The 50,946-nt window shown below is 60.2% G+C and carries 32 protein-coding genes, 1 tRNA gene, 1 other RNA gene and 2 pseudogenes; 17 read left to right on the top strand and 19 right to left on the bottom strand.

What is annotated here, in order from left to right; genetic code table 11:
• Positions 1–190 precede the first annotated feature (190 nt).
• The 3 genes from H8S62_RS17340 (at position 191) to H8S62_RS17330 (ending at position 3,840) form a co-directional block, all read left to right on the top strand.
• Positions 191–1,543 (top strand): 8-oxoguanine deaminase, encoded by a 1,353-nt coding sequence (locus H8S62_RS17340; RefSeq protein ID WP_186920397.1) that lies wholly within the window; start codon positions 191–193, stop codon positions 1,541–1,543.
• A 178-nt stretch (positions 1,544–1,721) separates the two neighbouring features.
• Positions 1,722–3,089 (top strand): MATE family efflux transporter, encoded by a 1,368-nt coding sequence (locus tag H8S62_RS17335; RefSeq protein ID WP_155145683.1) that lies wholly within the window; start codon positions 1,722–1,724, stop codon positions 3,087–3,089.
• A 67-nt stretch (positions 3,090–3,156) separates the two neighbouring features.
• On the top strand, positions 3,157–3,840 hold the full coding sequence (locus tag H8S62_RS17330) for a helix-turn-helix domain-containing protein (protein ID WP_186920396.1): 684 nt from the start codon (positions 3,157–3,159) through the stop codon (positions 3,838–3,840).
• 164 nt (positions 3,841–4,004) lie between these two features.
• On the opposite strand, the gene H8S62_RS17325 is transcribed toward H8S62_RS17330, so the two are convergent.
• The 10 genes from H8S62_RS17325 to ffs all read right to left on the bottom strand — a co-directional run bounded on the left by H8S62_RS17325 (position 4,005) and on the right by ffs (position 14,625).
• Positions 4,005–4,946: an ABC transporter permease gene (locus H8S62_RS17325; RefSeq protein ID WP_155145704.1), complete on the bottom strand. Its 942-nt coding sequence runs from the start codon at positions 4,944–4,946 to the stop codon at positions 4,005–4,007.
• Positions 4,946–6,142 (bottom strand): ABC transporter permease, encoded by a 1,197-nt coding sequence (locus H8S62_RS17320; RefSeq protein ID WP_186920395.1) that lies wholly within the window; start codon positions 6,140–6,142, stop codon positions 4,946–4,948. The genes H8S62_RS17325 and H8S62_RS17320 overlap by 1 nt, the downstream gene beginning before the upstream one ends.
• A gap of 3 nt (positions 6,143–6,145) precedes the next feature.
• Positions 6,146–7,651, bottom strand: coding sequence for an ABC transporter ATP-binding protein (locus H8S62_RS17315; protein ID WP_186920399.1), 1,506 nt, complete (start codon positions 7,649–7,651; stop codon positions 6,146–6,148).
• 231 nt (positions 7,652–7,882) lie between these two features.
• On the bottom strand, positions 7,883–9,100 hold the full coding sequence (locus tag H8S62_RS17310) for a BMP family lipoprotein (RefSeq protein ID WP_155145708.1): 1,218 nt from the start codon (positions 9,098–9,100) through the stop codon (positions 7,883–7,885).
• A 295-nt stretch (positions 9,101–9,395) separates the two neighbouring features.
• A complete protein-coding gene (locus H8S62_RS17305; RefSeq protein ID WP_186920394.1) occupies positions 9,396–10,529 on the bottom strand; it encodes a DUF362 domain-containing protein in 1,134 nt (377 codons plus the stop codon).
• A gap of 21 nt (positions 10,530–10,550) precedes the next feature.
• Entirely contained in the window at positions 10,551–11,213 is a 663-nt protein-coding gene (locus H8S62_RS17300; RefSeq protein ID WP_186920393.1) for an FUSC family protein, read from the bottom strand.
• The gene (locus tag H8S62_RS17295; RefSeq protein WP_186920392.1) at positions 11,210–11,740 is read right to left on the bottom strand and encodes a GNAT family N-acetyltransferase; all 531 of its coding nucleotides are present in this window, start codon (positions 11,738–11,740) and stop codon (positions 11,210–11,212) included. Before H8S62_RS17295 ends, H8S62_RS17300 begins: the two co-directional genes overlap by 4 nt.
• A 93-nt stretch (positions 11,741–11,833) precedes the next feature.
• Entirely contained in the window at positions 11,834–12,181 is a 348-nt protein-coding gene (locus H8S62_RS17290; RefSeq protein ID WP_155145716.1) for a YbaB/EbfC family nucleoid-associated protein, read from the bottom strand.
• A 94-nt stretch (positions 12,182–12,275) separates the two neighbouring features.
• Positions 12,276–14,024, bottom strand: coding sequence for a DNA polymerase III subunit gamma/tau (dnaX, locus tag H8S62_RS17285; RefSeq protein WP_186920391.1), 1,749 nt, complete (start codon positions 14,022–14,024; stop codon positions 12,276–12,278).
• 336 nt (positions 14,025–14,360) lie between these two features.
• An RNA gene (ffs, locus tag H8S62_RS17280) (signal recognition particle sRNA large type) lies at positions 14,361–14,625 on the bottom strand.
• 175 nt (positions 14,626–14,800) lie between these two features.
• On the opposite strand from ffs, the gene H8S62_RS17275 reads away from it, so the two are divergent.
• The 14 genes from H8S62_RS17275 to H8S62_RS17210 all read left to right on the top strand — a co-directional run bounded on the left by H8S62_RS17275 (position 14,801) and on the right by H8S62_RS17210 (position 44,021).
• A tRNA-Ala gene (locus tag H8S62_RS17275) sits at positions 14,801–14,876 on the top strand.
• A 185-nt stretch (positions 14,877–15,061) separates the two neighbouring features.
• Positions 15,062–15,412: a recombinase family protein gene (locus tag H8S62_RS17270; protein ID WP_186920390.1), complete on the top strand. Its 351-nt coding sequence runs from the start codon at positions 15,062–15,064 to the stop codon at positions 15,410–15,412.
• 52 nt (positions 15,413–15,464) lie between these two features.
• Positions 15,465–16,034 carry a KilA-N domain-containing protein gene (locus H8S62_RS17265; protein WP_186920389.1) on the top strand — a complete coding sequence of 190 codons (570 nt, stop codon included), beginning with the start codon at positions 15,465–15,467 and terminating at the stop codon, positions 16,032–16,034.
• A 256-nt stretch (positions 16,035–16,290) separates the two neighbouring features.
• Positions 16,291–17,337 carry an AAA family ATPase gene (locus H8S62_RS17260; protein WP_186920388.1) on the top strand — a complete coding sequence of 349 codons (1,047 nt, stop codon included), beginning with the start codon at positions 16,291–16,293 and terminating at the stop codon, positions 17,335–17,337.
• Positions 17,334–18,101, top strand: a complete 768-nt coding sequence (locus H8S62_RS17255) for a DUF3226 domain-containing protein (protein WP_186920387.1) — start codon at positions 17,334–17,336, stop codon at positions 18,099–18,101. Before H8S62_RS17260 ends, H8S62_RS17255 begins: the two co-directional genes overlap by 4 nt.
• 623 nt (positions 18,102–18,724) lie before the next feature.
• On the top strand, positions 18,725–19,285 hold the full coding sequence (locus tag H8S62_RS17250; RefSeq protein WP_341481078.1) for a LysE family translocator: 561 nt from the start codon (positions 18,725–18,727) through the stop codon (positions 19,283–19,285).
• Positions 19,286–20,100: 815 nt separating this feature from the next.
• On the top strand, positions 20,101–20,796 hold the full coding sequence (locus tag H8S62_RS17245; RefSeq protein ID WP_155145755.1) for a LytR/AlgR family response regulator transcription factor: 696 nt from the start codon (positions 20,101–20,103) through the stop codon (positions 20,794–20,796).
• Positions 20,797–20,812: 16 nt separating this feature from the next.
• Positions 20,813–22,099 (top strand): ATP-binding protein, encoded by a 1,287-nt coding sequence (locus H8S62_RS17240; RefSeq protein ID WP_186920386.1) that lies wholly within the window; start codon positions 20,813–20,815, stop codon positions 22,097–22,099.
• 140 nt (positions 22,100–22,239) lie between these two features.
• Positions 22,240–25,788, top strand: a complete 3,549-nt coding sequence (locus tag H8S62_RS17235) for a glycoside hydrolase family 3 C-terminal domain-containing protein (protein ID WP_186920385.1) — start codon at positions 22,240–22,242, stop codon at positions 25,786–25,788.
• Between the two features lie 89 nt (positions 25,789–25,877).
• Positions 25,878–27,308 carry an Ig domain-containing protein gene (locus H8S62_RS17230; RefSeq protein ID WP_186920384.1) on the top strand — a complete coding sequence of 477 codons (1,431 nt, stop codon included), beginning with the start codon at positions 25,878–25,880 and terminating at the stop codon, positions 27,306–27,308.
• Positions 27,309–27,319: 11 nt separating this feature from the next.
• On the top strand, positions 27,320–30,283 hold the full coding sequence (locus H8S62_RS17225; RefSeq protein WP_186920383.1) for a glycoside hydrolase family 3 N-terminal domain-containing protein: 2,964 nt from the start codon (positions 27,320–27,322) through the stop codon (positions 30,281–30,283).
• A 600-nt stretch (positions 30,284–30,883) separates the two neighbouring features.
• Positions 30,884–39,256, top strand: a complete 8,373-nt coding sequence (locus H8S62_RS17220; RefSeq protein WP_341481077.1) for a 5'-nucleotidase C-terminal domain-containing protein — start codon at positions 30,884–30,886, stop codon at positions 39,254–39,256.
• A gap of 105 nt (positions 39,257–39,361) precedes the next feature.
• Positions 39,362–40,591 carry a YibE/F family protein gene (locus H8S62_RS17215; protein WP_155145767.1) on the top strand — a complete coding sequence of 410 codons (1,230 nt, stop codon included), beginning with the start codon at positions 39,362–39,364 and terminating at the stop codon, positions 40,589–40,591.
• 28 nt (positions 40,592–40,619) lie between these two features.
• Complete coding sequence (locus H8S62_RS17210) at positions 40,620–44,021, top strand: S-layer homology domain-containing protein (protein ID WP_186920381.1); 3,402 nt, start codon at positions 40,620–40,622, stop codon at positions 44,019–44,021.
• A 357-nt stretch (positions 44,022–44,378) separates the two neighbouring features.
• Here H8S62_RS17210 and asrC read toward each other — a convergent pair whose 3' ends face one another.
• From asrC to H8S62_RS18590, 9 genes and pseudogenes are all read right to left on the bottom strand, one after another.
• Positions 44,379–45,446 carry a sulfite reductase subunit C gene (asrC, locus tag H8S62_RS17205; RefSeq protein WP_155145771.1) on the bottom strand — a complete coding sequence of 356 codons (1,068 nt, stop codon included), beginning with the start codon at positions 45,444–45,446 and terminating at the stop codon, positions 44,379–44,381.
• A 13-nt stretch (positions 45,447–45,459) separates the two neighbouring features.
• Positions 45,460–46,263, bottom strand: a complete 804-nt coding sequence (gene asrB / locus H8S62_RS17200) for an anaerobic sulfite reductase subunit AsrB (RefSeq protein ID WP_155145773.1) — start codon at positions 46,261–46,263, stop codon at positions 45,460–45,462.
• 5 nt (positions 46,264–46,268) lie between these two features.
• Positions 46,269–47,312, bottom strand: a complete 1,044-nt coding sequence (gene asrA, locus H8S62_RS17195) for an anaerobic sulfite reductase subunit AsrA (RefSeq protein WP_155145775.1) — start codon at positions 47,310–47,312, stop codon at positions 46,269–46,271.
• A 98-nt stretch (positions 47,313–47,410) separates the two neighbouring features.
• Positions 47,411–48,298, bottom strand: a complete 888-nt coding sequence (locus tag H8S62_RS17190; protein ID WP_155145777.1) for a LysR family transcriptional regulator — start codon at positions 48,296–48,298, stop codon at positions 47,411–47,413.
• Between the two features lie 574 nt (positions 48,299–48,872).
• On the bottom strand, positions 48,873–49,133 hold the full coding sequence (locus H8S62_RS18600) for a hypothetical protein (RefSeq protein WP_341481076.1): 261 nt from the start codon (positions 49,131–49,133) through the stop codon (positions 48,873–48,875).
• Positions 49,134–49,194: 61 nt separating this feature from the next.
• Positions 49,195–49,302, bottom strand: a pseudogene (locus H8S62_RS18750) (ECF transporter S component); the annotation flags it as partial.
• Between the two features lie 79 nt (positions 49,303–49,381).
• Positions 49,382–49,666: a hypothetical protein gene (locus tag H8S62_RS18235; protein ID WP_243255825.1), complete on the bottom strand. Its 285-nt coding sequence runs from the start codon at positions 49,664–49,666 to the stop codon at positions 49,382–49,384.
• Positions 49,667–49,701: 35 nt separating this feature from the next.
• Positions 49,702–50,088: a hypothetical protein gene (locus H8S62_RS18595; protein WP_341481079.1), complete on the bottom strand. Its 387-nt coding sequence runs from the start codon at positions 50,086–50,088 to the stop codon at positions 49,702–49,704.
• Positions 50,089–50,254: 166 nt separating this feature from the next.
• Positions 50,255–50,545: pseudogene (locus H8S62_RS18590) on the bottom strand (ATP-binding cassette domain-containing protein); the annotation flags it as partial.
• Between the last annotated feature and the right edge of the window lie 401 nt (positions 50,546–50,946).

The following is a 50,946-nucleotide window of genomic DNA, read 5'->3' as shown; positions in this document are numbered from 1 at the left end:
CCTCCATCGCTCCTATTTTTGTATAGCTTCGTTTGCTCATAACAATACCCCCTGATGTAGTTCTATTATCCTACATCAGGGGGCATTTTGTCATTGTCCGTTTTTACTGGGGCTGTTCACAACGCCCCGGCGCTTCCCTTTTTCCCTCTGCTGTGCTATCATAAGAGCACCAAGGAAAGGAGGCGCTCCCATGTCCACGATGCTCATTAAAAACGCGCGCTATATCGTCTCCTGCGACGACGCCGACACCCTGCATGAGCGGGTCAACCTCTTTATCCGGGGCGGCGAAATCGAGTACATCGGCCCTGAGCTCCGGCAGGCCGAAAGCGTCATCGACGCCTCCCGGATGGCGGTCTATCCCGGCCTCATCAACACCCACCACCACCTCTACCAGCTCTTCTCCCGGAATCTGCCAGAGGTCCAGCGGATGGAGCTCTTCCCCTGGCTCGTGACTCTCTACGAGGTGTGGAAGGGGCTGAATGAGGAGATTGTGACCTGGTCCACCCTCACCGGCCTGGGCGAGCTGGCCAAGACCGGGTGCACCACCTGCTTCGACCACCACTACGTCTTCCCCGCCCGGGCCGGCGACCTGATTGCCGCCCAGTTCCGCGCCGCGGACCAGATCGGGATGCGGTTTCACGCCTCCAGAGGCTCCATGGACCTCTCCAAGAAGGACGGCGGCCTGCCCCCGGACAGCGTGGTCCAGACCATCGACGAGATTATGAAGGACTCGGAGCGGCTGGTCCGGGTCTGGCACGACGACGCCCGCTTCTCCATGCATCAGGTGGCCCTGGCCCCCTGCTCCCCCTTCTCCGTGACGGGGGATCTGCTCCGGGAGAGCGCCCGCCTGGCCCGTGCCCTGGGCGTGCGGCTGCACACCCATGTGGCCGAGACCAGGGACGAGGAGCAGTTCACCCTGGAGAAGTACGGCCTGCGGCCCGTGGCCTATATGCAGAGCCTGGGCTGGACGGGGAGCGACGTTTGGTACGCCCACGGCATCCATTTCAACGACGACGAGCTGCGCGTCCTGGCCGAGACCGGCACCGGCGTGGCCCACTGCCCCATCTCCAACATGAAGCTGGCCTCCGGGGTGTGCCGGGTGGCCGACATGCTACGGCTGGGGGTGAACGTGGGGCTGGCGGTGGACGGCTCCGCCTCCAACGACGGCTCCAACCTGCTGGAGGAGCTGCGGGTGGCCTATCTGCTCCAGCGCCTCACCTACAGCCAGGAGGCCCCCTCGGGGTACGACATTCTCAAGCTGGCGACCCGGGGCTCCGCCCGGCTCCTGGGCCGGATGGATATCGGCTATCTGGCCCCGGGCATGGCCGCCGACCTCTTTATGATCGACCTGGACCGGGTGGAGCTGGTGGGCGCGCAGTTCGACCCCATGAGCCTGCTGGGCACCGTGGGCTTCAAGGGCGCGGTGGACTACACCGTCATCAACGGCAGGGCGGTGGTGCAGAACGGCCAGCTCGTCACCGTGGATGAACACGAGGTGACGGCCAGGGCCAATGAGGCGGCGCGGCGGTACCTGGGGCGGTAGGAGGGCTTCCGGCCGATATCCTACCGATTGATGCATAAAAAGGGGCGGCTCCAGTTGGAGCCGCCCCTTTTGCGTAAATTTTGTGTAAATCTCCCCCTTGTAAATCCGCTTTATCGTGCTAGAATAGTACTTCGTGACAGGAAGCAACTTTCAGACACAGACAGAAGGAGGCGCGGACATGGAAGCGCAAGTCCAGGCTCTGGACCAGAAGCCGCTCTTTTCCCGGCAGGCCCTGGTGAGACTGATCATCCCGCTTGTCATCGAGCAGTTTCTGCTGATGACGGTGGGCATGGCGGACACGGTCATGGTCACCTCGGCGGGCGAGGCCGCCATCGCCGGCGTCTCACTGGTGGATAATATCAACATACTGCTCATTCAGGTCTTCGCCGCCCTGGCCACCGGCGGCGCGGTGGTGGTGTCCCAGTACCTGGGCCGCCGCGAGGCGGACCATGCCAGGACCGCCGCCAAGCAGCTGCTCTACGCCGTGGCGGTGGTGTCCACGGTGCTGATGGTGCTGGCGCTGGTCTTCCGGCAGCATATGCTCTCGCTGATCTTCGGCCAAATTGAGCCCGACGTGATGGACAGCGCCCTGGCCTACTTCATCGCCACCGCCCTGGCCTACCCCTTCATGTCCATCTACAACGCCGGCGCGGCCCTTTTCCGCTCCATGGGCAACAGCCGGGTGTCCATGTTCAACTCCCTGATCGTAAACATCATCAACATCACGGTCAACGCCATTTTGATCTACGGGTACGGCATGGGCGCGCTGGGCGCGGGCATCGGCACGCTGGTCTCCCGCATTGCGGCGGCGGTGATCATTCTTTTCCTGCTCCAGCGGCCCGACTGCGTACTGCGGATTGACAGGCTCTTCCGCCCCGAGTTCCACTGGATTATGGTCCGGCGCATCCTCACCATCGGCATCCCCAACGGCCTGGAGAACGGCCTATTTCAGGCGGGCAAGCTGATTGTGCTCAGCCTCATCACCACCTTCGGCACCGCCGCCGTGGCCGCCAACGGCATTGCCAACAGCATCGCCAGCGTGGTCAACGTCCCCGGACAGGCAATCGGCCTGGCAATGGTGACGGTCATCGGCCAGTGCGTGGGCGCCCAGTACCTGGACCAGGCGGTCTCCTACGCCAGGAAGCTCATGATCATCTGCTACCTCTCCATGGGCACCATGTGCCTCATTCTGTTCTGCGCGGCGGGGCCGCTGGTGGGGCTTTTTGACCTCTCCCCCGCCGCTGCCGCCATGGCCGCCGAGGTCCTGCGCTGGTGCGCCGTGTTCACGGCGGTCTTCTGGCCCATGTCCTTCACGCTGCCCAACGCCCTGCGGGCGTCGGGCGACGCCATCTTCACCATGAGCATCTCCCTGGCGTCCATGTTCATCTGCCGGGTGGCACTGAGTTATCTCTTCGCCTGCTCCTGGGGCCTGGGCATGGGCCTGCTGGGCGTGTGGCTGGCCATGTTCTGCGACTGGATTGTCCGGGCCGTGGTCTTCCTGGTCCGCTTCTGGCGCGGAAAGTGGAAGCGCATCAAGCTGATTTAATTCTCCCTGAGAGCCTTGGCAATGCCAAGGCTCTTATGATATACTTTTCTGAAAGGGGGGCTATTGAATGGAAATTCTGCGCGACGAGGCGCTGCTCAGGCGCTACCTGGCCTCTTTCGACGGCGAATATCCCTGGCTCTCGCGGTACTCCTGGCAGCTGCTGCGCTACCAGAAGGGGGAGTATCTCTGCCGCTACCGGGAGCCGGTGCCCCAGCTTCTCTTCCTGCTGGAGGGCCGGGTCACGGTCTCCCTCACACCACCCCACGGGCGGACCCACATCATCACCTACTGTCAGTGCGGCTCCCTCATCTGCGGCGACGTGGAGGTGGCCCTGGGGAACACCCACGCCACCGCTGACCTGCGGGCCGACGGCGGGGACGTCCTCTGCGCCGGCGGCTCCATCCCCCGGCAGCGGGAGGCCCTTCTCAGCGATCTGGACTTTCTGCGCTGCTGCGTCCGCCGCCTCTCCCGGGAGATGATCAAGGACTCCATCTACTCCGCCAACAACCTCCTCTTCCCCCTGGATCAGCGGCTGGCCGCCTACATTGTGGGCGCCGCGCGGGAGGGGGTCTTCCAGGCCAACCTGACCCGGACGGCGGAGCTGCTGGGGGTGAGCTACCGGCAGCTCTCCCGGGTCATGGGCCGCTTTGCGGAGCAGGGCCTGCTGGAGAAGACCCCCGCCGGATGGCGCCTGCTGGACAGAAAGCGCCTGGCCGCGCTGGGGGCCGATATTGAGCCGCTGGAGCTGTGAGAATCCCCCTCTTCCCCCGCCCCGCCGCGGCGGAGACGAGGGACCCTCCCGTTCAGGACAAAAGCAGCAGCACCCTTTCGGGTGCTGCTGCTTTTCTACATATGGAATATGACAGATGTCCTATTTGGAGGCTTCGTCCCTCTGGTAAGATAAGCCCAGAAGGACTATCGCTGTCCCTTGTCGTAGGGCACGCCCTCCGCTTTCGGCGCCCGGGACTTCTTGGACGTAAAGGCCAGGATGACCAGGGAGATGATGTAGGGCAGCATATTGTACACGCCGCTGGGAAGGTTCAGCGCCTTGAGGAAATCAAAGCCGGTGTACACATTGCCCAGGGCCCGGAACAGGCCGAAGACCAGGGCCGCGAGCGCGATGCGGGTGGGCTTCCACTGGCCGAAGATCATAACGGCCAGTGCCAGGAAGCCGAAGCCGGCCACGCCGTTTTCAAACTTCCACTCGCTGACGCCGGCGGTGATGTAGACCACGCCGCCCAGTCCGCCCAGGACGCCCGAGATCAGGACGCCCGCGTAGCGCATCTTATAGACGTTGATGCCCACGCTGTCAGCCGCCTGGGGATGCTCGCCGCAGGCGCACAGCCGCAGGCCGAAGCGGGTCTTGTAGAGCGTCACATAGGCCAGGACCAGGGCGGCCAGGGCCAGCACCATGAACCAGTTGAACTCGAAGCCGCCGATATTGACCAGGAAGGCCTTCTTCGCGTCGATATACTGGATGGTGGAGGAGACGTTGCTGGCGTTCTCAGCGGTGTTCATCGCCTTGACGAAGACGGTGGCGGCGGCGGTGCCAAGCAGGTTCATGGCGGTGCCGACCAGGGTCTGGTCCGCCTTGAAGTTAACGGCCGCCACGGCCAGCAGCAGCGAGTAGATGAGGCCCAGGGCCATGGCCGCCAGGACGACCAGCAGCAGCATGACGGGCGCAGAGGTGCCCGCGGGGAGGAATTTCATCATCAGCGCGCCGCCCAGGGCGCCCATGACCATGATGCCCTCCAGACCGATGTTGATAACGCCGGAGTGCTCGGAGAAGCAGCCGCCCAGGGCAACCAGCATCAGAACCGAGGCGAAAATCAGCGTATACTGAATCAGCAGCAACATTACTGATCGCCTCCTTTCCCGTCGTCGGATACTTCTTCCGTCTTAACTTCCTCCGCGGCTTTTGCCGCCTCGGCCGCCTTGGCGGCCACGGACTCCCGCTCCTGCTTCTTGGCGGTGCGCATATCCATAAAATGCTTGAAGAAGAGCACGAAGCCGCACAGGTAGATGATGAGGGAGGAGATGAGATCGGAGATCTGGGCGGAGTACATGGTCTTATCCAGATACGCGCCGCCGTTGGTGATGTGCTGGATGAAATAGGACGAGAAGATGGCGCCGATGGGGTTCAGGCCGCCCAGGAAGGCCGCGGCGATGCCGTTGAAGCCCATGCCGGGGACCGAGGACTGGGTGCACTGCCACTGCTCGAACCCGGTGAGGAAGAACAGCGCCGCGCCCATGCCGGCCAGACCGCCGGCGATGACCATGGTCAGGATGATATTGCGCTTTTCCTTCATACCGCAGTACCTGGCGGCATACTTATTGAAGCCGGTGGCCTTCAGCTCGTAGCCGAACTTGGTCTTCTCCAGCACCACCCAGACCAGGATGGCCATCACGACCACCAGGGGGATGGCGATGGTGACGTACTGGTTATTGCTGAAGAGCTTGCCCAGGCCCAGGCTGGGCAGGATGGCGCCGGGATTGGTGCTGGAGAGGGTCAGCGTATAGGGGCTGGCGACCTCCTTTACGGTGCTGAGCACCATATTGACAGCGTACAGGCTAATCCAGTTGAGCATGATGCAGGAGATAACCTCGTTCACGTTGCAGTAGGCCTTCAGCGCGCCGGAGATGCCGCCCAGAAGGGCGCCGGCGGCCATGGCCGCCAGGAGGCAGACATACCAGGGCATCCCCAGGCCCAGGGCGAAATAGAGGCTGGCGCCCGCGCCGATGACGTACTGCCCGGCGGCGCCGATATTGAAGAGGCCCACCTTGTACGCGAAGAGGATGGACAGGGAGCACATGAGCAGGGGCGCGGTCTTCACCAGGGTGCTGCCCAGGTACTTCATCCGGGCGGCGCCGCTGGGATAGTAGAGGAAGTTCTCCACGATGGTCTTGATGCCTACCCACGCGCCGGTGGGATTGATGACCAGGAGCACGACGAAGCCGATCAGCAGGCCGATGACGATGCACAGCAGCGACGCGACCAGGGACTGTACGCCTTTGCGCTGGAGAAGGGTCGGGGCATTCCTATCCTGTTTCATCTCTTACTTTCCCTCCCTCTTGGCGCCCGCCATGTAGAGGCCCAGCTCCTGCACGGTGGTGGTCTTGGGGTCCAGCTCGCCCACAATCTCCCCCTCGTACATGACGAGGATGCGGTCGGACAGGGCCATGACCTCGTCCAGCTCCAGGCTCACCAGCAGCACCGCCTTGCCGGCGTCCCGCTGGGCCACGATCTGGCTGTGTATGTACTCAATGGCGCCCACGTCCAGGCCGCGGGTGGGCTGGACGGCGATGAGCAGTTCGGGGTTCTTGTCGATCTCGCGGGCCACGATGGCCTTCTGCTGGTTTCCGCCGGACATGCTGCGCGCGGCGGTGATGGGGCCCTGGCCGGAGCGGACGTCGTACTGCTCGATGAGCTTCTCGGCGTAGGCCCGGATGGCCTTGCGCTTGAGGAAGCCCGCCTGGACGAACTCCGGCTCGAAGTACCGCTGGAGCACCATATTGTCCTCCAGGGAGTAGTCCAGCACCAGGCCGTACTTATGCCGGTCCTCGGGGATGTGGCTGACGCCCGAGGTGGAGCGCTTGCGGATACTGGCGTGGGTAACGTCATGCCCCTTGAGGACAATCTTTCCCGCAGCCAGGGGCTCAATGCCGGTAAGGCCGTAGACCAGCTCGCTCTGGCCGTTGCCGTCGATGCCGGCGATGCAGACGATCTCGCCCGCACGGCACTGGAAGGAGACGTCCTTGACGGCGTTGTTCTTGTGGGCCTTGGAGGCCACGGTCACACCCTCCACATCCAAAACCACGTCGCCGGGCTTGGCGGGCTCCTTGTGCACCACGAAATCCACGTCCCGGCCCACCATCATCTTGGACAATTCCTCCTTGCTGGTGCTCGCCACGTCCACGGTGCCGATGTACTTGCCCTTGCGCAGGACGGAGCAGCGGTCGGCCACCGCCTTGATCTCGTTGAGCTTGTGGGTGATGAAGAGGATGCTCTTGCCCTCGGCCCGGAGGCCCCGCATAATATCCATCAGCTCGTCGATCTCCTGGGGGGTGAGGACGGCGGTGGGCTCGTCGAAGATCAGAATCTCATTTTCGCGGTAGAGCATTTTGAGGATCTCGGTACGCTGCTGCATACCGACGGTGATGTTCTCCACCAGGGCGTCCGGGTCCACCATGAGTCCGTACTTCTCGGAGAGGGCCACCACCTTCTTCCGGGCGTCGTCCTTCTGCAGGAAGGGCCCCTTGGTGGGCTCCACGCCCATGATGATGTTGTCCAGGACCGTGAAGACGTCCACCAGCTTGAAGTGCTGGTGCACCATGCCGATTCCCAGCTCGTTGGCGTCGTTGGGATTCTTGATGGAGACCTCCCGGCCATCCTTTTTGATGATGCCCTCCTCGGGCTGGTAGAGTCCGAAGAGCACGCTCATCAGTGTGGACTTGCCGGCGCCGTTTTCGCCCAACAGCGCGTGGATCTCACCCTTTTTCAGCTGCAGCGTGATATTGTCGTTTGCGATAATGCCGGGAAACCTCTTGGTGATGTTCAGCATTTCAATGGCGTATGGTTGTTCCAAGCCAACGACCTCCCCCTTGTTTTCTTTTCGCAGCGCTGAGACTGTAGCTGTTAACTGTACTTATTATACGACATTGAGGCGGCACTTCCAAGGAAAAATGACTATTTTGAATGGAAAAAAGAAAATATTTTTGTGCACCCCGGAACCTGTCTGCGCAAAAAAGAGGACGGGGGCAAGCCCCGTCCTCTTTTGGACCGATGCGGTTTCTTACTTAATGTTGCCGTAGGAGTTCACGGTAGCGGTAGTGGCGTTGGCAGCGGGCTCCACGGTGGTGTCGTTGGACACGGTGACGGTGCCGTCGAGCATCTTGCCCACCAGGGCAACGTAGTCGGCCTCGGTGAAGTTGTCGTTGAACTGAGTGGTGGCTACGGGGAGCTGCACGTAGTTGGACTCAACATCGGTGGCGGAGACAAGGCCCAGGGTCTCGATCTTGCCGCCGTGGTTGGCGAAGTTACCCGCCTCGACCTCAGCCAGCATGGTCTTGACAGTGGCGGCCAGGCCCTTCATGGCGGAGGTAACGGTCATGCCCTCGCCGTAAGCGTCGATGATGCCGGATTGGTCGGTGTCAACGCCGATGACCTTGCCACCGGTCTTGGCAGCGGCCTCGGCAGCGGAGGTGTAAATGCCGCCGCCGCAGGCGAACACGGCCTCAACGCCCAGGTTCTGATACCAGGTGTCCATCACGCCGGTGATGTCGGCGTCGCCGAAGAACTGGTTGCCGTAAACGTACTCGACGGTCACGTCCGTGCCGGTCTCGGCTGCGGCGGCGTCAGCGCCCTGCACGAAGCCGTAGCCATAGCGGACGACGGCGGGAACGGCCATGCCGCCCAGGAAGCCCAGGTGGCTGTAGCCCAGCTTCACAGCGGCGTAGCCGGCCATGTAGCCGCAGAGCTCTTCCTGGTACACGGCGCAGTAGACGTTGCCGGGCAGGCTGGCGGCATAGTCGCCCAGGTCGCCCTCGCCCACGTCCAGAGCGATGAAGATGACGTCGGGATACATCTCGGCGGTCTCCTTGATGGTCTCGGCAAACGCGTAGCCGGGCATCACGATGACGTTATAGCCGTCGACCACGGCGGCGTCCACCATGGCGACGCGCTCAGCGGTGGAGTCGCCGTTGGGCTTGTAGTAGTTGAACTTCACGCCGTTGGCGGTGCAGTACTCGTTGCAGGCCTCATAGGTGGTCTGGTTGAAGGACTGGTCGGTGATATCGCCGTAGTCGGTGATCATGGCGACGGCGTAGTCGCTGGCGGCGGGGGTGTTCTCCGGGGTCTTGCTGGCATCGGGAGTTTCAACGGGGGTGCTGGCGCTGGGGGAGGGGCTGGTGGTGTCGCCGCCACTGGGCGTGTCGTTGTTGGTACAGGCAGCCAGAGCGAAAACCAGGGCAAGAGACAGGACCAGCGCAAGAATCTTACGGGACTTCTTCAATGTAATCTACCTTCCTTTCAAACAAATAACCCCAGTTCGGTACAGACAAAATCTCCGTTCCTCCCTGGGCTTTACGGTGTCATTATAGCGCAGTCTTTACCAAAGAGCAACCGCCATTTGACCATTTGTCACAAATTATTTACAAGTATTTCATAATCGGAGTTACGAATTGCCCACTGAACAGGTGTGTTTTCAAGCTCAGCCGCTTGAGATACGGCGGCCTGAAGGACCCGTTCCGGCTGCGGCCGCGTAAGGAGCGAAGAGGGGGGGGCGGCGGCGCCGGCCCCCCTCTTTCTTATGATTTTACGGTAATCAGCTCATACTGCCGCGTCCCCATGCCGATCTTCTCGGCGTGGGCCAGGCAGGCCTCCCACTCGGAGTTGGGCTCGGTATTCTTGAAATGGTCGTGGTGGTCGCAGAAGCCCTGGGCGTGCATATGCTCGTCCAGCACGGACCCGGGGATGACAGCCTGCCTCTGGCAGGCGTCGGCGCAGGCCTGGTCCAGCGCCACCGCGTCGAAGGAGGCGAACATGCCCACGTCGGGCAGAATGGGCAGATCGTTGCCGCTGTAGCAGTCGCACAGGGGCGAGACGTCGATGACCAGGCTGATATGGAACTGGGGGCGGCCGTCCACCACCGCCTTGGCGTACTCGGCCATCTTGCAGCAAAGCTCCACGTTGGTGGAGTCGTTCGGGTTGAAGATGGCGTCGAAATTGCACGCGCCGATGCAGCGGCCGCAGCCCACGCATCTGTCGTGGTTAATCCGGGCCGTGCCCTCGTTTCCGTCGAAGGCGATGGCGTCCTGGCCGCAGCTTCTGGCGCAGGCGCGGCATTTGCGGCACCGCTCCGTGCGCACCTCCGGCTTGCCGCCGGCGTGCTGCTCCATCTTGCCCGCCCGGCTGCCGCAGCCCATGCCGATATTCTTCAGCGCGCCGCCGAAGCCGGTAGACTCGTGACCCTTGAAGTGGGAGAGGCTCACGAAAATATCCGCGTCCATCACCGCCCGGCCGATCTTGGCCTCCTTCACGTACTCGCCGCCGATGACGCTGACCGCCACGTCGTCCGTGCCCTTGAGTCCGTCCCCGATGATCACCTGGCAGCCGGTGGTGGTGGGGTTGAAGCCGTTCTCCGCCGCGGCGTCCAGATGGTCCAGGGCATTTTTTCTGAGGCCGGGGTAGAGGGTGTTGCAGTCGGTGAGGAAGGGCCGTCCCCCCAGCTCCTTTATCACGTCGGCAACCGCCCTGGCATAGTTAGGCCGCAGAAAGGCCAGATTGCCCGGCTCGCCGAAGTGCATTTTGACGGCCACATACTTCTGCTCGAAATCAATGCTCTCGACCCCCGCCGCCCGCATCAGCTTCTGCAGCTTCAGCAGCAGATTGTTGCCCGGCAGGGCCCGCAGGTCGGTAAAATATACCTTCGCCTTTTCCATCCTTTTGCGCTCCTTTTTGTATCATTTGGTCTCGTCTTTGGCGCGCTCCTCCCGCTGGAGCCGCTCCGCCAGGTCCCCGGCCAGCTCCTCCTCGGCGGACGTACCGCCCTCGGAGAGCTTCTCCGCCAGGCTCTCGGCCAGCTCCGCCGGGGACGCCTCTTCATCCGCCGCGGAATGCTGGTCGGGCAGGAGGTGGTTTACCGCCACCGCCGTCACGATGCCCACCGTGGTCTCAAGAACCCGGAAGAGGGTATATAAGTACCGGTCCGGCCCGTTGTGGTTGAGCATGACCACGCACACCACAATGCAGCTGATGGAGCAGGCCGCCGGCCGCTTGATGAGGTTGCAGATCCACAGCGTCAGAATCACGCCGCCGCCCATCATCAGCCCCGTGACCACGCTCTGGCCGATGAGGTCGTCCAGAAAGAGAATCCCCAGGCCGACCAGCCCGCCGATGCAGGTGCCTATGACCCGGGACACACCCTGCCGCACCGACTGCTTCACGGAGCTCTGCATGCAGATAATGGCGGCGATGCAGGCGTAAAAAGGCCCCACATCCTTAAAGGGGTCATATTCCCCCGCGGGAATGCGCACCCAGAAGGGCAGAAACAGGAAGAAACAGACGACCACCGCTACGGCCGTCTTCACCATCCGCATTCCGATTTTGGGAAACTCCAGTTTCATTTGCCGCCCGCGTCCTCTTCCCTGGAGACGCCCCACACGTCATGGGGCATCTCCATCCCGTAGTTGTGCTTGACAAGCCGGCCCACCACGCGCATCCCGTTGCGCTCGGCCACCCTCTGAGACGGCAGATTGCCGTCCCGTATGATGGAATAAACCGCCTCCAGGCCCAGCACGTCGAAGGCGTACCGCTTACAGCCCGCGGCGGCCTCGGCGGCGTAGCCGTTGTGCCAGAAGCGGCGCTGCAGAAGATAGCCTATCTCGGGCACCCTCCTGCCGTCCCACTCCTGCAGGGTGAGTCCGCACTGGCCGACGAAAGCCCCATCCTCCCTGCGGATGACCGCCCAGAGGCCGAAGCCCTCCCGGCGGTAGCGGTCCATCTGCCGTGCGAGCCACTGATCCACCTCCCGGTCGGAAAATGCGTGTTCATAGGCGTACATGGCCGCCCCGTCCTGCAGAATCCCGCACAGCCCGGGCCGGTCCTCCTCCGTCAGCTCCCGCAGGCGCAGGCGCTTCGTCTCCAATATCATCGTGTGTTCCCTCCCCCCTGCCCCGCCTTGGGCAAACAGGCGGGACCGGGCGTGCGCCCGGTCCCGCCCTGAATTCCATAAGCGCTTTTCCGTTTAGAAGGGCAGTCCCAGCCCGCCGGTGAGCTGCTGCATCCCCTCGGCCATGTCGGCCTCCGCGGCCCGCATGGCCTCGTTTACAGCCGCTACGATCATATCCTGCAAAAGCTCCACATCCTCCGGGTCCACCGCCTCGGGGTCAATTGTCAGGGCGACTACCTCATGACGGCCGGTGACGGTGGCCGAGACCACGCCGCCGCCAGCCTGGGCGGTGTACTCCTTGGCCTCCATCTCCGCCTGCATCTTCTGCATGTTCTCCTGCATCTTCTGGGCCTGCTTAATCATGTTCATATTGATGCCGCCGCCCATACCGCCCATACCCGGACGGCCGAAACCCTTCGCCATTATAATATCTCCTTTCATCTTTGGCTCCCCCGAGGGGGGAGCCGTACCCCCAGCGGCACGCCTCAGCCCGCCGGGGCGCTCGATTCATCGCCGTTTACTGAATAATAATATTATCAAACTGCCCGCCAAAAGCCAGCAGATCGTCCAGCTTGTCGTGCTCCTCCCCGGCGGGAGACGCTGCCGGCGCGGCTTGGGAGACCGGCGGCGCGCTGCCCACCGTCACGGCGACCCGGTGCTGCCCGCCCAGCAGGAGTGCGGCCGCCTGAGAGACCGCGTTGAGAATGCCCGGCTTGTTGATCATGCTGCGGGTGAAGTCGCAGTCGGCATACAGCGTCAGCACACCGCCCTCCGCCCTGCCCTGGACCATGGCGGGGTTTGCGAGGAACGTATACTCCCCCATGGGAATGCGGCCCTTGAGCGAAGCCGCCAGACCGGGCCAGAAATCGCCCGGCGGCGGAGCCGCCGCGGCGTCCGAACGAGGTGCGGGCGCCTCCACCGCCGGCGCGGAGGGCTGTTCCCGGTCCGTCCCGGGCACGACCTGCTCGCCCGGTTCGTCGGGGAGCGGGGGGCGCTCCTCCCAGGGCGGCTTACCCGCCGCCTGCTGTACGGACCTGGCGGGCGCGGGCGTATCCTCCGGCGGGGCCGCGACCGTCTCTGGCGCGTCCGTCGCCGGCGCTTCGGCACGGACGGCAACCACGCCGGACGCCACCGCGTCCTCCAGCCGGGCCAGACGCGCGTTCAGCCCTGCCGGACTTCCGTCCAGCGTCTCGTCGCACAGGCGGATGAGGCAGAGCTCCGCATCGGTACGGCGGTTTCCGCTGCGGGCCAAATCCGCCTGGGTGGCCTGAAGACGGGTCAGAATCTGCGCCAGTCTGGGGGTCTGGAGGAGATTGGACAGGCGGCGCATGGTATTTTCGTCGTAACCCCCGGTCAGGAGGGCGGCGCCCCCCTGGGGCGCGGTCTTGCGGATCAGGAGATCCCGGGCCAGGGAGGAGAGCTCGTTCAGGAGACTCCCCACGTCCTTGCCAGCGCCGTAGAGCCGGGCAAGGGTCTCCAGCGCGGCGGCGGTCCGGCCCCCGGCAATCTGCTCCATCAATGCGGCGGTCTCCAGATTACCCGCCAGCCCCAGGGCGGAGAGGACCTCCTCCTCCCCAATCACGCCGGAGGGATTGGCGCACTGGTCCAGCAGGCTAAGGGCGTCCCGCATACCGCCGTCGGCCAGCCGGGAGAGGAGCACCGCGCCGTCTCCGGTGAGGCCCAGCCCCTCCCGGTCGGAGACGTACTGGAGCCGTCCGGCGATGTCCCCGGGCAGAATCCGCTTAAACGCAAACTGCTGGCACCGGGACTTGATGGTGGCCGGGACCTTGTGCAGCTCCGTGGTGGCGAGAATAAACATCAGATGCTCCGGCGGCTCCTCCAGTATTTTCAGGAGGGCGTTGAAGGCCGCCGTGGAGAGCATGTGGACCTCGTCCACGATATAGACCCGTTTACGGACCGCCGCGGGGGTGTATACCGCCTCGTCCCGCAGGGCGCGGACCTGATCCACGCCGTTGTTGGACGCGGCGTCCAGCTCCAGCACGTCCAGGATGGACCCGTTTTCAATCCCCTGGCAGGAGGGACACTCGTTGCAGGGGTTGCCGTCCACCGGGCGCTCACAGTTCACTGCCCGGGCCAGGATTTTGGCGCAGGAGGTCTTGCCGGTGCCCCGGGTGCCGGTAAACAGGTAGGCATGGGAGAGGCGGTGCGTATCCACCTGCCGCTTGAGGGTGTCGGTGATATGGCTCTGGCCCACAACGTCGTCGAAGGTGCGCGGGCGGTATTTTCGATATAGGGCCTGGTACATCCGATTCACCTCTATTTTCTTTCTCCATCGTCGGACACATACAATCCCCGGGCCTGTAGCTCAGCCGGGAGGGCGTTCGGTTCGCATCCGGGAACAAGCCAAAACAAAAAAGGAGCGTCGATGCGGAAAGCCGCGTCGCATCGCTCCTCTATCTACAGTCTGACGTCACGCCCGCGCATCGGCTCTTGTCGCGCTTTACGCCCTTTGCGGCAGGTTCCCGCCGCGGCCGCAAACGACTGCACTGCGGTTTTGCAAGGGACGACCGCTGTGCAATTTTGCTTCGAGCGTCCTCAGTCCTCTGCTCCCGGTTGTTCAGCGCTTCGGCGCAAGGCAAGACCGCACACCGGCCTTTGAAGCTTCCGCTATGTCCGTAACCCTTACAGCCAGCTCGGAAACGGGAACCCCACGGCACACGGGGCATTCCGTTTAGTGCTGCTCGGTTCCCCGCCTGACACGGTTCGCGGGGCCCCGTTGCGCGGGACCGATTCCTCATCGCCGCTTATAGGGGGCAGACAACACAGCCGAAGTCCGGGGGCCGGGATTCATCCCTGCTGCAGCGGGTTGCAGGTACAGGGCACCGCTAACTCCCCGACTAGTGCGGCCTTGCCTCGGGCCGAACGCGCCGCGCTCAGGTCCGTGGAAAGACTGTAGTTTGTATCATACATCATTTCTCGGAAATTATCAATATCAGTTTTATAGTTTTTTAAAAAAGGGGCTTTACAACCTATTAATTTATGCTATAATAATTAGGCGCTTGTTTGTGGCGCGGTACGTATGGGCCTGTAGCTCAGCTGGGAGAGCGTTCGGTTCGCATCCGAGAGGTCGACGGTTCGATCCCGTTCAGGTCCACCAAAGTAGACAAAACCTGCGTGTAACGATAGTTATACGCAGGTTTTGCATTTTACTGGCGAAATCAGACAAAAACCCGGTCTGACTACTGGGCACAATTACATATCAATGAGACAAATAAGCAGGTTTGAGGAGATAGACGATTCCTAAAACCTGCTTTTATTGATGTTTAAGAAAGTGAGGCAGCTATGAAACTTCCGTATGGCTATGTTTTGATCGAAGGAGAAATCGCAGTACATGAAGAAAAGGCGGATGTGGTCCGCAGCATCTTTGACGCTTATCTCGCCGGAGCCAGCTTAGGAAAAATCGTTGATATGCTCTTCGCAAAAGGCATCCTCTCTCCGATAGGAAAAACAAAATGGACCAGGGCGGCCGTGGATAAACTTCTGACGAACAAAAAATATATCCCATTGGTTGGAGTTAGGGTATATATGGACGCACAGTTTGAGAGGGCCCAGCGCTGCAACATAGATTACGATAAGGCTGGGCATCCACGCAAGGCAGTCAGGTATCGGTCTCCGGCTTTTGAGACAAAATGAGACTATGCAGAACCCATTTCCCTTGTTATACTGGTAAAAAGGAGAATGGGTCATGAACGAGAACGAACTACGTGAGCGCTACATATGCCTGGCATTTCAATATGAGTCTGTCATTGACGCACTTCTGACAAAAGGATTGGTCGACATGGAAGCGGCCAGCGCAGCAAAAGAGAGATTCTATGATACGCTGAATGAGGAAAGGCTACTGGCCACACAAAAAATCAGGGACTATCAAGAATCCATCAGTCTGTATATGAGAACGCTGGCCTATGATGGCATGGTTTCACTGACAGAACTGACAAGGCAGTATTCCGATGAGTCTCCAGGATATGTGATCCAAAGCTGGATGCGCAGCCGGAACACATTAGAGTTTCTCCGCCAGTGGGAATTGGATCAGAATGCCGAATTCGATGACCAGGTCTGCGCGGAGCTGATCCGCCAAGGACATACCACCTCTCTGACCATTACGCCGACTTTGTGGGTACGAAGGACTCATGCAGTTGGACTCTATGTAAAACAAGGAAAAGGCGGAGGAGTGAGCGCTTATCCGGAAATTGCAACGGATTTCCGGTTGTGGCTCGATCCAAAGGAGCGGTTGACGCTGATTCGGTCAGTACGATAGAGACAATCGGATTATCACATGTATCAAAAAATAAAGTAACACGTTAAAATTTAGGACAGCAGTCAAATCGATTGAAGAACTATGACTACATTAGATTTTTCTTATCATGTTCGGAGGAAGGAAAATGTCTGCTCAGGAAAGGCCTTTGACTATAACATTGTAGAGAGAAAAATTATTATATTTGTTGTTTTTTTCTTTAATAGGATTTATACTTGGATAGAATAGCTAGGGTGAAGAAGATAGTGGGAGGTGTCAAATGGAACCATTGATTTCAAAATTGAGCATTTCAATGTTTAGAGGGATTAGAGCGTTAGATCTTGATCACCTCTCACGTATCAACGTGTTAATTGGAGCCAATAACAGTGGGAAAACTAGCATCTTAGAAGCAATTAGGCTTATGTCTCAACCCTATAACATTGGTACTTTAATGCAAGTTGCCTTTCTTCGGACTCCTGTCACAATGCGTAAAACAAAGTCGGTCGAATACTTTTCCTCGATTTTTGTAAAAGAGACAGAAACTGATGGAAAATCCCATTACTCCTTAGCCTTTGAGACGGTGATAGATAATATATCATATAAATATGAGGCGGGTGGAGATATAGGAGAATTAACCGATAGTGCTGGTGGATCGGATAAAATTTTTTCGTTAACAATTAAAGTTATACAAGAAGATAAAAAGCCGGTATATATCAGTCATAATATAAAAAATAGCATTATTGAGAGTTTCGAGTCTTCATCAGAACCATTATTTCATGGCACATACCTTCATTCTGGTGTTTCGTATTATAGGAGTTGTATTAAACTTCTGTCTGATTCTATTATAAATGAGCAGAAAAAAGAAATTTTGGATATCATTCGGTCGTTTGATCCTAATGTAGAAGATATTAGTATTGTTGGTGAAGATATTTATCTCCATAATGCTATTTCTGGCACTTTACCTCTATTTTCTTATGGTGCTGGTCTACAAAAAGCGGTGTTATTAACGGCCTTACTTGCAGGCAATCAAAATGGAATCTTATTGATCGACGAAATTGACAATGCCATTAATATATCGGCTTTTCAAGAGATCTTTTCTTGGTTTATAAATGCGTGTAGGCGTTTTAATATTCAAGCATTTGTAACTACTCACAGTGCCGAAGCCATAGATGCAATATTGGAAAACTGTTGCGTTGAGGCTATGGATGATATACGAATTATTACTCTAAGAAAAGAAGCAAATGAACATAAAACTATGGCTATAGTTCGGACTGGTAAAGAGGCCATCAGAGATCGATCCGAGTTTGAGATGGAGCTACGAGTATGAGATCTATTATACTTTGTGAGGGCAAAGATGATCTTTGGTTTATCGCTTATTTTCTCCATAAAACTGATGGATGGGTAATAGATAAAGACTTTAAGAAAACTTGGCCTTATTATAAAATTAAACCCAAAGATCACACTCAAGATGTTCAGTATATTACTAGTGATGCTAATCACACCCGTGATTATGCTTCTATATGGGCAGTTGGCGGTCAGGATCGAATGCAGGATGCTATAAATGATATTCTCCACATTAACTCCAGTTATCCCCACAGTATGATTGAATCTATCGTAATCATCAAGGATTGTGACGCTCGTAAGCACGATGATGTCGTCAATGAGCTAGCGACTTGGTTTTCCGACACTATCACATTAGAAAATCATAAAATTTGCAAATATACGACATCAGCTAACGGACAGCAGATTGCGATGCAGATTATGCCTATCGTTATTCCTTTTGATAGTGAAGGTGCAATCGAAACTGTATTACTGCATGCTTTAGCAGAACATGGAGCACAAGAAAGCTTTATCGCTGCACAAGCCAGTAAATATGTGCATGATTTGATTGCTTCGGAAAAATTAAGCAACTATTTGACACATAACCGACAAATTACTAAGGCAGAGTATTCAGCGGCTATTGCAATTACTAACCCAGACCACTCTACTGAATTATTTAAAGGTTTAGTCATGGCTTGTCCTTGGGAAGAAACTAAAGCGATCGCTACACATTATGGTTGCATTTCCACGGCAATAGCCTCTTGCCAATAATCATTCATCGTTGAGAATTCATTAATCAAATAACGAATAGGTGTTTGGCTAACTGTACGTATTTTGCTAATCTAAATGCGTCTCTCCTTTTGATGCCTTGCTATATCGTGGAGACACCGGCATCTAAAGTGTTAAGCAAAGACATAAAAATAACCACACCTAATGGTGTGGTTATTTTTATGGAATCCTGGGGAATTTAACATGCTCGGGGCAAATGGTTCTTTCTCTGCCAAGGTTTTCTTCTGCAGCAAAACGCTCGCACTGCGAAAAAGCGCCGCCCTACTGTGCGGGGCCCCGTTCCGGGCTGCATCTTTTTTATCAACACAGGACAAGAAAGGCCGTGAAATCAATGATTTCACGGCCTTTCTGCAATTTTCCGATAAAAACACAAGACTCATATATAGATTATTCCTCGAACGGTGAACGGTTCTTATTCGCCTGGTCGTCGGGTTGATCCCGTAGAAGTCCACCAAATCCCATGAAATCATATGACATATGATTTCATGGGATTTTTCTATGCACCAATGCGCTTACCCAGGTCTCCCACAGTATTCCAGCATCTCTTCTTTCCAATTAGACCCACTCACAAAAATTGTTTCAATTCAAGGGTTCCATATGATCATGTGCAGGATCGCGGCCTCGTTCCCGACGTTTCGATACGAGTGTACGCTGTCAGCTTAAAATCGAATGCTCTCCCCTCTTGTAATGGAAAATCGCTGGCCATCTGCATCAATTTCAATATCCTGGCCGGGTTTGCAGCCGTGATGTCGGTCTGCACCCTGTTCAGCACCACGCTATCTGCCTATCTACCAAAAGTAAAGATTTTTATGCAGTTCGTAGGTGCGGCCTATATGCTTTATCTTGCTTGGAAGGTGTGGAGAAGCTCCGCCGGCGTAGAGGCGGACGACGGGAAAGAGGCCAGCTTTCTTTCCGGCATGATCCTGAATCCGAAGATCTATATTTACGCAATCACCGCCATGACGCTCTACATCTTGCCGGTCTACCGCTCCACCGGGGCGGTGATTGGATTTACCGTCCTCTTGGCGCTGATCGGGGCGTCCGGCTCTTTCGTATGGGCGCTGTTCGGGTCGGCCATCTGTAAGTTCTTTTCAAGGCATACAAAAGCGGTCAACCTTGTGATGGCTCTACTACTTGTCTATTGTGCGGTCGCTTTGTTCCTATAAGATGACCACATCAATCATAGATATGGGACCAGCATTATGTTGAAGTATGAGGCCGGGATGTACCTGGACAAATACTTTGTGCAGAAGGACATCCGGTTCATTACCCCAGGCGACAACATGGACAGTGCCCAGGGCGCCTACAGCCTCACCGTCCCCTCTGAGGACGGGGTCCTATCGTCTGCCATAAATACCTCCTTATTTTTGGGTATAAAAAACGAGCCACAACCGTTTGGCCTGGCTCACACTTGACAAATGCGCCGCACTTGTCCCAATGACGGCGCATTTCGTATCATCCATATTTCTCCATCTGCTGATTTCAATTTCCCAGCCTTGTGTCGGAGGCGGCTTTGCGCTATGATATGGGGGACGGCCTGCGGCGGCTATACACGTGCTCCGCCGTGGCCTTGTCTCCGCCCGTGACCGTTCAGAGCATTTCCACAAAGGGCGGCACATACGCCCCCGACAAAAGGTTACACTTGTCCCGGCATACTTCCCCCGAGGGGCGCAGTATGCCCTGTGCAATTAGCTTTTCTGCCATTTTACCTGCCTTTCCGTGGTGCCCGATTGGTGCCCAGCCGTACAAAAACGCCCCTTGCGGAGATATGACACAATATAGGCTATTCTTGAAAAATGCCCTATTTTCAAGGGTTTACGGGCTTTCCTTATGCCGCCCTATGACCCTTTATGCCGGGTTTTTCCGGCTTTAAGCAATAAAAAAACACCGCTTCTTTCACATTACGGTTTGGATCGCGATCTTGCTCTTGGCTCCGGCTTACACTCGCGCGGAAACTGGCTGATCAAAAGAGGTGATGAATATGCACGCGGCGATTGTGGAGGATGACAATAAGGCGGCGGAGCAGATGGCGGAGCACCTGCGGCGGTACGCTGAGGAGACGGGGGAGTCCATCGTCTCCTCGACCTTTGATACCGCGCTGTCCTTTCTCGACGGGTATCCCGCCATATACGACGTGGTCTTCATGGACATTGAGCTGCCCGACCTGAACGGCATTGAGGCGGCCCGGCGGCTGCGGGAGCTGGACGGCGACGTCTTCCTCATTTTCGTGACGAATATGGCCAAGTACGCCATCAACGGCTATGAAGTCAACGCCCTGGATTATTTTCTCAAGCCCGTGTTCTATTCGGATCTGAAGATGCGGATGGAGCGCATCCGGCAGGCCAAGAGCCGGGACGCTTACTCGTTTGCCCTGCCGGTGCAGGGCGGCGCACACAGGTTTTCCGCCGACAAGGTCGTCTACATCGAGTCCTCAGGACACAACCTGACGTTCCACACCGTCGAGGGGGACTACACCATGCGGGGGCCGAGTATGCGGGAGCTGGAGAAGCAGCTGAACGCCCACGGCTTTGCCCGCTGCAACACCTGCTATATCGTCAACCTGCGCTACTGCAAGGCCGTCGACGGCTTTTTGGTCAACGTCAACGGCGAGGAGCTCCAAATCAGCCGTTCGCGGAAGAAAGAATTTATGAGCGCCCTGACCGGCTCGTTCAGGTGATGAGAGGGATACGGCTATGGATTTTTGGATATGGTACGACAAACTGAACTTCGCCGCCACCCTTTTGGCGGCGGAGCTCGCCGTCTGCGCGCCGCTGCCCAAGCGCAGACACTACGGGGCGCGGATGGCGCTGGGCTGTATCCCCGCGCTGCTGGTCTCGCTCCTCTGGGACGGCAAGGGGCTGGGGATGTGGCTCTCGGCCACGAAATACCTCGTCGTCTTCGCGCTGTCCTTCGTGATGATGGTCGCCGGGTGCAGGGGGGATGTGTGGTCGTACCTGTTCGTGGGCATCTTCGCCTACTGTATGCAGCACATCGCCTACCAGACCCACACCATCGTCAACGCGCTCTTTGGGATGGCCCTGCCCGGGTGGGTGAACCTGCTGGTCCTGCTGGCCCTCTGCGCCCTCCTGTATTCCGGGGCCTGGCTTCTGTTCAAAAAGCGGTTGAGCCGGGACGAGGGAATACGGGTGGACAACAAGCCGCAGCTTTTGCTGTCGGGCGTGGTGCTGCTGGTGACGGTCTACATCTCCTTCTTCGGCGTCGTCTACGCCCTGAACTCGGGGAATCACGGCTCCGTCATCATCATCTGTCTCTTCTCGGACATGGCCTGCCTTCTGAGCCTCGCCCTGGAGCAGTCGTTCGTCAGGCTGAAGAAAAACGAGACGGAGATGGCCGTCATGCGGCATATGCTCTCCGCGGCAAAATATCAGCTCCAGGAGAGCAAGAGCAGCATCGACCTCATCAACGTCAAGTGCCACGACCTGCGCCACCAGCTCACGGCGCTGAGCTTCGCGGACAAGGAGGATCTGCAAAAGCTCGCCGGCGCCATCGAGGTCTACGACACGGACTTCAAAACGGGCAACGAGGCCCTGGACATCGTCCTGATGGAGAAGGGGCTCCTGTGCCAGCGGAAAAAGGTCCGGATGACCTGCCTCGTGAACGGTGCGCACCTGAACGGCATGAAGCAGAGCGACATCTACTCCTTCTTCTGCAACGCGCTGGAAAACGCCATGGAGAGTGTGGAGGCGCTGGACGAGGACAGGAGGGCCATCAGCATCACCGAGCTCTGCCGGGACGATTTCTTCGTCATACGCATCGAGAATTTCTTTTCCGGAAAGATGGAGTTTCAGGACGGACTGCCCGTCACCCGGAAGGACCGCGGCTACCACGGCTTCGGCGTGAAGAGCATGAGGATGATCGCCGACAAGTACGGCGGCGATCTGATCTTCTCCACCAACGGCGATATTTTCCGCGTGGACCTGGTTTTACCGCTGGCCGTTCAGGCGCGGCGGACAACATAAACTGCATTTCACCCGTCGGTTTTCGGCTTTTGCCGCAAAACCGACGGGTTTTGTCATTTCGATTGAAAAATACAGGGCGGACCGTAAACTGGTATCAGATTTTTGGCGCATTCACCAAAACAAAACAGGAGGTTCGGAACATGAAGAAGGCAGGAAACCGGAGAAAGAGCGGGTCGCTGCTGTCGCTGTCGATGGCTGCGGTCTTGCTCCTCTCGCCCCTGGGCGGTCTCGCTTCCACCGCCGGCGCGGAGGGCGCGGCAGGGCAGTACGCCACAGGCTACAGCAGCTGGCAGGCGGTTATCGACGCGGAGGCGCAGCTCAACAGGCAGATCGGCGCGGAGGGCTTCGTGCTCCTGAAGAACGGGGAGGGCGGCCTCCCCTACGGCACCGCCGTCAGGGATATTAGCGTGTTCGGCAAGAACTCGGTCAACCCCGTGTATTCCGGCTCGGGCTCCTCCGGCGGCACGCCGGACAACACGGTGGGCATCCTGGACAGCCTGAAGAGCGCCGGCTTCCGCGTCAACCCGGTGCTGGAGGGTTTTTACAGCGACGAGGAGGCCTCCGGCCCGGCCCGGCCTTCCATGGGTTTCAGCTCCTACAATTACCACTCCTATTTCCCCACGGCTGAGACGCCCCAGGACAAGTACACCGACGCGGTGAAAGCCTCCTACGACGACTATGGCGACGCGGCGGTCATCGTGATCTCCCGCACCGGCGGCGAGGGAACCGACCTCCCCAGGACCTCCTATGTCTCCCAGGAGGACGAGGGCAAGGTCCCCGAGAGCGGAAACGCCCGGGTGTATCCCACCTTCGACGAGGCGGCGGACGGCGGCTACGTCTACTACGGCGGCGAGGGCCGGACCAGCGACCCCCACGAGCACTATCTGGAGCTGGACGACAACGAGGAGGCGCTGATCAATGAGGTCACCGCCCGGTTCGATAAAGTCGTCCTCATTGTGAACAGCTCCAACGCCATGGAGCTTGACCGGGAAATCGTCGTCAACAACGACAAGATTCAGTCCGTCATCTTCGCCCCCGGCGCCGGCCAGAACGGCTTCGACGCCATCGGCAAAATTCTGAGCGGCGCCGTCACCCCCTCCGGCAGACTGACGGACACCTTCGCCGCCGACTTTACCCAGGACCCCACCTGGCAAAATTTCGGCAACAACAACATCGGCGTGTACCTCAGCGATACGGCGGGCAACCAGTACACCCTGGACGACGGGACGCCCTATAAGAACAACTTTGAAAACGGCGTCTTCGGCGTGGAGTACGAGGAGGGCGTATACGTCGGCTATAAGTACTATGAGACCCGGGGCTTCACCGACGGGGACGCCTGGTACGATGCGGCGGTGAACTACCCCTTCGGCTACGGCCTCTCGTACACCGAGTTCGAGTGGATGGTGGGCGAGGCCAGGATGGACACCCCCACTCTGACCCCGGAGACCAAGATCTCGGTGGACGTGACGGTGACCAACACGGGGATGTATGCGGGTAAGGACGTGGTGCAGCTCTACTTCTCCGCCCCCTATGCACCTGGTCAGACCGAGAAGTCCCACGTGGTGCTGGGCGCGTTTGAGAAGACGGCCCTCCTGCGCCCCTCCGAAAGCCAGACCCTCACCCTCTCCTTCGACGCTTTCGACATGGCCTCCTTCGACGCCTACGACAAGGACGGCGACGGCCACAAGGGCTTCGAGCTGGATGCGGGCAGTTACGACCTCTACATCGGCAAAAATGCCCACGACGCCTGGAAAAACGGGGAAAAGCGCACCCTGACGGGCACGGATCAGAACATCGACAACGACCTCGCCACCGGCGCGGAGATCAAGGTCCTGTTCCAGGCCTCCACCGACGAGATGGAGGGGCATGTCCTCTCCCGCAGCGACTGGGAGGGCACCTTCCCCAAGGCCCCCGCCTTTGAGGACCTGGCGAAGGATGAGGCGTGGCTGAAGAACCTGGACATGCCCCTGATCGAGGGCGCCACGCCGGACAACGCGGTCATCAACCCCGGCTATGACGAGGGCTCCCCCTGGTACTCCGCCGCGGCGCCCGCGTTTGCCGCCCAGGCCTATACGCAGGCCGCGCCCATCCAGCTCTCCGACATGACCGGCCTCGACTACGACGATCCCAAGTGGGACGAATTCCTGAGCCAGCTCACCGTGGACCAGGCCTACGGCCTGATGGAGGCCACCCAATTCCAGTTCAACGGCATCCCCGAGCTGGGCATCCCCGTGGCGGGCCACTCCGACGGCTGCGCGGGCCTCACCGGCGCGTGGGTCGGCGGCGGCGACGCCCTCATCAAGCCCTTCGCCAGCGATACCAAGTTCTCCTTCGGCACCGAGACCCTGGTGGGCTGCACCTGGAACAAGGACCTGGCCCACGAGCAGGGCGTCCTGGTGGGCGAATACGGACTCTGGGCCCACATTGTGGGCTGGTACGCCCCCGGCGGAAACATCCACCGCTCTCCCTTCTCCGGCCGTAACTTCGAGTATTACTCCGAGGACGCAACCCTGTCCGCCTATATGCTCTCCGAGGTCGTGGCCGGCGCGCGGAGCAAGGGCATGGTCACCTTTATGAAGCACTACGCGCTCAATGACCAGGAGTCCAACCGCGACACCAACGGCGTGGCCGTGTGGGCCGACGAGCAGACCATGCGCGAGAACTATTTCAAGGTCTTCGAGTGGGCCGTCAAGAAGGGCGGCTCCAACGGCGCGATGAGCGCCTTCAACCGCATCGGCTTCCAGTGGACCGGCGCGAACTACGCCTTTCTGACCCAGCTTACCCGTGAGGAATGGGGCTTCAAGGGCGTGGTCATCACCGACGCCCACGGTGCGGGCGAGGAGTGCATGAACGCCAACCAGATGATCCGCGCGGGCAACGATATGTCCCTGGACAGCCGGGAGGGCACCATCGCCCGGATCGTGAACTCCCCGGAGGCCAACACCCCCACCCAGCTCACCGCCCTCCACAACACTGCCAAGCACATCCTCTACACCCAGGCCAACAGCGCGGCCATGGCCTTTGTCAAGGACGGCTCCGTGACCTATGCCCTGAGCGACCGCGCCGTCACCGAGGCCAGCGTCCGGCCCGGCGAGGCGGTGGACCTCACGGTCTCCGACGGCACGGAGGGAGCCCGGTACATCGTGCTGACGGGCGCGCTGCCCGACGGCCTCGCGGTGACGGACGGAAAGATTACGGGTACGGTGGCCGACACCGCCAAGGCCGGGGCCTACACCGTCGGCATCGCCAAGCTCTACCCCGACGCGGCGGCGGGCCAGCTCTACCGCAACTCCGCGACCGGCGGCTTCGGCCTGGGCAACACCGCCGCCTTCACCGTCACGGTGACGGAGAACGGCGCCAACGCCTTTGCATCCGTGGGCATGGAGGGCATGGAGAAAATCGGCTCCATCGGCAGTGTGGACTACTACGCCTTCGTCCTGAGCGACGGCACGGAGTACTACTACACGGTGTCCAACGGCGGTGCCGGCGGCGCGGTCAGCGGCCAGGGCGTCCAGGGGCCCGAGGGGCCCCGGGGCGAGAAGGGCGACAAGGGCGACCCCGGCGAGGCAGGCGGCGGCATTCTCGTAACCATCGCCGTCTCCCTGATCGTCTCGCTGGCGGTCTTTGCCGCGGCGACGGTTGCAGTGCCCATGCTCAAGGAGAAAAAGAGGGAACGCGCCGTCAAATAAGCGGCGGCAGAAGACATCGGCAGATTCCGGCGCCCGCAGGCACAGTCCTGCGGGTGCGCCGGGCATCTCCAAAAGGAGGCAGTTTTTAATTGAAACCAAAACGAGCGGCGGCACTGGCCGCGGCGTGCCTGATCCTGTGCGCGGCCCTCTCCGGGTGCTCCTCCGTCCTCCCCTTCGAGGGCAGCGACCTGGAGTCCGGCAAGGTGGGTATCGCGTACGAGGCCAGCATTGCCACGGGCACGAAGGACATGTACTATGACTTGGACTATGACAGCGTTCTCCCCGCGGGGCTGATCCTCTACGACGACGGCGCGATCCGGGGCGTCCCCAAGGAGTCGGGCGTCTTTCCCTTTAAGGCCGTGATGATCGACCTGAACGACAGGGAGTATTACGCCGACTTCACTCTGGACATTGCGGCGGGCGAGATATCGTACAGCGGCGGCACGCTGGCGGACGGCACCGCCGGTGAGCCTTACAGCCAGAGCGTGGCCACGGCCACCGGCATGACGGACATTGTCTACACCGTGAAGGAGGGGACGCGCCTCCCCGCGGGCCTCTCTCTGAGCGAGGACGGAGTCCTCTCCGGCATCCCCGCCGAGGCGGGCGCGGCGTCCGTCACCGTGGCGGCCGCCGCCGGGGGCTGCGAGAGCGTGGAGGCCGCCTTTACCTTCACGCTGACCCAGGGCGAACAGCGCACGGAGGATTTGGGCAGAATCGTGTTTGAGGACTTTACCCTCCCCGACGGCCTGGTGGGCCGGGAATACAGCGAGAGCGTCCGCACGGCCTACGGCGTGGCGGGCATCACCTACAGCTTCCGTTTCCCCAGCGGGCAGGGTCTGCCCGCCGGACTGAAGAGCGACAAGGAGCTCGGGCTCGTCTCGGGCACGCCCGCCGACTCCACCACCGGCCCCATCACCTTCAAGGTCACCGCCAGCGCGGAGGGCTGTGAGAGCGTGACGGCCAACGTCACCCTCACCGTCTGCGACCCCGAGGTCAAGACCACCCGGTTCGAGACCGAGTATGTGGACAGCGTCCCCACCCTCTCGGGCGCGGGATACAGCAGCGCGCCCTCGGGCAGGGGCATGATCCAGAGCATGCCCGGCATGAGCAATGGGTATGCCCTGGGCTACCTCAACAAGCCTGAGACCGTCACCTTCCACATCAACTCCGCCGCAGCCGCATCGGCGGCCCTGGTGCTGGGCCTGGGCTCCGAGGTGGGCGACTTCACCTATGACCCCTCTATGTTCTCCATCACGGTCAACGGCAGCGAGGTGGACTACGGCGCCATCAGCGTCAAGCAGACAGGCAGTTCGGAGGGCGATTATGAGAGCCGGGCCTGTACAGTTTCGCCCGCCGTCGATCTCATCGAGGGAGAAAACGTGATCTCGTTCAGCATCAAGGAGTCCCCCAAGGCCACGGGGACCTTCTCGGCGGTGGGGTGCCTGTTCGACTACATCGAGCTGACTGGGGCCGGCTGCGATCTGAGCTGGCGGCCCAGAACCGCCAATATCACGGCATAAGGGGGAGCGGCATGAATGTTTTCAAAAAGATCGGCGGAGGAGTTCGGTTCCTGTGGAAGCGGTGCAGGGCCTTTACCATCACCGGCACCTCGCTGATCGCGCTTCTCCTCGCCGTCAACCTCATCATCCTGCAGGTTCCCCTCATCAGCAACACGTTCAACACCATTTTCGGCGAGGGGGGCCGGGTCCTGCAGTCGGGCGACCCCGGCACGGCGGAGTATTTCACGCCCACCGAGGGGATCGGGACCAAGTCCGACGCTCTGGCCGCGGCCAACGCGGTCAACGAGAGGAGCTGCGCCGAGGGCTTCGTGCTCCTGAAGAATGACGGCGCGCTGCCGCTGGGCAACTACGATAAAATCAGCGTGTTTGGCATGAACTCAGTGGACCTGGTCTACGGCGGCACCGGTTCGGCGGAGAAGGACTCGGGCGACAGCGTGGACCTCTACAAGAGCCTGGCCGACTCGGGCATCGCCTACAACCCGGAGCTGAAGCGGTTTTATGACAATCAGAAGGCCGCCGGCAAGGGCCGCCCCAAGAGTCCCAGCATGGGCGATATCCTGACGGGCTTTGCCACCGGCGAGCTGGCCCTCTCCGAGTATGCGGGCGGGCTGGACGCCTACGTGGGGGACTATACGGACGCGGCGCTGATGGTGGTCTCCCGCATCGGCGGCGAGGCCTACGACCTGCCCACGATGTCCCTTGACACCCCGGGCCGGAACGACGGCACTGAGCACTACCTGGAGCTGGATGACAACGAGGAGGCCCTGCTGGAGGCCCTCTGCGCGGAGGACTCCCAGTTTGACAACGTAATCCTGCTCATCAACTGCGGCACATCCATGGAGCTTGGCTTTCTGCGGGACGACGGGCGCTTCAACGGCAAGCTGAAAGGGGCCCTCTGGGTGGGCACCACCGGCGGCACGGGCATGGAAGCCCTGGGCAGAATCCTCATTGGTGCCGTCAATCCCTCCGGCAGGCTGGTGGACACCTACGCCGCCGACTTTACCCAGACCCCCTCCTATAAGAACTTCGGCACCAACAACGGCCAGGGCAACACCTATTTTGTCAGCGGCACCGAGCAGAACGCCCACTTCGTGGACTACGAGGAGGGCATCTACGTGGGCTACCGCTACTATGAGACCCGGGGGGCCGGGGACGAGAAGTGGTATGACCAAAACGTGGTCTACCCCTTCGGGTACGGCCTGAGCTACACCGACTTCAGCTGGGAAATTGAGGACAGCTCCGGCATCCAAAACGTCTCCGTTTCCAAGGACGGCAAGTACACCATCCGGATCAGGGTCACAAACAACGGCGTCTATCCGGGCAAGGACGTGGTCCAGCTCTACGGCCATGCGCCCTATACCGAGGGCGGCATTGAGAAGTCCGAGGTGGTGCTCCTGGACTTCGCCAAGACGAAGGTCATCCAGGCGGGGGGCGCGGACTACGACGTAGTGGAGCTCACCTTCGACCCCTACTACCTGGCGTCCTACGACTACCAGGGAGTCAAGGCACCCGGCGGCGGTTATGTCCTTGAGGCGGGCCAGGGCTACAAGCTGTACGTGAGCCGCAACGCCCACGACCGCGCAATGGAGATTCCCTTCCGGGTGGATGCGGATATTTTCTTCAACGAGGCCGTGGCGGAGGGCTATGCGGTTGAAAACCGCTTTGACGATGTGAGCGGCCACATCGAGACCTATTTTACCCGGTCCGACTGGAGCGCCACCTTTCCCACCGCGCCCACGGAGGAGGACCGCGCCGTGGGCCAGGAGCTGATCGACTCCATGTCGCTGGAGGCATACATCGGAAGCGGGACGGAGGTAGACCTGGACAAGCCCTGGTACTCCGCCCGGAAGCCCCGGCAGAAGCGGTCGCCGATGGACTACGGCAGCACCGAGTACAAGCTCTACGATCTCATCGGCAAGTCCTACGACGACCCGCTTTGGGATAAGCTGCTCAACCAGCTCACCTACGGGGAGATGCGCTACCTGATCGGCACGGGAAACTTCAACACCGCCGAGCTGAAGGGCATCGGCAAGCCCAAGACCACGGACCCCGACGGTCCCGCGGGCTTCACCAACTTTATGACGGTGATCGACACCACCGCCACCGTGTACGATACCTGCTTCTACGCCAGCGAGTGCGTCATCGCGGCCACCTGGAACGTGGAATTGGCCGAGGAGATGGGCAAAGCCGTGGGCGACGAGGCGCTGGTCGGCAACGAGCGGGGCGATGGAAGGCCGTACAGCGGCTGGTACGCCCCCGCCGTCAACATCCACCGCAACCCATTTGGCGGAAGAAACTGGGAATACTACTCTGAAGACAGCTTTCTCTCGGGCAGGATGGCGGCTCAAGTCATCCAGGGCGCCAAGTCCAGGGGTGTGTATACCTATGTCAAGCACTTTGCCGTCAACGACCAGGAGACCCACCGGGACGCCAACGGCCTGATTACCTGGCTCAGTGAGCAATCCCTGCGGGAAATCTATCTGCGGCCCTTTGAGATGGCGGTCAAAGAGGGCGGCTCCAGCGCCATGATGTCGTCCTTCAACCGGATCGGCACCGTCTGGGCGGGCGGCAGCTACGAGCTGCTGACCGACATTCTGCGCGGCGAGTGGGGCTTCCAGGGGGCGGTGGTCACGGACTACAACACCAACGCCTATATGTACCCGGACCAGATGATCCGCGCGGGCGGAGATATCGATCTGATGCAGGACAAGCAGCCCTCCGCCTCCGGCGAAGTCGTCACCGCCTCCCACCAGACGGCCATCCGAAGAGCGGCTAAGAATATCCTCTTCACCGTTGTAAACAGCAGCGCCATGAACGGCATGGGCGAGGGCATCGTATACCGGGACACCCTGCCGCCCTGGCAGACCTTTATGTATGCCGTGGATGCGGCAGCCGCGGCGGCCCTCATCGCCTGGGGCGCGCTGGCCGTGCGTAAGGGAAGGAAAAAGGAGGCGGCGGAATGCTGCTTTATGTAAACAGAAAAGAGGATATTCAGTCCGCGCGTTCATAATTCCTACGGTTTTCCACCTGCTCGCGGAGTATGTGGATAACCCTTTTCTATCCGCATCACCCACCGCTCAGCGGCGGCGCTTCCAATGAAGTGCCGCCGCTTTTTTTATTGTGGAATAGAACGGTACTGATCACGCATTCCGTGCGCCGGGGACCATGGGTCCGGCGCCCCATTGTCTGACCCGAAGTAAGCACCTGCGGGCCCGTTTGGATAACGTACCGCATTTATAACTCTTTAGAAAATAGAGCGGGAGCCGCCCCCGCGCAATTTCGACAATTTTTTCTGTTATCCCAGATTACTTTTTGTAAATTCTTTTTGCTTTTGGACATTTGGGCTTTGTGTCTTATACAAAACATCTATATAATAACTACATCAGAGTGGCGGATTATTACATATTCACCATAACGCTCCTGCGCACAAGCAGAGCGCACGGAAGAAAGGCGGGGATATGATACCATTGAGCTTCCACTGTAGCTAAGCATCATGAGAAGAAGGGCGCGCCCTTCTTCTCCGTGGGGGTCCCCCACGGAGGCCCAAACTGCTTTACGGAAAGGAAGGTAACCCAATGAAAACACGAGGGAAAAAGCTCCTTGCACTGCTCCTGACCCTGGCAATGTGCCTCTCCCTGCTCCCTATGGGGGCAATGGCGGCAACGGGTGATATTTATACGTTAGTAAGGGATGCGTCCGAGCTAAAAGCAGGAGAGCAGATTATCATTGCCGCGCTTAATGCAAATGATGTTGCAGGAACCTACACTGGAGGAAACAACTGTCAACGCGTTGCAATCACAAAGGACGGAGATACCATTACAATTCCTGCGGGTGTTCAAGAACTCACACTAGAGGCGGGAACGAAACCAGACACTTTCTCTTTTAATACAGGTAGCGGTTATCTATATGCTGCAAGCTCTGGTTCAAATCATTTGAAGGTAGAGACAACGAAATCGGACAATTCCTCTTGGACAATTTCAATCGATAACACTACCGGTGATGCAACTGTATTAGCGCAAGGGACGAACACCCGAAACCATCTGCGATACAATAGTGGAAATAATCCTCCGTTATTTGCTTGTTACGCTAAAAATGCACAGTCCGCTATTGCAATCTATAAGCTCGACGATGGTGGCGCGCCTCCCGTCACCGACAAGGTCGCCACCCCCGTGGCTTCCCCCAAGGGAGGCAGTGTGGCAACGGGTACCACGGTCACTCTGAGCTGTGCCACCGACGGCGCGAAGATTTATTACACGACTGACGGCAGCAAACCCAACACCTCCAGCACCGAGTATGCCTCCACTCCCATCGCCATCACGGCAGCCGCCACCATCAAGGCCATCGCTGTGAAGGAAGGAATGGACCCCAGCGAGGTCATGAGCGAGAGCTATACCATCGCCACGCTTATTCCCATCAGTGAAGCCCGCAAGGCCGCCAGCAGTGATGTCGTAGCCACCAAGGGCACAGTGACCTATATCGATGGTAAGAGCGTCTATATGCAGGACAACGACGCCGGTATTGTGGTTCGCTTTGCTGAAAGCCAGGATGCCTCGCTGATCGGCAAGGAGTTGACCGCCACCGGCACGGTTTCTGCGTTTAACGGACTGCTTCAAATTACTCCCTCCGCTTACTCCGTGGGTGGGGCGGGCACACTGCCCACGCCATCAGCAATAACTGTTGCCGATTTGGCTGACAAGACCAGCAACGCGACCGGCCATGACACTATGCAGGTCAAGCTGACAGGCGTCTATATTGACAGCGTGGATACAAGCTATGCCAATCCCAACGTTGTACTCAAAGACAGTGCTTCCGATAGCAAGAGTGTGATGGTCTATAAGTCAGCCGTTCTGCCCTCTGACATCTACGCGGGCTCCACCGCCGACGTGATTGCAGTGGTAGATAACTACAACGGTTTCCGTCTCCGTGTGGCGAATACCACTGACTACACCCTTGTCTCTGCTCCCACCACAGTCTCTGCTCCAAGGCCCTCCGTCCCCTCCGGCGCCGCGGTCGTGACCGGGACCAAGATCACCTTTACCTGCGCCACAACGGGCGCCGAGATAAAGTATGTCACCGCCGACCCCGCCCAGGGTACCCCCGACTGGAAGCCAGTCCCCCAGGACGGCTTTGCCATCACCGGCGATGTGGGCGACACCGTTCAGCTCTGGGTCAAGGCCACCAAGTCCGGGCTGCAGGACAGCGACGTGGTCGCCCTGACCTATACCATTAAGGAAAATGCTCCTCCCAGTACCGACCCCATTCCTGACAATCAGTTTCCGGCAAACTCCAAAAATATTCAAGATTTTATCGCTCTGGCCGACAGTACTTCGGATACTGTCACCGGGCAGATAGTATATCGCTTCGGCAACTACGACAGCATGACTAGCGCCATCCTTCAGGATGTCATCGGCGGGACCACTTATTCACTTCAGGTTTTCAGTGATTTGTCCGACTTTGAGATAGGCGACGTTGTAACACTTACCGGTGAAAAAACCACTTATGGTGCGGTACCTCAAATTCATAAAATCACCGCCTCCGCCAAAGTTTCTTCCCCCGCAGCCTTTGCGGCGGAGGAATATGCGGGCTTTGACGATCTCCAGGCCGACAAGGAAAACCGGATATCTCGTTTTGTGGTTATCAGGGGTGTGACTCTCGGCGCTTACAGCGCTGACGGCAGCACCACCATTACCGACAGCAAAGGAAAGACTATGCCCATCTACCGGGCACCCTCCTACCCCGTGGGAGTAACTGCGGGCGACGTTGTGGACTTGTACGCCGTCCTCTCCCGCTACAGCTCTACTTGGCAGCTACGGGCAGGCACCCCAGACGCCAACGGCTTCGCTACCTATCGAGTCACGAACGACACTAAAGAGCCCGTCATCACTCTGCCGGACTCCTGGCTGCCCGCCGCTGTGGGTAAAGATTATGCCGTATCCGTCACCATCAACGACTACCTGATGGGCACAGCCTCCATCAAGTACAAGATCAACGCTGGTACGGAGAAATCTGCCAATATGACAGCCAGCGGTACGACCTACACCTATACCATCCCCGCCGCTGAGATCACCGCCGGCGGCGCCATCACCTTTACGATCACGGCCACCGACGCCGCTAACAACACGAGCACCTCCGAGACCCAGACCGTGACCATTGAGGACCTGCCCCAGGTCAGCGCTGAAACTCCGGCCCGGGGCTCGTACACCGGCGCCGACGTGAAGAGGCCGAAAATCTCCGTCACCTTCGCCAACGCGGGAGCAGACCCCACCATCAAGCTGACGCTCACCAAGGACGGCGGCAGCGCGGTGGTTACCGATCAGAGCATGACCGTCACCGGGGACAATGCCGCATGGACTCCCGCTGCCGACCTGGACGATGGCCTTTACACCGCGAAGGTGGTCATTACCCGGGCGGACAACAAGAGCCTTACCTACACCTGGACCTTTACCGTAGGCGAGGCCACATTGAAGCTGTATTTCGGCCAGCTCCACTCCCACACCCAGTACTCCGACGGCGCGGGTTCCCTGGAGGACGCCCTTAAGTACATCAAGAACACCGCCAAAAACAACAACGTGCAGTTTGTCGCCTTTACGGATCACTCCAACTCTCTCGACACCTCCAGCGACCCCAATCCCGCCGAGGCGCTCTACGACATGAGCAAGGCTAGCGCCAACGCCCAGGAGACGTGGAAGAGCTATAAGGACGCCATCGCCGCCTTCAATAACGACCCCGACAGCGGCATGCTGGCCCTGGGCGGTTACGAGATGACCTGGTCCGGCGGTCCCGGCCACATGAACACCTTCAACTCTCCCGGATTCGTCAGCCGCAACAACAAGACCCTGAACGACAAGTCCAACACCGCCAAGGACAAGGGCATGCAGAGCTACTACGACCTGCTGAGCCAGGAGGGCGGCAAGGACACCATCTCTCAGTTTAATCACCCCGGCAAGACCTTCGGCACCTTCACCGACTTCGCCTACTGGAACCCCATCATCGACTCCCGCATTTCCCTCCTGGAGGTGGGCAACGGCGAGGGCCAGATCGGCGCCGGCGGATACTACCCCTCCTATGAACACTACACCACCGCCCTGGATAAGGGCTGGCACGTGGCCCCCACCAACAATCAGGATAACCACAAGGGCAAATGGGGCGACGCCAACGACGCCCGCACCGTCATCATCACCGATGATTTCTCCGAGCAGGGCCTCTACAAGGCCATGCAGGACCGCAATCTCTATGCCACAGAGGATAAGAACCTACAGATCAATTATACCGTTAATGACCAGATCATGGGCTCCATCATCCCCGAGGTGCCCGACGAGCTGAGCATCCACATCGCCATTACCGACCCCGACAGCAGCGTCCCCGGCGACAAGATCAGCACCGTCGAGCTGGTCGTCAACGGCGGCCGCGTGGCCAAGACCTGGGATAAGGTCAACGACCACAGCTTCGTCGGCACCATTAAACTCACTCCCGAGTACAGCTACTACTATCTGCGCGTCACCCAGGCCGACACGAACATTGCCGTCACCGCCCCCGTGTGGGTAGGCAAGGGCACCGTGGTGGGCATCGGCTCCTTCACCAGCGACACTGCCGTCCCCGTCACCGGAGAAGCCGTGAAGCTGACGACCAATATTTTCAACAGCGAGGAGAGTGCCGTCACCCTCAAGACCATCACCTACGCACTGGAGGACGGCACGGTCATAAAGGCCGAGAGCCCCAACACTACCATCGCCCCGATGAGCACCATCGATCATACCATCAACTACACCCCCACCAAGCCCATCGACCAGACCGTAGTGGTCACCGCGGTCGTCTCTGTTGAGGGAAAGGACAACGAGTACACGGCCCGCCTGCTCATGTCCGTACTGGACCCGACCTCCCTGGTCTATGTGGGTATCGACGGCTCACACTATAACGAATACGTGAATGGCAACTATAAGGACAGCATGGGCAACTTCACCACCATGGCCGCCGGGTACGACGTGCGCGTAAACACCCTCAACACCAGCGAGGCGCTCGTGGCCGCCTGCTCCAACCCCAAGTATAAGATGCTGGTCCTCACCGCCCCCAGCCGCCGGGACGGTACCGCCCTGCGCGCAGACTATAAAAACTACACCGACGCCGAAATCACGGCAATCGCCAATTTCGCCAAGGCGGGCGGTACTGTAATCGTCGCCGGCTGGGCCGACTACTATGAGAACTACGCGAAATTCCCCGCGGAGGACCACATGGCCGCCCAGCAGAACAGGCTTTTGGAAGCCATCGGCTCCACCCTGCGCATCTCCGACGACGAGGCTCTGGACGAGGTCCACAACGCCGGCGGCGGAGCCAGCAACTACCCCCGCCTCTACCTCTCCAACTACAACTTCGACAACCCCCTCACCGAGGGCATCGTCTTTGACAAGGACCATATCTTCGACGGACAGGGGAACTACTTCAGCCAGGTCTTCAGCCAGTACGGCGGCGCCACCATCTATGCCGTGGACGCCCAGGGGAACCCCACCTCTACCCTGCCCGCCAGCGTAAGCCCCATTGTCAGCGGCTTTGATACCACAAAGGGCGAGGACAAGGACGGCGACGGTCTGGGCGGAAACGTGCCCAAATACCCCGCCAAGCAGGGCGACGAGACCGTGAACTGCGTCCTGGCGGCCGCATCCGAAACTGTGACCCACGAGGGCGGAAAGACCTCCCAGGTCATCGTCTCCGGCGGCGCGTTCATGTCCAACTTCGAGATCCAAGCCACTCTGGACAACAGCAATGAGCTGACCTACTCCAACTACAACATCCTGGAGAATCTGGTCTCCAGCCTCAACCAGCCCACCGTCACCAAGATCGCGGACCTGCCTCTGGATCAGGAGGGCTACCGCTTCACGATTGAGGGCTTAGTCACCTCCAATACCTCGGGCTACGACAAGGACACCGCCTTCTTCGACTGCACCTACCTCCAGGACGAGACCGGCGGCATCAACGTGTTCCCCGTCTCCGGCAATTATCAGATCGGCCAGAAGCTGCGCGTCAGCGGAAGCATCAGCTCCTACCAGGGCGAGCCTCAGCTGGCAGTGAAGCAGATCAAGGTCCTGAACAGCGTTCCCGAGACTGTCGCACCGGCCGATGTCACCACCAAGCAGGTGGCCGATAACGCCGTGCGGGGCATGCTGGTCCGTGTCGTGGGTGAGATCGTCTCCTTCGAGGTGGCCGAGGGCACCATTCAGACCATTATGGTCAAGGATTCCTCCGGCGTCGAGGCGCGCATCTTTATCGACGGCTACATCACCCCCTCCAAGGACGCCGCCCTGCGGAGTATCCTTGAGGTCGGCAAGCAGATCAGCGCAGTGGGCCTCGCCTCCTACGACAATACCTTTAACAGCTCCGCCGGCGGCCCTTATCCACGCATCCGGGTCCGGGACCGCGCCGACATCATGTCCTACGACTCCGAAGGCAAAATCGTCATCCTCCACACCAACGACGTCCACTGCCAGGTGGATCAGGCCAAGAATACGGACGGCGCCGTGACAAACATCGGCTATGCAGGCGTGGCGGGCTATCGCGACCTCATGGCCGCGAGATACGGCAATGGCAACGTCACTCTGGTGGACGCGGGCGATGCGCTCCAGGGCGGCCCCATCGGCACGCTCTCCAAGGGCGGGTACATTGTGGACATTATGAACCAGGTGGGCTACGACATGGCCGCACCCGGCAACCATGAATTTGATTACGGCATGGAACGGTTCCTGGAGCTGGCCAAGAACGAGGCCGATTACTCCTATGTCTGCTGCAACTTTATTGACCTCAAGACCGGCAGCCCCGTCTTCGATCCCTATAAGATGGTCACCTATGGCGAAATCAAGGTAGCCTATGTGGGCATCGACACGCCTGAGAGCTTTACCAAATCCACTCCCGCCTACTTCCAGGACGCCGAAGGCAACTACATCTACGGCTTCTGTGAGGGCAACGACGGCAAGGACCTCTACGACCAGGTGCAGAAGACGGTGGACGCCGCTCGCGCCGACGGTGCCGACTACGTCGTCGCCATGGGCCATCTGGGCATCGACAACGCCAGCAAGCCCTGGACCTCCAACGAGGTGGTGGCCAACACCACCGGCATCGACGTGATGCTGGACGGCCACTCCCACAGCACCTATGAGAAGACCCTTCCCAATAAGAACGGTGAGAGCGTGGTCATGGCTCAGACCGGTACCAAGCTTGCCAACATCGGCAAGATCGTCATTGATACCAAAACCGGTAAAATCAGCAGCGAGCTGGTGAGCGGCTACGCCGAGGAGCAGACCGAGACCGCCGCCTTTATTAAGGGCATCAACGACGAGTTCAAGGATCTGCTGGCCACGGTGGTCGCCAAAACCGATGTGGAGCTCACGGTCAACGACCCCGACACCGGCAAGCGGGCCATCCGCAGCGCCGAGACAAACCTGGGCGACCTGTGCGCAGACGCCTACCGCGTCATGCTGGGCGCCGATGTGGGCTTTGTCAACGGCGGCGGCATCCGCACCAGCATCAAGGCCGGTGACATCACCTACGGCCAGATCATTGAGGTCCATCCCTTCGGCAACGCGGCCTGCCTGATTGAGACCAGCGGCCAGCACATCCTGGACGCCCTGGAGATGGGCTCCAAGGCCGTGCCCGGCGAGCTGGGCGGTTTCCTCCAGGTCTCCGGCCTCACCTACACCATCAACAAGTCCGTCCCCTCCTCCGTTGTCACCAACGACAAGGGCGAATTCGTGAAAGTGGACGGCGCCTACCGTGTCACCGACGTCAAGATCGGCGGGCAGCCGCTGGACGTGAACAAGACCTATACCCTGGCCGCCCACGACTACATGCTCAAGAACGGCGGCGACGGATTCGTGATGTTCAAGGGCGACAAGCTCATTAAGGACAGCGTCATGCTCGACAACCAGGTCCTCATCGACTACATTGTCGAGAAGCTGGGCGGCGTGGTCGGCAGCGACTATGCCAATCCCCGTGGACAGGGCCGCATCAGCATCGTGGATACGGTCACGCCCGACGTTCCCTCCGGCGGCGGCGGCAGTTCCATTTCCACCGTCAGGCCCGACGCCGTGAAGGAAGGCGACGCCTCCGTCCAGGTGAAACTTCCCTCCGCCAATGCCAAGCTGAATGACGCGGCTAACGAGAAGGTCATCGCCCTCAACGCGGCGAAGCCCGTCATCCTCTCCGGCGGCGGCCTCTATGTCACCATCCCCGCGGGCACCCTCTCCAAGGGCGCAGACGTAAACGCTATGCTGGTGAATCCCAAGGACAAGGGCAATGTGATCCAGGTCACTCTGTCCGACGGCGCCAAGGTCATCCTGCCCTTCTCCGTGGTGGGCGGCGGCAGCGCGTCCTACCTCGCCAAGCTGGTGGGCTCCTACAGGATTATCGACAACGCCAAGACCTTCCCCGACGTGGCCGAGGGCCACTGGGCGGGTGACGCGGTCAGCTTTGCGGCCTCCCATGAACTCTTTAACGGTATGGGCGACGGCACCTTCAACCCCACCGCCCCCATGACCCGCTCCATGCTGGTCACCGTTTTGGCCAGACTGGACAGCTCCGCCGGCGGCGGTACCGCTTCCTTCCGCGATGTCCCCGCCAACGCCTGGTATGCCGAGAGCGTGGCCTGGGCGGCTGAAAACAAGCTCGTGGAGGGCGACGGCGTGGACTTCCGCCCCGACGATCCCATCACCCGTGAGCAGCTCTGCACCATTCTGGCCCGCTATCTGGACTACGCCGGCCTCACCCTGCCCGAGACGAGCACCGCCGGCGGCTTCAGCGATACCGCCAGCGTCAGCCCCTGGGCCTCCGATGCAGTCAGCATGGCCCTGAGAGCCGGCCTGCTCACCGGCAAACCCGGCGGCCTCATCGATCCCCAGGGCCAGGCCAGCCGCGCCGAGATTGCCGTGATGCTCCAGCGCTTTGTGGAGTCCGTGCTCAAGTAAGCGGCGGCAACGGCACATCTTTATTGGTTTCCATGCGGGAGTGGGGCCGCTCGTCCCTCCGGACAGCGGCCCCACTCATTTACATAGGAAAGGCAGTGATCCCGGATGCCGAAAGGCAAAAAAGCAGCCCACTATCAGAGTCCCGCACAGCCCCTGACCGCCCGGCTCAGCCGGCACTTTCTCCTGCGCTGGGGCGCGGCCCTTTTGGGCCTTCTCGTCTTCCTGGGTGCCGTCTGGTATGTGAACCGCCCCGGGCCGGACGACGTGCCCACCAGCGCCAGCCTGCGGGTATTCGTCCCCGCGCGGGTCATCGCGGTTTTGGAGGATAACGCCTCCCCGGACACCTGGACGGAGGGCCGCCGGATCGGCAGACAGACACTGGAACTGGAGCTCCTGGAGGGGGAGTACAAAGGAGCGCGCCTCACCGCCGACAACTTTATCAACGCCTACTTTAACGTGGACGTAAAGGCGGGCGGCCGGGTTATCGTGCGTCTGGACGTGGATGAAAACGACGCCCCCTACGTTCTCTCCATCGTCAACTACGACCGCGGCCTGATTCTGGGCGGCTTCGTCCTCTTCTTTGCGCTTCTCCTTGTCGCAATCGGAGGGAAAAAGGGACTTAAAGCCTTGCTGGGCCTTGCCTTTACGCTGGTCTGTATCTGGTCTCTGCTCATCCCCTTGGTCTTGAGGGGCTTCCCCCCTATTCCGGCAACGGTCCTAATCGTCATCCTTACCACCGCGGTATCCCTGCTGCTGCTCACGGGCCTCTCCCGCAAGACCCTGTGCGCCACGCTGGGCTGCGTGGGCGGCGTCGCGGCGGCGGGCCTTCTGGCCGCACTCGTGGGGGTGCTCACCCCCATCAACGGCTTTAATATGAGTGAGGCGGAGGAACTCATTCTCCGTGCCGGGGACGGGGGCCTGACCATCAGCGGTCTGCTTGTCTGCGGCATCCTCATCTCCTCCCTGGGCGCGGTGATGGACGTGGCCATGTCCATCGCCTCCGCCTCCCATGAGCTCCACACGCTCAACCCCGAGCTCTCTGCCGGGCAGCTCTTTCGCTCCGGCATGAATATTGGCCGGGACGCTATGGGTACCATGGCCAACACCCTCATTCTGGCCTTCGCGGGCTCTTCCATGAACATGCTTCTCCTGTTCCAGATCTATGACTATCCTACCCTTCAGATTATCAACAGCGACATGATGGCAATTGAGATCATCCAAGGCGTGGCCGGCTCCACCGGCATTATCCTGACCGTACCGCTGGTCGCTTTCCTCAGCGCCTACTTTATGTCAATGCCGGTCAAGAAGCGCAAAACAGTGAACGCAAAAGGTTAGAGAAGACTTATATTGGGAGTGATAACGAATGCGAAGTATCTTGAGACGCGGGCAGTCCTGGGTCCTGGTTCTGGCAATGATCATTGTCATGGCGCCGGCGGCACGCGCGGCAAAGCTGCCCAGCGCAAAGAATGATGCCGTTCGGCACGAGGTCTGCGAGTCTCTGAGCACACAGGCCGAGGCCTACTATACCGGTCAATACACCTGGGACACCCTGTCCGCCCTGGAGGGCGACTCCTCCGGAAAGTCTCTGGAGGGCACCAAATCGGAACTTTACAAGACGCTGCAGCAGCTGATGGACGATACGATGACCTATTCTATCACATATAATGGCTCCAACGGTCTGCAGGTGTACTGGCCCTATACCGATACGCAGCGCGGATATGATAACTGCACACTTTTTTACAGCGACGTGGACAGCAAAGATTTTAACCGGGAGCACGTGTGGCCCAAGAGCCGGGGCTCCTTTTACCAGAGTGGGGCCGGGGCGGACCTGCACCATCTGCGCCCCACCAATACCAACGTCAACTCTACACGCGGCAATATGACTATGGGCAATGTTGTCGGTGTCATCAGTAATCCCAAAACCTACGATTATGGCGGTCAAACCGTCCTGTGGTACAGTCCGTCCGATGACCTGGTTGAAATCAGGGACGAGGTCAAGGGCGATGTGGCCCGTATTTTTCTCTATGTATACGTGCGCTGGGGAGAGCCCAATCTGTTTGAAAATGTGGACTCAAAGAATCTGCCGCCTCCGTACGGCGGCAGTGACAGCGGCGGCAACAATGGACTGAAGGTCATGGAGAGCCTCGACACGCTCCTGCAGTGGTGCGAGGAGGACCCGGTGGACCAGTGGGAGATGGCGCGCAACGACCTCACCCAGCAGGTCCAGGGCAACCGAAACGTATTCATCGATTACCCGGAGCTGGCCTGGCTGATGTTCGACCGGGAGGTCCCCGCGGATATGCCCACCCCCTCAGGCGAGGGCGGCGGCTCTGAGACGCCAAGCTTTACCATCACTCCGGCGTCCAGCAACGAAGCCTGGGGCACAGTGACCCTGAGCGGCTCCCGCATCACCGCCGCCCCGTCTGAGGGCTATTACGCCAGCGGTGCTGAGGTGAGTCCTGCAGGCGCGGCCACCGTCACGCAGAGCGGCAATACCTTCACCGTCAAGAATGTGACGGAAAACTGTACCGTCACCGTACAGTTTTCCCAGAAGACGGCGGCCGCCGTCAGCTACGCAGTCCCCGAGGGCGTCAGTGTGACGGACGGACCCACCGCAGGCTATCTGGGCGACGAGATTACCCTTCCCGCCGTCAGCGGAGCACCCACGGACGACAGCCAGAGCTACGCCTTCGCCGGCTGGGTGGATGCCGCCGTCGCCGCGACCACCGATGCCAGCGGCCTGGAGATATACGCTCCGGGCGGCTCCTACCTCTTGGACGAGATACAGACCAAGCTCTACGCGCTGTACACCTACCGGGTGGAAGACGAAACCGGAGACCCCAATACCTTTAAACTGGTCACCGCCAACCAAGCGGACTGGAGCGGCGACTACGTTATGACCGGCGGGAATGAATACGTTCACCTGGCCACCGGAGCAGGCGTCGGCGGGGCGAACGCCGCAGTCGCCCTGTCGGGTACCGGCATCACCAAGACGGATGACACGCTTACCAATGTAAGCGGCAATTATGTCATCTCCATCTCCCGTCTTCCCAGCGGCAACTATGCCATGCGCCTGAAAGGCGCGCCCTCGGACACCTACCTGTCGTACCCCGGCAGCGGCAATACGCTCAGCAGCACAGACAGCTCCGACGGAACGGACGCACAGTGGACGCTCTCCTTTAACGCCGGGGACAGCACCCTGTCTATCGCCAACGTGGGAACAGGCGGAAGATATCTGCGGTTTAACCCCAGCGCCGAAATGTTCCGCTGTTATACTTCCGGCCAGGAGAATGTACGGTTCTACGCCGCCGCCGGCGCCTCCACCACCTATTACCTGACGCTGAGCGGGGGCGACGATCCTCTGCCTCCCGATCCTCCCGCTCCTGCTGCCAGCTCCGCGTCCTTTGCCATTGCGCCTGCGGGCTTTGCCGCCGGTATATCCGGCGCCGAGGACGATGCATTCATGCGCCAGGGCGTAACCCTGACCGGCCCTGATGGCACGGACACCGTAGCCGTCACCGGCACCCTGGCCTATAAAAAGGGCTTTACCGGCTTTGGCAGCCAAAGCGCGGGTAACTTCCTGGGCCTGCGGGTCACTCTGCCTGAAAACACATATGACAGCGCCGTGCTCACCTTCAGCGGCAAGGCCGTCACCCCGCCCGACGGCGGTCTGTACCGTGATATCATCGTGCGCGTCGATCCCGCCAGCCCCAGCTTCACCGTCGCAGTGGATCTGGACGGCGAGGGTAAGGACTACGCCCCCACGACCTACACCTTCGACCTCACACGCCTCAACCTGGCGGAGAAGCCCGATGACGGCGGCGGCAGCGGCGGCGGAAATGGGGGCGGGAGCAGCGGCGGCGGAAGCTCCTCCAGTTCCGTCGTGCGGCCGGACGCCATTAAGGAGAGCGGCACATTTGTTGAGGTAACGCTTCCCTCCGCGGGCGCCAAGCTGAATGACGCGGCCAATGAAAAGGTTATTTCCCTCAACAAGACCAAGCCCATAAAGCTCTCCGGCGGCGGCCTCACCGTCACGATTCCCGCCGGTACGCTCGTCAAGGGCGCCGACGTAAACGCCCTGCTCGTGAATCCCGGCGACAAGGGCAACGCCATTCAGGTCACCCTGGCCGATGGAACGAAAGCCATCCTGCCTCTGGCCGTGGTGGGCGGCGGCAGCGCGGTTTACCGCGCCACCATAGCGGGAACATACCAAATCGTCGACAACAGCAAACGCTTTACCGACATAACCGAAGACCATTGGGCAAAGGAGGCCGTCGGCTTCGCCGCCTCCCATGAGCTCCTAAAGGGGACCGGCGACGGCTCCTTCCAGCCCACGCTGCCCATGACCCGGGCCATGATCGTCACGGTCCTGGCCCGCATTGACGGGGGTGAGGCCAGCGCGGACAGCACCTTCGCCGACGTGTCCTCCAGCGCCTGGTACTCCAAGGATGTCGCCTGGGCCGCCGAAAACAAGATCGTGGAGGGCGACGGTAACTACTTCAATCCCGACGCCCTCATCACCCGCGAGCAGCTCTGTGCCATCCTGGTCCGCTATGCCGAGTACGCCGGTCTGACCCTGCCCGATATGGCGGGCTCCGAGGGTCTCAGTGACGCTGACAGCGTCAGCCCCTGGGCTGTTGACGCAGTCTCCGCGGCCCTGAAGGCGGGCCTCCTCTCCGGCAGCATGATCGCGCCCCGGGAGCAGGTCAGCCGCGCTGAGTTCGCTGTCTTCCTCCAGCGCTTTGTCGAAGCCGTGCTCAAGTAGTTCCGCTCTCAGCCCGCGGACAAAGTCCTGAAGGACTTTGTCCGCGGGCTGAAGCACGAATTAACCGTGGGATATCTCTTGAAAGTAGTTTCCTGCGCGCGAAGGGGCGCCCTGACGGTATTGCCATCCTTTGCTTCCCGGAGGATAGCAGCACCTTGCTGAGTATCCGGTTGCCTCAATCGCAATTCGCTTTGCCGGATTTTCGTCCGTGGAGGCCGCCTGCGGCAGCGGGAAACGGAATGCGAACATCTTTTTGATAGGGTAAAGCAAAGAGGAAGGCACCCCTACAAGGTGTCTTCCTCTTTGCTTCCCGCCGCCCTAGGCGGCCTCAGGAACTCTGTGGGACATCTGCGCGCCCTACTCCCGGGGCCCCGCGGTCTGGTGCATGGCGATGGGTTTGACATTGAAGTTGGAGCGGTACTCGGTCTCGTGCCAGAAGATGTCCTCTGCCACCAGGCACTCGGGGTTGAGCTCCACGCCGTCCAGAATGATCTCCTTGAACTTCTTGTACCCCGCCCGGTCGATGAGGTGCCCGCCGTGGAGGTACTCAGGCTTATAGTCCATGACCCAGGCGGAGAACTTCTGCCAATTTTTCAGCACGCCCAGCACCACCTCCTCGGTGGCCCAGTTGAGGAACATCTTGCCCGTGCGGGGGGTCTGACGGCCGGTGCGGCCGCCCAGGATGACCCGGTAGAACTTGGTCTCCCGGCGGGTCCAGGCGCTGGCGGGGCAGGCCCGGACGCACTCGCCGCAGCCCACGCAGCAGCAGGGGTCCTTGTCGATTTTATACGTGTCCTTATTGAGGGAGAGCACCCGTGTGGCGCCCTTCTCGCAGGCGCGGACGCAGGCTCCGCAGCCCAGGCAGCGCTCTGGGTGGTACACCATCTTGGCCACGCCGATGATGCCGAAATCGCACAGGTGGGCCTTGTTGCAGTCGTTGGGACAGCCGGCGATGTTGATTTTGATGTGGTAGTGGCTGGGGAAGATAATGGGCTCAATCTTCCGCGCCAGCTCAAAGGTGTTGCAGTTGCCGCAGATGCAGTGGTAGTTGCCGATGCAGGCGGTGATGTTCCGCGCGCCGATGGTGGGGTAGCCGCTCTGGGGGTCCCAGTCCCGGGGCTCGTGGGCCACGGTATCCATGTCCACGCCGCACAGCGCGGCGTCCACCTCCTTGATGTAGTCCTCCAGGTAGGCGTTCACCGCCGGGATGTCCTCGTACTTGATGCCGGTGATGTCGAAGGTCTGGCGGGTGCCGAAGTGGAAGTTGCCGTCCCCCCAGGTCTTTGCGATGTGCTCAATGGAAGCGAGGTACTTGGCGTCCACCATGCCGCCGGGCACCCGCATCTGGAGCATGAACTCGCCGGGCACCTTGGACTGGCGGTAGCAATTCAGACGGACCTTTTTGATGTCGATATCCTGATTCATGTCCCGACCCTCCTCAATCCACCAGGTCCCGGGCGACGGTGTAGGGGAACACCGGGCCGTCCAGGCACACATACGTCTCGTCTATGCGGCAGTGGCCGCACTTGCCCACCGCGCAGGACATCTTGCGCTCAAAACTCATCCAGATTTTCTCCGCCTCGGCGCCGCATTTCAAAAGCTCCAGGCCGGTGAACTTCATCATGGGCGGCGGCCCCACGACAACGACGGCGTAACTGCCGCCAAAGGAATTAAAGGGAATCTCCTTCACGAACTCGGTGACGAAGCCGGTGCGCCAGCCCTCCTTCGTGTCGGCGTCCAGGGCGTAGGTCACGTGGAAGCAGTCCTTCCACGCCTCCAGCTCGGAATGGAAGACGATGCCGCCCTCGTTCTTGAAGCCGCAGATCAGGCGCACATCCTCCACATACCCGGGATTCCCGGCGAACATCCGCAGCAGGGAGCGCACAGGGGCCAGGCCGGTGCCGCCGGTGATGACCACCATATGCTTGCCCCGGAACTGCTCGACGGGCCAGCCCTTGCCGTAAGGCCCGCGGAGGAAGAGGGTGTCCCCCCGCTCCTTGGTGAAAATCACGTCGGTCACCTTGCCCACGGAGCGGATGGTGAACTCCAGCCACCCCTCCCCCTGGGCGGACACGGAGATGGGTGCCTCGCCGATCTTGGGGATGGAGAGCTGCATAAACTGGCCGTGCTGCGGCCTGGCGCCGCTCTCCACCCGGAACGTCCACTCATGCTCGCTCTCGTGCTTCACCGAGAGGATGGAGCATGGCTGGGGCTGGACAGGATTATGTAAATTCGTCGTCATGCCGCTCACCTGCCTTCCTGCGCCTGGGAGGCGAGGATGTCCTCCACGGCGCCGCTCATCTTGTTGACCGTGGCCGCGATGGAGATGTGCTCGGGGCACCGGTGGATACACCGGCCGCAGCCCACGCACATATGCCGGTCTCCGAAACGGGCCTTGTAGTCGTGGAATTTATGGAGCACCTTGTAGCGCATCCGGTCGCCGGCGGTGGGACGCAGCTCCCCCTGGAGCGCCATCTGGTCGAAGCCCGCAATCTGGCAGGAGTCGGTGACCCGGCGGCGCTCGCCCACCTCGGGATTGTCCCCGTAGATAACGTCCCGGGTGGTGAAACAGGTGCAGGTGGAACAGGCCACGGTGCAGCTCCCGCAGGAGGTGCACCGTGCGTTGAACTCCTTCCACATGGGGTGGCTCTTCAGGGCCAGCCGCACGGCCTTGTCAGAGAGGTCCGGGGGCGTCACCTCCAGCGCGTTCTTCTCCACGAAGCGGTGGGTATACTCCGCCCTGGGCATCCCCTCAAAGTAGGGGGCGAACGTCTCGTCCTCCACGGTGCACGCCAGGCCGTTCTCGGAGAAGCGCAGCGCAAGGGCGTACCCTTCGGCCCGGTTGGAGCCCATGGAACAGCAGAAGCAGGTGTCGTCCCCGTCGTTGCAGTCCATGACGGCAAACTTCACCGCGTCGCGCATGCGCTGGTAGTAGTAGTCGTCATACCCGCCGTTTCCGGCGTATATTTTGGCCTGAATCTCCTGGGCGTTGATGTCGCAGGGCCGGGCCAGAATGAGGATGGGCTTGTTCGGCCCCTTGCTGGCCCGGTACTCGTCCTCCGTGAAGTAGAAGACGGCCTGCTGGATGGGCGAGAGGACCTCCTTGGCCGGGTAGTCGGACTTGACCTGCCAGACGATGTCCTCAAGCCGCTCCACCTCGGCGTAGCGGACGACGTCGGTGTCCGAATACCTCCCCTGCTTGGGAAAGCGCTTGGGCGCGTAGACGCGGTAGTCCTTCCTGATGGCGTCCAGGACCTGTTGGGCCTGGACCGCGGTGAGTGAGTAGCCCATCCTGCAAACCTCCTGCGATTCAATTTGTGGCTTTGTGATAAATATAGCACACTCTATGTATTAGTAAAACTTAGCATTCCTTATTGTGTGATAAGGTATTATGATGGTTCCTCCCGCAGCGCGCTGAACAGCTCGCGGAACTGCGCTTCAAAGACGCTGTTCTTCCGCCAGAGGAAGGTAAACTCGTGGGCCACGTCAAAATCGGCCAGGGGCACGAGGCGCAGCGTGCTTGCCTCCAGCTCCCGTTCCACCGCCCTGCGGTAGAGAAACGTGACGCCGCAGCCCGCCTTTACCAGCTCTTTGATCACATGCAGGTCGCTGATTTCAACGATATGGCGGAAGTCGGAGAGCTGGAAATTGCGCTCCTCCATCACCCGCAGCAGCACCTCCCGCGAGCCGGACCCGGGGGAGCGGAGAATGAGGTTTTCCTCCAGCATATCCTCCAGCCGCATAGGGCGGCACGGCAGGGGACAGCTTCCGGCGCAGACGCAGACATAGGGCTCCATGGACCACAGGAGGTAGTCATACTCCGCCTTACGGAAGTAGCCCTCCACGATGGCAAAGTCCAGGGACCCGTCGCTGAGCTTGGAGAGCAGCGTCTCGGTGTTGTCCACCAGAAGATGGACGTCCACCTCCGGGTGGCGCTTCATGTAGGCGGCCAGAGGCCGGGGCAGGGCGTACTCTCCGATGGTGAGGGTGGCCCCGAAGCGGATAGACTGCCGCCCAGCCCGCATATCCGCCAGGTCCCGGCGCAGCTTGCGCTCGTCGTGGAGCATGGTCACGGCCGCCCGGCGCAGGGCCTCCCCCTCTGGGGTGAGGGTGAGGCGCTTGTCCCGGTAGTCCAGAAGCCTCGCGCCATAGTGGGCCTGGAGGTACTGGATGTGCTGTGTCACCGCGGGCTGGGTGATGTTCAGCTCCTCCGCCGCCCGGGTATAGTTCAGGTGCCTGCACACCGCCAAAAAAGTCTCCATCCGAAAATCCAGCATGCCAGATTCCTCCCTGCCGTTCTTATTCCTACCACATTATAAGCTCTATTGATACCCGGGACAAGGAGCAGCCGCAGATGAGCAGCCCGACGCGGCGGCAGCGCTTACGTTGACTCTGAACGGCAGCGATTCCTTCTGGGGTCATAATTTCGCAATCCGGCGGCGGTAAGCAAATGAAGCTCCCCGGGCACCAGGAAAAGGCCTCCCGCTGGGGTTGGAGCGAGACATATAATATCGGGGAGCGCACCCTTCATATTGCAGCGTAAATACCGCCGGGCCCATATGTTTCCCACCGCTGTATATTGCGGCTCCGGGACGAGCATCATCTACAGGGCAGAAATATCATAAAGTCGCTCATGAAAGGCCGCAATGCAGTATTGCGTATCAAAACAGATGCCGGCTGGGAAAAGCCAGCCGGCATCTGTTTTACGGGGCGTTCGCGCCCCCAGCGCTTACCCTTTTTTCAGTGGATATTTTGCCCCGTTAGGGGCCAAGGCAGGATTTTGAAGCCGTGAAAAGCGGCCGACACATCGGCGGCACGATAAGATTGTGCAGCCGTTTTCATTCGGTTTGACTACCCTATCAGTCCGTACCTGGCCTTGATGCGGTCCAGCTTCTCCAGCATGGCGGGACCCGCCACCCAGAGAAAGAAGACCGTGGAGGCCGCATGGATGAGGTCCATGGGCACGCCCACCATACAGTAGGTGACGATGGTCCCAAGGGTGATGTTGGCCTGGTCCTGGAAAGCGCTGTAGGTGTTCATAATAACGCCGTAAATGAAGAACACGGAGATGCCGCCGTAGGTACAAAGGGCCGCCCGGCTCCGGCGGAGCACCCCCCTTGCGAAAGAGCACTCCGGCTAGAAAGCCGATGACGCCCATGGCGAACATCTGGAAGGGGGTCCACGGCCCCTGGCTAAGAAAGATGTTGGAGCAGAGCATACTGACAGCCCCCACCAGGAAGCCCGACTCCCCGCCGAAGGCCACGGCGGTGATGACGACCATGGCCGTCACCGGCTTGAACTGGGGCAGGAAGAAGAAGGCCGCCCGGCCCGCCCGGCGATGGCGCAGAGGGTGGCGAGGATCACCAGCTCCCGGGCCTGGGGCCTCCGCTTCTCAAAGAGGAGAAAAAAGGCAGCATGGTCTCCACCACGATAAGCAGGGAGATGAAATAGTACTTCCGGTTTCCAAAATAGAAATGACCCGCATAGAGGGTCAGTGGGATGAGCAGGAGAATCATCGCCGCCGCGATGGTCCGTCCGCTGAGATGACGGTGCGCCCGGTCCACCTGGATGCCCTCTTTGGCGAAAACGGCGGGCGGGGTGATAAGCCAGCTGCCCAGCATGGCGCAGGCAATCATGGACATCATGCTGACGACCAGCTTCCACTGCCACAGGAAGTGCTTCAGTCCGGACTCCAGAAGCCACGCCGGGAGGGCGCGCCCCGGACGACCCATATCATCAGCAGCAGCGCCGCGCAGAGCAGGCCCTTCCGCCATCCTGGCAGCGGCGCCTCCTCCCGCTTCTTCCTGGCCTCCTCCGTCTTCTCCCGATAGAGGAGAGCGGGCTCCACATCTACCTGCGGCACCTCTCCCCCGCAGGCCAGGATGACGTCCTCCGCCGTCACCGCGCCGGGCAGCAGGCTGCGGGCCATGCGGTTTGCCACTGTGGTGTAGAAGCTGTTGCCAGAGAAGAACTCCCGTGGCGGCCCCTGGGTGACCACGCCGCCGTCGAAGAACATGGCGCAGCGGTCGGCGTACCTGGCGCAGAACTCCACGTCGTGGCTCACCATGAGGATGGTGCAGCCCGCGGCCTGGAGGCGCTTCAGGATGTAGGCCAGCTTCTCCTTGAAGTGGCCGTCCAGCCCCTTGGTGGGCTCGTCCAGCAGGAGGATGCGGGGCCTTGGCCAGCGCCGCCCGCTGCTGCTCGCCGCCGGAGAGGTCGTGGGGGTGCTGGCCCAGGAGGGGGCCCAGCTCGCAGAGCTCCGCCGCCTCGGCCACTTTTTTCTCCCGCTCTTTTTTCAGCAGATTCTTGTCAGACAGCATCTCATAGAGGTCCAGCTCCACCGTCTTCTTCACAAAGAGGGCCTGGGGATTCTGGGGCAGAACCCCCAGCAGTCCGCCGAACTTCTCGCTGTCAGGGATAACCCCCAGCTTCTTTCCCTCCAGGCGCACCTCCCCCCGGTAGGGGGCGTTCACCCCGGAGAGCAGGGAGAGGGTGGTGGACTTGCCCGTGCCGTTGCCGCCCACCACGGCAAAAAAGGCCCCGGCGTGAATGGAGAGGCTCAGGCCCCTTCACCACGTCGGGCGCGTCCTTGCCGTAGCGGAACCACACCTCCTCCAGCTCCACGGCGGGAGGGCGCGTCCGGCGTGGTGACCGGCCGGTCCGGCACCGGGGCCAGGGGGTGGCCTGCTCTCATCAGCCTCGTCAAAGGAAGCGGTCATGTTTCGGCAGATACACTCCAGCCCAAGTAACGACCTGGTACTTTACCCTCGCTCTCACCTCCTTCCAACGGGTTGCAGAAGCTCCCGTGAACAGCCCCAGTAAAAACGGACAATGACAAAATGCCCCCTGATGTAGGATAATAGAACTACATCAGGGGGTATTGTTATGAGCAAACGAAGCTATACAAAAATAGGAGCGATGGAGG

Origin of the sequence: Lawsonibacter faecis (assembly GCF_014287675.1) — a bacterium.
In the GTDB taxonomy this organism is placed as follows: domain Bacteria; phylum Bacillota; class Clostridia; order Oscillospirales; family Oscillospiraceae; genus Pseudoflavonifractor; species Pseudoflavonifractor faecis.
Note: the sequence above shows the minus strand (reverse complement) of the source record. Positions and strands in the feature narration are given on the sequence as shown.

Coding starts and splice junctions, on each gene's coding strand:
- H8S62_RS17340 (WP_186920397.1), top strand. CDS start 191: ATGTCCACGATGCTCATTAAAAACGCGCGCTATATCGTCTCCTGCGAC.
- H8S62_RS17335 (WP_155145683.1), top strand. CDS start 1,722: ATGGAAGCGCAAGTCCAGGCTCTGGACCAGAAGCCGCTCTTTTCCCGG.
- H8S62_RS17330 (WP_186920396.1), top strand. CDS start 3,157: ATGGAAATTCTGCGCGACGAGGCGCTGCTCAGGCGCTACCTGGCCTCT.
- H8S62_RS17325 (WP_155145704.1), bottom strand. CDS start 4,946: ATGTTGCTGCTGATTCAGTATACGCTGATTTTCGCCTCGGTTCTGATG.
- H8S62_RS17320 (WP_186920395.1), bottom strand. CDS start 6,142: ATGAAACAGGATAGGAATGCCCCGACCCTTCTCCAGCGCAAAGGCGTA.
- H8S62_RS17315 (WP_186920399.1), bottom strand. CDS start 7,651: ATGCTGAACATCACCAAGAGGTTTCCCGGCATTATCGCAAACGACAAT.
- H8S62_RS17305 (WP_186920394.1), bottom strand. CDS start 10,529: ATGGAAAAGGCGAAGGTATATTTTACCGACCTGCGGGCCCTGCCGGGC.
- H8S62_RS17300 (WP_186920393.1), bottom strand. CDS start 11,213: ATGAAACTGGAGTTTCCCAAAATCGGAATGCGGATGGTGAAGACGGCC.
- H8S62_RS17295 (WP_186920392.1), bottom strand. CDS start 11,740: ATGATATTGGAGACGAAGCGCCTGCGCCTGCGGGAGCTGACGGAGGAG.
- H8S62_RS17290 (WP_155145716.1), bottom strand. CDS start 12,181: ATGGCGAAGGGTTTCGGCCGTCCGGGTATGGGCGGTATGGGCGGCGGC.
- dnaX (WP_186920391.1), bottom strand. CDS start 14,024: ATGTACCAGGCCCTATATCGAAAATACCGCCCGCGCACCTTCGACGAC.
- H8S62_RS17270 (WP_186920390.1), top strand. CDS start 15,062: ATGAAACTTCCGTATGGCTATGTTTTGATCGAAGGAGAAATCGCAGTA.
- H8S62_RS17265 (WP_186920389.1), top strand. CDS start 15,465: ATGAACGAGAACGAACTACGTGAGCGCTACATATGCCTGGCATTTCAA.
- H8S62_RS17260 (WP_186920388.1), top strand. CDS start 16,291: ATGGAACCATTGATTTCAAAATTGAGCATTTCAATGTTTAGAGGGATT.
- H8S62_RS17255 (WP_186920387.1), top strand. CDS start 17,334: ATGAGATCTATTATACTTTGTGAGGGCAAAGATGATCTTTGGTTTATC.
- H8S62_RS17245 (WP_155145755.1), top strand. CDS start 20,101: ATGCACGCGGCGATTGTGGAGGATGACAATAAGGCGGCGGAGCAGATG.
- H8S62_RS17240 (WP_186920386.1), top strand. CDS start 20,813: ATGGATTTTTGGATATGGTACGACAAACTGAACTTCGCCGCCACCCTT.
- H8S62_RS17235 (WP_186920385.1), top strand. CDS start 22,240: ATGAAGAAGGCAGGAAACCGGAGAAAGAGCGGGTCGCTGCTGTCGCTG.
- H8S62_RS17225 (WP_186920383.1), top strand. CDS start 27,320: ATGAATGTTTTCAAAAAGATCGGCGGAGGAGTTCGGTTCCTGTGGAAG.
- H8S62_RS17220 (WP_341481077.1), top strand. CDS start 30,884: ATGAAAACACGAGGGAAAAAGCTCCTTGCACTGCTCCTGACCCTGGCA.
- H8S62_RS17215 (WP_155145767.1), top strand. CDS start 39,362: ATGCCGAAAGGCAAAAAAGCAGCCCACTATCAGAGTCCCGCACAGCCC.
- H8S62_RS17210 (WP_186920381.1), top strand. CDS start 40,620: ATGCGAAGTATCTTGAGACGCGGGCAGTCCTGGGTCCTGGTTCTGGCA.
- asrC (WP_155145771.1), bottom strand. CDS start 45,446: ATGAATCAGGATATCGACATCAAAAAGGTCCGTCTGAATTGCTACCGC.
- asrB (WP_155145773.1), bottom strand. CDS start 46,263: ATGACGACGAATTTACATAATCCTGTCCAGCCCCAGCCATGCTCCATC.
- asrA (WP_155145775.1), bottom strand. CDS start 47,312: ATGGGCTACTCACTCACCGCGGTCCAGGCCCAACAGGTCCTGGACGCC.
- H8S62_RS17190 (WP_155145777.1), bottom strand. CDS start 48,298: ATGCTGGATTTTCGGATGGAGACTTTTTTGGCGGTGTGCAGGCACCTG.
- H8S62_RS18235 (WP_243255825.1), bottom strand. CDS start 49,666: ATGATGTCCATGATTGCCTGCGCCATGCTGGGCAGCTGGCTTATCACC.
- H8S62_RS18595 (WP_341481079.1), bottom strand. CDS start 50,088: ATGGTGAGCCACGACGTGGAGTTCTGCGCCAGGTACGCCGACCGCTGC.